Genomic DNA, 57,671 nt, shown 5'->3' on the forward strand with positions numbered 1-57,671 from the left:
GACATTGTGCATGTGCAGGTTTACTAAATGCTTGTCATTTCCTGTTGTTATTATTTTTCAGAACGCCCAACGAAGCGCTGAATATCTTCCCCAATCAAGGCCAGCGCATCTCTCCAGAACTCTGGTGAACGCACATCGATACCCATTAACTGCCCGGCATCTGCAACCATGGTGGTGCTGCTGGCGGCCAGGAAGGCTTGAAATTGCTCGGCGAATCCGCCTTCACGTTTCTTATACTGCGCGAATAGCCCTTTAGAGAACAACAGCCCGAACGAATACGGGAAATTCAGAAACTCATTGCCTGTCATATAATAACCAGCCTTGCTAACCCACTGGTAGGAATGAATAGAATCGGGGTCAATACTGCTTCCATAGGCCGCAGACATGGCATCCTGCATCAGGCTGTTCAGTTCTTCCACCGTTAGCGAGCCTGATTTCCTATGCTCATAAAGCTGGCTTTCAAACAGATAACGGGCATAGAAATCAACGATATAATAACCGGCATCCGAGAGGCTCCGCTCCAGGATCGGCAAGACTTCTCCTTCCGATGCACTCAGCAGTAACTCTTGATTAATCAGACCCTCACAAAAGATCGACGCCGTCTCGGCAATCGGAATCGGATAATCTATATTGACCATAGTCTTTCCGGCAAGACAGCTGCTATGGTAGGCATGACCAATCTCATGCGCCAGTACACCAACATCCATATAGCTCCCGGTGAAGCTGGTTATAATCCGGCTCTCTTGGATTGGTGCGATATCAATGCACATGCCAAAGTTCCCTTTTCCTGCCCGTGACTCCGCATCGATCCATCTGGAGATGAACACCTTGCGGGCGAACGCACCCAGTTTTGTACTGAACGAGTTAAACCCGGCAACAATAAGCTCTTGTGCCTCCGGGTAGCTAATTTTGACGGAAGAATCCTCGCCAACCGGAGCAAAGATATCATGGAAAGGGAGCGGTCCTGCGTGGCCCAGAAGCTTTGCTTTGTGAAGATAATACTGATGAAAGGCAGGCAGGCTCTCCTTAATCGCTTGCAGCATTGCTTCCAGCGTCTCCTGATCCATACGTGAGGTCTCCAGTACTTTATGCAGCGGCGATTTGTACCCTCTTAGCTCATAGATTCCTATCGCCTCTCCACACACCGCATTAAGACAAGCTGCACTCTGTTCGGCAACACTGCGGCAAGCCTTGGCTTCCGCTTCATATGCAGCCTGCCTAACCTGAGAATCATGGTCGTACACCAGATTGCGCAGCTCCGTCAAAGACAGCTGATGCGCTGCCCCTTTCATCTCCACCTCTACACGCAAGGTAGACTGTATCTTCATGTACAGCCTCTCCCACGCTTTGGCGCCGGTAAGCTGCATCCGGGCAATGACCGCCTCAGCTTCTTCACTGAGCAAATACCTTGACTGCTGCTGCAGCTGACGCAAATAAAAAGCATGCCGACCCACATACTCACCCGATCCAATAATAGTATCAAGCTCTTCCTCACTCATGCTTGCCAGCCATTTGCTGAAACTTGCTAGAGCTTCTTCGGAACCCGCGGCCATTTCTTCCAATACATCCATCTGATTTGCAGCTTCTGTATTCCCGTTGTCAATGCTGAATACCAGTTCTGCATAGCTGAATAAGCACAGATACACGCTCCTGAATGCATTATATTGCCTAAGAAAATCTTCCGTTAGAATCGCAGCCTTCTCTTGAGTGTGTAAATGAAGCTTTGCCCTCGCACCAAGTTCATCTGCAAGCTCTGCTGCATGTTTATAATCCTTTTGATATTTCTCCGACTGGAATGAGGAATACAGACTCTCCAAGTCCCATGTTAAGTTCATCGCCGTTAATCTCCTTATCGTAAACACAAGCGATGCTATACGTATCCCGGCAACCGGCCATATCGGACGTATAGCAGGCTGCGTTATATCTTATTGGGATAATTCGAATATTGTATTCTGCGGCTAAGACTTACATGTTTCCACCTCTTCCGGTACTATGTTAAGCAAAGTTAATGTCAAGTATAACACGCCCACTTATTCCCTAATATGTGATAAGTCGCTGACCAATCTTCTTCTTCACTCACACCAAAAAGCCCCGCATCCGCAGGACTCGCCTCATTTTATATTATTCATACCCTACAGATTGGTATCTACCTGTTTTCAGGCGAATGTACTCGCTGTATCTCAAGGTCATCCCTCCATATGTATCATTGATAAAGTCTAAATAGAGTAGAGTAAATTTCGCCCTACTTGTGATACGGTTCCCCTCGATTAATCTTCACCGCCCGATAAATCTGTTCCACCAGCACCAACCTCATCAGCTGATGTGGCAAGGTCATCCTTCCGAAGCTCAGCTTCTGCTGGGCACGGCGGAGGACTTCGTCAGAAAGGCCGTGACTGCCGCCAATGACGAAGACAACATGGCTTGTGCCGTAGGTGCCGAGCTTGTCCAATTCCTCTGCGAGTTCTTCCGAGCTCCACAGTTTGCCGTCGATGGCGAGTACAATGACGTGTGCTTCGCTTTTCACATGAGCAAGGATGCGCTCTCCCTCTCGCTCCTTGACCTGTCGAACCTCCGCCTCGCTCAGTGTATCAGGAGCCTTTTCATCGGTTACTTCGATCATTTGAAACTTAATGTACGGGCCCAGCCGTTTAGCGTATTCCTGAATGCCCATGACCAAATACTTCTCTTTTAACTTTCCCACACCTATAAGTTGAATAAACAAATTTCGTACCCCTATCTATGTCGAATGATAATGTAAAATCGCATTTACGATCCCAAACATGAAAGATACCTTTAACATAGTTATTTTAGCACCTGAAACGTCTCTTACCTATCTATTTCCTCTCCACTACCAGCCTATTCCCTGTTCAGATGATAACGGATCATTCATTTACGCTCTTCACAATGAAATGCCTATCCGTTTCGTATTCATCAAGACACTGCATTAGTAGCTGCCGATATTCGCTGATTTGTTCCGCAGTCGCTGACTCGCGCAGGGACTCAAATAATGCTGTACATTTCTTAAATTGATCATCGTTACCCGACTGGTCAGCTAGTTGCATCGCCTGTAAATTAAGCCCCACTGCATCCTGTAATCTATCGTACTTCCGATAGTATAAAGCCAAATGATAGCAGTAGCTATAATAGTAAGATACATTCTCTGCGTCTTCATAACTCTCGAATTCATCAATCTGCTCTGCAAACGTATGTAAAATATTTGCCACATCCAAATGATACATAAGCGCTGCCTGTAATATGGTATTTAGCCCCGGTAATATTTCCTCTAGATTATCCTGCAAAAAGGCTACGTATTCCTCGATCAGCTCTATATTTCCAGACAAAATTTCTACTGCATATAAATTAGTTTTGGCTAAAAACCTGAACTCCTCGACAACCTGATTATCTTCTTTCTTTAGATCCTCCATCCACCCCAGCTCAGCATACTTATAGATGCACTCCCTTGCCTGCTCATATGCACCCTGGTTCTGGTGAGCCATTCCACACATCAGGTGACTGAGCCCAAAATAATATACCAACGGACGTTCTAAATTGACATGCGGAATGGGTAATTTCATTGCTTTATGATACTGCCGTTCTTCGTAGATGCGCTGTACACATTGGTACAAAATATCCGCCGTCTCCATTACCTTTTTCCAATTTTCAAAAGCCCCAGCCATCTCTAACATTTCAACAATGATGTCCGGTTTGAGTGATTTCAGGATAGAAGTTCTCAAGAGTAGCCCCTCCTTATATTTCCATTCATAACCAATTGTATAGAAAGTGAAAAAGGAGGTCAATATAAATAGTACTTAAAAGTACAGTTTTATATGTGTTTATTTTGCATAAGATGGTCTGTAACGATATTCTCTCCTCTTCTAACCTTAAGTGGAGGTGATTACATGAGTTTACCAGAAAGTGTCGGAAACCGAATACGGGAGCTAAGAAAAGCTAAAGGATGGACACAGGAACAACTGGCAGAAGCAGCAGAACTTCATTACAGTTACATTGGTGGAGTAGAACGTGGAGATCGAAATATTTCATTGGAGACGTTGGAAAAAATAATTCTAGCATTAAACGTTCCAGCCTTTGAACTTTTTCAATTCGATGAAAATACGGATCGAAAACAGATCATAAATGAACTTATGTTACTCATAAATTCAAGAGAAACAACAGAGCTCGAAATTCTTACTACTATAACAAAAAATATTGTTGCTTTAGTTGAGTTACAACAAAAAAGAATTGAATAATTCTTTTCTACCTGACTTTTACACTTCATCTTCCATAAGCTTGTTATGAGGTGGTTAATATGACAAAATTACGGAATTCGGTTGGAGAAAGAATTAGAACGATTCGGAAGGCTAAGGGACTAACACAGCAACAACTTGCGGAACTTTCAGGATTAGATGATGCATATATCGGATCGGTAGAGCGTGGCGAAAGAAACTTTTCGATTGATACCTTGGAGAAAGTGTTAACCGCCTTAAACGTGACTATCAGTGAATTAATGTTTTCCAAAGAACATATGGCTAAAGACGAAACGATTCGGCAAGAGGCGGTAGATGAATTTGTTGCGTTGACCAGCAGATTGAATGAGGAGCAAATCAGCATTCTCAGACGCGTTAGTAAAGAAGTTTCACGCGCGTTCGAGTAAGCCATACCACCCTAAAAAAGCCTTGAATAAAACCAAAAAAGAGCACCGCACAGGTGCCCTCCATAAATCTTCACAAAAATACTCAAGCGTACAACATAAAAAAGTTCACTTCATGCCCCAGTTGCTTCAGATAATTATAAATCTGCGAACGGTGATGGAACACATGGGTCACGGTCTCAATCTGCCATTGAACCTGCAAATGTCCATGCTCCATATAGAAAGCTTTCGTCGAACGATTCAGATAATCTTCCTCGCTAAGCGAAAGAATGTAAGCCTTATAAGCCTCAAAATTCTGTCTGAAAGTTGTAGCCAAGCGCTCGGGATCTTCCACCCCGGACAGGCTGGTTTCAATGCTTCCCACTTCACTCTCAGACTTCTCCTGCATTATCGCAAGATCCGAAGCAGGAATAAGCACAAAGTGATGTACTAACTCTAGTAGTGAGCGGAAATTTTCTTGCGGACGAAAGTCCCAATCCTCTGGACGTATTTTACGGATCAAGGCTTCCCCCGTCCGTACTCCAGTCTCCAGCTCATTTAGCAGATGATCACGAACTTGCAGCGTTCCACTCATATTCTCATCTCTCCTTTGCCATTCTTATTCATATTTTGAGTATAGCCGAAGCCTCTGGGCGTGTATTGTAAAAATCGGACAACTTCCGTAAATCCTTAGCCGCGGTAAGCGGAGAATCTCCATAAAACCTGCGAAAATCGCGGATTAAATGCGCCTGATCGAAAAAGCTATGCTTCAATGCCATCTCCGTCCAATCCAGACCCCCGCCGCCTTTGATACTGTGCAGAACGCTCTGGAAGCGGACGACTTCACTGAACTTTTTGGGGCTGATTCCGATCCATTGTCCAAACTTACGATTGATCTGCCTTTCACTGATCGCCTCACGCTCCGCAAGCTCCTTAACCCCCACACTCCCACCGCTCACAAAGATGCTATGCAGCAGGTTTTTCATTAGGTCACAATCGTTCGTGTATTGGCGCAGCAGAAGCTGGTTAAGATACTCATCCATTATGTGCACCCGTTCATTGAAATTCTGTGCTTCCAAAATACGCTCACCTATGACGGCGATGCTTTCGGGCCAGAGATCTTCCAAGCGATAATTACCGCCTGTAAACAAGTGAGTCGGCATCCCGTGAAAATAATGTGCCCCGCCCGGAAAAAATCGAACGGCAAAAATACGTGTCTCGGACCCTGCTTGTCTGGTAGACACGAACGGATTCGTAAATGTCCCGCAGTATGAGAGTTCCTGACGCTTACTCACCGAGTCGTATTCTAATAGAATATCCGTACAGCCGTCAGGTAATACCCGCTCCATGGTTTCTTCCTCTGGCAGGCTTAACGAAGCAGTGTCTTCGCACGAAGCTGCTAGATTCTCTTCTACTACCCTATTAGCCGGACCGGACTCCCAATAACAGGCCACGTAAGCTTTCAGCGCAGCAGACGGCTTTTGTTCGATATAATACGTGGACAGATCACTTCCATTGACTTGAAGCGGACGAAATAGTGAATGCAGCAAAGGGTCCATCTATCGTTCACTCCTGTCTCAGCACGTGGTGGGAATAAATATAGCTCTATGTATGGGGTATTTTTGCAATAAATTCTAATATACAAAAAGGACGTTTCTGCCCGAAACGCCCGTGCTTGTTTTTTAGACGACCAAAAACTCGGCTTTCTTCTCACATTCCTTGCACTTCACTGGAGGGTCCCAATCCGAAAATTTCGTTTCCTTGAGATCGACGACATCCGGTGCATCCTCGTATTCATCGACGAACATATCAATTGCCAGTTCCACATGCTCTTTACATACCACGTACATTCCAGTTGCATCCCTTTCCGTTTGAAGCTCTCCGTGTTGTTGGTGTGTCAAAACTGCCTTCTTTTGTTCTACCACACTTGACGCGGAAAGGAAAGGGCTTGCCCACTATCCCTGACGTTTGGTCTTAAAAATGAGAAAATTACTGACATTCAGGTCCTCGTGAAAATGGGGATATTTCTCCAACATTTCGGCAGACGGCTTGGGTTCGATCATCCCTTCCAACAGCAAACCCGCCTCAACAATGGTCTGTACATAGCTGCCCAGCGTACGGTGAAAGTACAAAAACTTTTCTTCCTGATCATAAGGGATCGCTTGCTCCAGTGGGCCTTCGTTGAAATATTGATCCACTTTCCAATACAGCTTTTTCCCTGTCTCATCCTTCACCCATCCACTCTGCGGCGTCAGAAAGCACGGATGCAGAATAGAAAAAATAAAGTTACCTCCCGGAACTAATAACCGCCGCATTTCGGCAATCGCCCGCTCATAATGAGCCAAGTCCTGAATGACCATATTGGACACAATCAGATCAAAGCTCTGGTCCCCGAACATCTCCAGCTTTTCCAGATTGCCGTGGTGATATGTAATTCCCAACGCTGACGGCGTTCGCTCTTTGGCTAGCCTCAGCATCTCTGTCGAGTAATCGACAGCCTCTACCCAAGCACCCGCCCTGGCCATTTTCCGGCTTAGATAGCCTTCGCCACAGCCGGCATCCAGCACTTTTTTGCCCTCAAGGGGTTCCATACAAGCTTGCAATGCCGGATTCAGCAGGACTTCGCGAGACCGATCCCCTTCCTCCGTGTACTTGGCGGTAAAGTTTTCTGCATGCATATCCCAGCGTCGAATGGCCTCTTCCGTGTCCCACTTATTCATATTCATCTCCTTCTTTCTTTTGTAATTGAGGAATTGGTAGGGCCATAGATTCTACACTCATTTCTATATTTTTTCAATAATAACGCTTACAAATTTAAAATATCTAATAAACACATGATTTTTACATGAATTATACAGGTATTCCATATTCAAATAATATGGTAGTGTTTTATTAGAAAGCGCTTTCAAAAATAACTTTGTAAAGGGGCCTGTTATGTTAAAACGAAGACCCGTTTCATTGCTGTCGTTGACGCTTGCCATTACCCTGTTGTTATCTACATTCGCATCCGTTGCCGCTGCTGCCGAATCTGACGGACAAGCACCGCAAGTTGCGGCTGCGAGCAGCATGCAATCGTATGTGGAAGCCATGCAGCCTGGATGGAATTTAGGGAATTCTCTGGATGCTGTCGGGGCGGATGAGACAGCCTGGGGCAATCCGCGTATTACCCAGGCGTTGATCCAGCAAATTGCTGCCCAGGGATACAAAAGCATACGCATCCCGGTCACCTGGGATAAACACATTGGAGCAGCACCGAACTATACCGTTGAGTCTGCCTACATGAACCGTGTGGAAGAGGTTGTTCGTTGGGCGCTGGATGCCAATCTGTACGTCATGATCAATGTGCATCATGATTCATGGACGTGGGTAAGCAGTATGGAGCCCAAACATGATGAGGTGCTGGCTCGCTATAACGCATTATGGACACAAATTGCCCAGCGCTTTAAAGATCAGCCTAACAAGCTGATGTTCGAAAGCATTAACGAACCCCGTTTCTCCGAAGGGGGGACTACGGATGAAACGAAAATGAATCAGATGCTCCAAGAACTGAATGTATCCTTCCACAAAATTGTCCGCGCCTCTGGCGGTAAAAATGCCACTCGTCCCCTTGTTCTGCCTGGCTTGGATACCGCACCTACTCAGGCCAAAATCAACGAGCTGTACAATACGATAACCAAGCTGAACGATCCCAACCTGATTGCAACCGTCCACTATTATGGCTTCTGGCCTTTCAGTGTAAATATTGCCGGCCATACTACTTTTGATACAGATACCAAAAACGATATTATCCAAACCTTTGATAACGTCTATAACACCTTTGTAGCCAAAGGTATTCCGGTCATTGTCGGTGAATTCGGTCTGCTCGGCTTCGATAAAAATACAGGCGTTATTGAACAAGGCGAAAAGCTGAAATTCTTCGAGTTTTTGACCTATTATATGAAAGAGAAGAAAATAACAGGCATACTTTGGGATAACGGCCAGCATTTTAACCGCACAACGTACAAATGGTCTGATCCTGAACTCTTTAATGTCATTAAGTCCAGCCTAAAAGGGCGTTCCTCTAATGCAGCCAGTGACCTCATTCACTTGAAGAAAGGCACCTCTGCTCAGGACGCCAAGGTCATTTTAAACCTGAACGGCAATCAGCTGAAAACACTCAGTGTGAGCAGCAAGCAACTGAAACAGGGCACTGACTATACGCTGAGCGGAGACACATTAACCTTCAAAGCCAGCTTACTCACCAGCCTGACCACTTCCGGTAAATATGGGGAGAATGCCGTCATTACCGCTAAGTTTAACAAGGGGGCAGACTGGAATTTCAAAGTAGTCGTGTATGATACTCCAAAATTAAGTGCTGTCGAAGGGACTACACAAGCCTTTACCATTCCAACGGACTTCCGTGGTAGCCAGCTTGCCACGATGGAAGCCGTTTATACGAATGGTGGCAATGCCGGTCCACAGGATTGGACACCGTATAAAGAGTTTGGCAATACCTTTGCCCCTGCCTATGATGCCAACGGTATCAAGCTGTTACCTGAATTTTTTAATAGTGTAAAAGATGGCGAAGTCACGCTGAAGTTCCACTTCTGGAGTGGCGATGTGGTGACATACAAGATCACCAAGAGCGGAAACCGTGTGACGGGAACGACATCTTAATCTAAGACGCAGCAGAAGATCAAAAAAAGGCGTTCCCGGGAATAAGCCGGAGAGCGCCTTTTTATAGTTAAACCTATAATCATACCTTAGCCTTCCGGCTTATCTGTTAATTTTAACGTCACCGTTTCTTCCTTGCCTGCCCGGTAAAAAGTAACTTTCAGCTCATCGCCAATCTTCTTGTTATCGTACAAGTAGCGACGCAAATCAAGCGTAGAGTTAATCGGTTCGCTATCAAACGCTGTAATGACATCGTTCAGCTTCAAGCCAGCCTCTTTGGCAGGACCGTGGGCTTCCAGAACGACTGCTCCATTCTTCACGCTGTCCGGCAGCTTGAGCTCCTTGCGCTGAGTTTCATCCAGCGGTGCATATTCATTATTGAGATCGACCGTGTATACCCCCAGATAAGGGCGGGTGATCTTGCCGTCCTCAACCAGTTCATCCACCGTCTTCATCACCTCATTGGCGGGAATGGCAAAGCCAAGTCCCTCAACACCTGTATCAGCGATTTTCATCGTATTGATGCCAATCACACGTCCGTCGAGATCAACCAGCGCGCCGCCGCTGTTTCCCTCATTAATCGCCGCATCGGTCTGGATGACATGCTGCTCCCAGTCATATACGCCATCCTGGTTAATGGAAATCGGAATGATGCGATTCGTATAACTCACAATACCGGAGGTAAGCGTGTCTCCCAAGCCAAGCGGGTTGCCAATAGCAATGACCGTTTCACCCAGACGAAGTTTACTGGAGTCGCCGATATCCGCTACCGTGCTAATACCTTTATCGTCAACTGCCAGTACTGCGATGTCACTAATGCGATCCTTGCCGATCAGCTTTGCCTCTTTTCTGACACCGTCTACCGTTACAATATCCAGATCATCCGATCCTTCGACCACATGGTTATTTGTCATAATGAAGGCTTTGCCCGAACTCACTCGGAAAATGACACCCGATCCAAGCGCGGATTGTTCCGTGCTTTTACCATCTTCCTCTTTCAGATTCACGATGCTGACGACGGCTGGGCGCACCTTGGCTGCCGCCTGCACAATCCGGTCATACGGATCACCCGCTGCTTGCCGCAAGGGATAGTGACTGGCTCCGGTTACCGCTGTAGTGGAGGGCAGACCTGTAATAAAGCTGAACAGAAGCACAGCAACCACTGCACTGACTGCACCGCTAATGACAGCAGCTTGCACCGGACTTACTCCACGCTTCCTGTGTGGCCAACGTCCCCGTCCTCCACGGCGCGCCTTAAATGCCATTTTTTTAGCCGCACGTGTGGATACCTTTGTTGAATAAAAATCGTCCTCAAACAAGCCCATGCTAATCCTCTCCCCTTCGTTGTCATGCACCGACACTCACTAAAAAATTAGGGCTATTCGGGCTTGCGCCAACCTATGCTACAGAGAACCTGCTCCGTTGAACATCTCAAATGGATTGAATATCCCTTATCATCGGAATCCAGCAACCAATCGTTCCGGCCTACTTATTAATCACCACAAATGATGCCTTCCTAAGCAACCGAATCTCATAAATTAGCATACACGCCGAATCTGACCCCGAATAGAGGAAAAAAGAGGAATGATTTCCAAACCAATGGACTACAATAGTAACAAGTCTTCTATTCTATTACAAAATGATCGTCTCATAGAGACGTTCTGGCCTGTTCCCGTCCGCTTAAAGACTGCCTATACTTTCGATGAGAGCCTTCCTTCAGAAAGCTTTCTGTTGTTAGCTTTATTGTATCACAGCACCCAGCAAAACCACAGGCAGAACCAAGCTCATTGCACGCCATTTCTAAAATATTTTTACAGGAGGAATATATGATGAATTCACATCGTTCGGCTATGGATGAAGTTCGCATGGCTGCCAAGCTTGCGGATTTGAAAGACGAGCATTACCGCAATACATTGGCGCTAAGTACATTGATTGAACTACTGGTGGACAAAGGCGTAGTGACCCGTGAAGAGGTAGAACGCAAAGCCGCCGAGCTGGACAGCTTTATGGCTCACTTACCTTATCCCAAGGTGTAGGACGATCATAGTACGTATCACACAATCGAAACTCACTGTCCTTGTAAAAACAGCCGCGGTCTTCCATCGCCCCACGTACAGTCAACTTCGCAAGTTCCATCATATTGTGGTCGCGGCTCAAATGTGCCAAATACGTTCGCTTCGTACGACCTGTCAGCAGCTCGCTAAGAATCGCGCCCGCCATCTCATTAGATAAGTGACCGATATCGCTGAGAATACGGCGCTTGATGTTCCACGGATAACGACCCATACGCAGCATTTCCACATCATGATTAGACTCCAGCACCAATACATCCGCGTCTGATATCGCCTGTTTCACTTTGTCGCTGACATAGCCAAGATCGGTTGCTACACTGAGCTTCTCCGCCCCATCATAAAAGCTATATCCTACAGGCTCAGCCGCATCATGGGATATGCCAAAAGACTCCACGCGTAATGACTCAAATTCCCGCGTTGCGCCTGTCTCCAATATTCTGCGGTTATCTTCTGCAATTTGCCCAACAGCATTACTGATGGCAAACCATGTCTTCTCGTTAGCATATATAGGTAAATTATATTTACGCGCCATGGCGCCTAGTCCTTTAACATGATCGGAATGCTCATGCGTGACCAAAATACCATCCAACTCTTCTCCGCTCAGATCGCGTTCTTTCAGCAATTCGTCAATACGCTTCGCGCTGAGACCTGCGTCGATGAGCAATGTCGTGTCTTCGTTCCGCACAACGGTAGCGTTGCCGGTCGAACCGCTCGACAGCACGGTAAATGAAATCCCCATATCTGTTCAAGACCCTTCTGTATGTTCTGTCTTTGGACTAATGACATCCCCGTTCATCTGCACATAATACACACCTTTCCCGTTGTCCAGCATAAACCGCCACACGGGGGCAGCCACCTGGCTATCGGAGTTAAAGGTCTGTCCGTAATAACCGAGCCGGATATCCTTCACAATCGTATCACGCGGCAAATAGCCATCGATCAGCCTTGCCAGTGCTTTGGACGCAGGCAGCATTTTCTTTGCCTCATCCGAAGGCTGGAGATCGACCTTAATTTTGCGATACCCTGTAATCTTCTGATTACTGTAAAACAGGGCCAGCTTCACATTAAATAGCGGCCATTTGCCCTGAACCAGCGGATGAAGTACAAAAGCATCTGCTTGTCCGGATGCCAACTCCTCCTGAACATCCAGCGGATCGTACTGAAAGTTATCGATATCCTTGATTTGTGGCTCCAATGCCTCAACTAGCGCGTCATGGGTGAATACCAGCTTGCTGTCCACCGGCTTCACCAGCTGCACACGATCATCCTTTTCTCTACTATGAACGTATGTGTAAGAAAGTTTAGGCAGCTGCGGGGTATCCCCGGGAATCGGAGCCAGCACCTGAATGCTTTTCTCTTCCATTAAACGCTGCGTATTTTCATCCAATGAAGTAAAATCCAGATTCGGCCCTGCCGTTTCCTGCGCATCATGCCACAGTTGATAACTCAATACCACATTGAGCAGCAAAAATGTACAGATCAGTACGTTTTTGGCGCGGCTCCAATCCATTCCCGTTCCCCCTTCCTGTCACCTCTTTGTCTCCCGGTCTGGCTTCGTTTGTGTTGTGTTGGATGCTGTCGTTACAGGAACAGCATGAATTTCTGCAACAGAACCGTCACTGAGCGTAACGCGCCATTCAGGAGCAAGCTTCAATCCATCATTGGTCAGCTCCGGTTGATACACGGGAGTCAGATCTCGAATTGTCTTCCCTTTGCCTACAGTCTCCAGTTGCTTCTTCAAGGGCTCGCCGCCCGGCAGCATAACCTTCTTCGAGGATTGCTCTCCTCCCTTGAGATACAGCAGCGAACGTTCATAGACAGATGCCGTTTCCTGCTGAATTTGCAGCGAAATCGTACCAAAGCGGAATGATGGTGTATCCAGCACTGGATAAGCACCATAATACTGCTGAAACATCACAGTTGTACGATTTTCATCGCTGCTTCTCAATTTCAGCTGATACGAAGCATCCCAACCGCCATGCTGATTCACAAAATCAACTGCGGCGAGCACATCCCTAATCGGACTGCTTCCACCCGCCCCCGGCGCACTGGGATCGGTATAGCTCATCCAACGTTGCTCCTGCTTGATTTGCAGACTACGCTTGCTGTCTGTATAAATTTGGGAGCCGTCCTTCTCCTGAATATTGCGCGTAATCCCTGGATCGAAAAACAAATTCCGCTGCATTTGCTCCGTCGTAAACAACCCAGCATACACTACAGGCTGCACAGTTTCCAGGCCATTCACGGGAATGTAGTACTGATTATCCACCAGCTCGTACAACGGGGCATTTTCACCAAAATTCACATGCTGCCGAATGTCCTCTACCGTCATATCGAACTGGTTCGCCTCATACACCACATCGCCTCTGGCACTGAAAAAGAGCGCATGCGGCTTGGCATTCTTTTCGTCTATATAGATCCAAATGCGGTTAATCGTCTCTCCCTGAAACACCGAATCCGGCGTCAGACGCATGACCCGCTCCAGTAATGAAACCGGGACTCCGCCTGAAAAGGATAATTCGATGCCTTCGTTTTCGCTGCGAATCTGCGCCCAGTCCGCTGATTGAATACTTCGACGTTGAAAGTTGTTAAAGCTCCGGCTTTCCAGCCGTGTATAAATTAAATCGTAAAAAGTAACACCCGGATAAAAAATGGTATGCTTCTTCTCGCCTTGGTGAATGAGCATTTTATCAGGAAACACGAGGTTCTCAATCTTTTTCTCCTGTCCCATGCTTTCGGTTTTGACATAGTTCGTTTCTGAAGTGAGTACAGAATCACTGCCTGGAAGGCGGTAAATCAAAAAATAAGTCTGTACCAGGCTGGAAGCAACCAGCAAAATAAGCGTCCAGGACTTCAAACGTTCCTTCACTGTGCTTCCCTCCCTTCACTCGACATGGGTAGCGTAAAGGTCGTACAGGTTCCCTGACCGTATTCCGACTCCAGAAAAATCTGGCCCCCATGCGCCTTTACAATTTCCCGGGCAATCGAAAGTCCCAGTCCCGTGCCGCCCATATTGCGTGATCTCGCCTTGTCTACACGATAAAACCGTTCAAAAATCCGGTCCAGATCTTTTTTGGGAATACCAATTCCGGTGTCTTGTACCGAAATGGACAGCATTCCCTCACTGTTGCGGCGAGCTTCAATCCGAATACTCCCGCCCTCCGGCGTATATTTCAACGCATTGGACATCAGGTTGTCCAACACCTGCTCAATTTGGTCCCGGTCGATCACGACTTTACCGATTCCCTGCTCTACGAACATCCCTGAGCGAATGTGCTTTTGCTTCATTTGAAAAGAAAACCGATCTGCGACTTCGTCCAGCATCTCCATCACATCCGCAGGCTGCATCCGCAAAGGCGCCTCATTGGAATCAAGCCGTGACAGATGCAGCAAATCCGTAACCAACCGGATCATACGCTCTGTCTCGTTGCGGATCACGCCCACGAAACGCTCTGCGAGTTGCGGTTCAGCCATCGCGCCGTCATCCAGCGCTTCAGCATAGCTGCGGATGGTCGTCAACGGAGTACGCAGCTCATGTGATACATTCGCTACGAATTCCCGGCGTGTCGTCTCCATCTCCTCCTGCTCCGTCACGTCCTGGAGCACGGCAATCGTTCCCGTAATGCCAAATTCCCGCCGATGAATCGGCGTGAATGTCACACGGATAACGATGGGTTCATCCTGACCGGCTGGCTCCAGCTGCAAGAGCGTGGAGGCCGAAGATCCGCTATACAGGGCCTCGGTTTCCTCCGGGTCGATCCCTAGTAGTACCGCGATATGCCTGCCGGTCATTTCGTTTTCGTTCACGCCCAGCATGGCGCTGGCCCGGCGGTTGACCAGAATGACCCGGCCATTGTCATCAGTAGCGACCACACCGTCGCTCATATTGGTCAAGATGGAGGAGAGCTTCTCCTTCTCCTCTTCATTTTGGGACAGCGCCTCACGCAGACGGCCTGTCATATAGTTAAAGGCCACGCTAAGCCTGCCGATCTCATCATCACCAAATACAGGCATCTGCTGATCGAATTTGCCTTCGGCAACCTCTGTTGCATGACGTGTCATCACCTTGATCGGGTGCGTAATCGTGTGGGCCAATACCACGCCCAGCACAGCCGTCAACGCGAGCGCAATGAGCATACTTGAGAGAAACACATTGTTAATGCGTTTCATCGTATCGTAGAGCTCGGTCATCGAAGCGGCGATGTACACCGCGCCGACAATCTTGCCTTGGCTGATGACGGGCTTGGCGACGACCTTCTTGCGGACGTTATCCTCGTCCACCATGTATTCCTCGTTATCACGGATACCTTGAAGTGCGCGGCTGACCACTGTCTGCGTATTTTTGCGTCCGACATAATCGGCGTGTGAACCTTGGGAAGTAATTAACACTTTGCCACTGGCATCCAGCACCTGAATTTCCGCGCCGCTGAAATCAAACAAATTATTCACGCGTGCACGCAGGCTTTCCACGCTGTCTTCTTCCATTTTGCCGTCACTGCCACTCAGATCCTGCTCCGCCAGCACGGACAGCATCTCCGCCCGTGCTTGCAAATCCTGCGTAAAATTACTCGTGAGAGAGTTCTTCATCGAGCTGACAAAATAGACCCCAATCAGCTGCATAGCCACCAAGATAAGCAGCACATAGATAATAATCAGCTTTGCATGAATGGTACGAAAGAAAGACAGCCATCTCATGCCCGCAGGCCACCTTTGCCCCCGCTCACGATATATCCAAGGCCACGGCGCGTCAGGATGGTCTCCGGCTTGCTCGGGTTCTCCTCAATCTTCTCGCGCAACCTCCGAATGGTCACATCTACTGTCCGCACATCCCCGTAGTATTCGAAGCCCCATACCGCCTGAAGCAAATGCTCCCGCGTCATGACTTTTCCGGCATTCTTCGCCATATAGTGCAATAGCTCATATTCGCGGTGCGTCAGGTCAAGCGGTGTTCCGTTTTTGTAAGCTGTATACATATCCGTATCAAAAAAGAGGTCGCCCACGCGCAGCCCCTGCTTATCCTCCTGCGGTCGGCTTTCCGACGTGCCTGCCCCGCCGCGTTGCTGTCTGCGCATCTGTGCCTTCACCCGTGCCAGCAACTCCCGTGTGCTGAACGGCTTTGTCACATAATCGTCCGCGCCCAGCTCCAGCCCCAGCACTTTGTCGATTTCGCCGTCCTTGGCGGTCAGCATAATAATCGGCGTCTGGAGCTGATGCCCACGTACCTCGCGGCATACATCCATGCCGTCCATGCCCGGCAGCATCAGGTCCAGCAGGATCAGGTCTGGCTGCTGCTTAACCGCGATATCCACCGCGCTGATTCCATCGAAGGCGCAAATCACCTGGTAGCCCTCTTTTTCCAAGTTAAATTTTAAAATATCAGCGATTGGCTGTTCATCATCCACTACCAGAATCGTTCCCTGCATATAGCGTTCACCTCTCTTCACGGATCATAATCTATAATTAACTTTCGTTTGTCAGTACCTATAAGATGTTTATTCTATTCTATCATACCCGTGCGCCATTCCATTACTTCTCCAGACCCTTTTCTTTACGCAGAAAAAAACCATGCCTGCACCTACTGTTAAGCATGCAGAAAAACATGGCCTTTCCCCTTGATCCTCATAAATCATGTAACTCTCGATATAAACATCCAACCTATCTTAAATACGTCATTGGATTGCGCGGCGTATTATCTTTACGAATTTCAAAATGCAGATGCGTTCCAGTCGAGCGTCCCGTGTTCCCCATGACCCCGATCGATTCGCCCTGCTGAACCACCTGTCCTACATGAACGCCAATGCTGCTCAAATGCCCGTACACGGTTTGGTAGCCGTTGCGATGATCGATCATAATGACATTACCGTATCCATTCTGCTGACCTGCAAATGTTACCACGCCTTCATCTGATGCGCGAATGTCAGCACTACCGACCAAATCGACACCCTCATGCATACGTCCCCAGCGTGCGCCAAAGCTACTTGACATCGATGCGCCGGACACCGGCCAAGCGAACTGTCCTGAGCCTTCTCCCACGACCTTCGTTCCTCTAAGAACCACCTCAGTAACAGACGGCTGCAGCACCTTTTGACCGAGCCATTCCTCTTGCACGACCTCACCGTTCTCCTTGGTCAAACGATAGTCCATCTCTTTAAGACCTACTTGTCCTGGTCTGACTACTTTGGTAACCCCTGCCTTCAGTTCATCGCTCTGGCGAATCTCAACCTCAGGCTCGATGGCAATCTGTTCGACGACCTTCTCTACTGTTCGCACCGTAACCGGAGCCTTTGGAGCAGTAAGCTTCAATTCATCTCCAATTTGCAAATACAGCTCACGCGAGCCGGGATTGTTCTGCTTAATCTCCCAAGCGGTCATATTAAATTTAGTTGCAATCGACGACAAAGAATCGCCTTCTTGCACTGTATACGTGATAGGAGCCTCACGCCCCTCAGTCAACACTTTGACTGCTTCTGCCTCCGTCAGCACCTTGTTCGGGTCTGCTTTCACAGGCTCGTACGCGATTTTCTCACGGATACTGGCAGACTCCAGCCATGCTTTAGGGGTTTTAGTACTAGCACTCGCATGGCTGCTGCCCACGGATGTTTTGCGAACCAGCCCCTTGATGCCTGTAGATGTACCCTCACCCACAGGTGTGTACTTCTTCTGTACTTGCTTTAAAGCCGCCTGTGCAGTCGCTTTATCCTTTACAATGCCAACCGTCTGACCGTTGACCTTCACTTCTACCCCTTTGGCATACGCTGTCAGCATACCGTCCAGTTTCTTCAGCGTGGCTGCACTGTCGATATCCGCTTTATATGCCTTCTCAATGTCTGTCGTTACCGCGCTCGTATTGAGCACCATATCCACGCCGGGATACTTATCCTTATACTGTTTGCTCTTCGTTGCGTATAGCTGTTTAAGTTGTTGCTCATTCAAGATATTTCCGACCTCGACGCCTTTTACATACACTTTATAATAAGGAACTGTGTTAGCCCCCACATACTGATTACTCGCAAAAATAAGACTGCCTGCAATCACCACACCGCCTGCCGTCCAGCTCAGCCATTTTCTCCGACCGCTCAACCACCTTGCTATTTTCCCCGCTTCCACAGCAGACTTATCTGCAACGTTGGAAGCTGCATTCCTGCTGTCTGGTGAATCCTGCTCCTTCAAAACCTTCATGACTCTCTCCTTTTCAGCATATCTTATCTCTATATAAATGCGTTCATTATTGGTCTTTCACACTATGAATCTAGCCTGTATTCACAAGTATCTATGATATTAGTCGCTATCTACCATTGCATAGTTGCGTAAAAGGTTTCAAAAATTTAACCTTTTCACAACACTGTTTACTTTAACATAGCCTTTACAAAGAATTCAACTACACCCCAATTACTTCCTGACACGCAAAAAAATCCGCGCATGGCGCGGATTCTACAGTCCTATTTTGAGCATAAGCATTGCCCATGAATTCATTGTTTATTATTCAGGATTTTGCAAAATACTCATTTAAGCATAGACATCAACTTGTTATATTCCTCTTTGGTCAAATACTTCGCAAGCACCTGCTGAATATCCTGAAGCTCCTGCTCGGTGAGACCGCCTTCCATCGCAGCTGATATTTTCTGCATCTCCTCCGGCGGCAGCTTATTCATCAGAATCGCAAAAATCTCCTGCTTCTGTGCCGCCGGTAAATTGTTCTTCTTTTCCGTCAAATGGTCGGGCGTAATAACCAAATCATGGCCTTCAATACTTGTTTCAGGTGTAGCTGTACCTTCTGCCTGCTTCCGTGAATCGTTGCCTGATGTTCCAGCCGACGTGGCTCCCTCCTGAGATACCTTGCCATTGGCTGCGCCACCAGCCTCACTTCCGCTTTCTTCTAAGCCCTGTCCCATGACAGGCAACGCATCATCAGGCGGTGTTACACTTCCCGAGCCACTGCCTGTCGTCTTGTTCTTCCCCGTGTCTGTGCCTTGGTCCGTACCCGCGCTGCCTTTTAGCCAACCTAATCCCCATATGGGCTGATGATCAAGCTGAATGTTAAACTGCCGCAGCAGCGATTGAACATAAGCATTAACGACTACACCTGTCACTGCAAGCGTTAGTGCGCTAACCAACACGACCGTCATTCCTTTTTTGAGCAGCCATCCAAGCCACCTCATATCCCGTTACCTCCTTATACGCATCCTGCCATGTGTGTATCATCATGAAGTGCATATAGATCAGTATTGACGAGATATGACGATTTTTAACCCATGGAATATGTAAAACTAGCACGATTCAATAGGAGATGCCACATTCTGATTGAATCAGCGCGTACGACGCACCCAGAAACGGAAAATGTCACTGCGGACATAATCCAGAGAATACAGCACTTGCCTGTTCATTTCATCATAGTGAAGCTGCTTCAATAGTAATACCGTAGCCTGCGGATGCTTCAGCAGACGTGTCATATGTGCGTCGTCATAGTTTGGAACAGTAAGCTCGGAATACGCTCCGACGATTCGCACCCCGGCCTTGAACTCAAGACTCTGAAAAAGCGAGCCTGAAAAAGAGTCATCTTCCAAAATGGGACCAGCTAATTTCTCTGGCATCCAGTTTATAGAGTGGGCTACAGCCTCTCCGTTGGCTGTGCGTGTACGCTCTAGAGCAATCATGGGCTCATTCTCGGAAAACCTCATCTGTTCGGCGATATCAGGAGGACAAACCGATATTCTCTGAATGGATTCCAGCTGCTCGTCTTCCCGTAATCCTGCCGAACGAATCATGTCCCCGATGCTGTACAGGCGGTCGAGGGAGCTTGGAATACTCGGCAGCGGGCAAGTCGCAAATGTGCCACTCCCGTGTTTTACAAGCAGCTTACCTTCCGATTCCAGTTGACGAATAGCTCCCCGTAGCGTCGTACGCGAGACACGAAACGATTGGGAAAGTGCAGTTTCCGACGGCAGCCGATCCCCCGGACCTATTTGATTAACCTTCATATATTCTTCTATACGCTGCTTTATGTTCTCTTGTTTTGTTGACACCGTCCGAAGCCCAGCCTTTCTATTGTGTTAAGCCATATAAATCGGATTCGTAAAAGCAATCATCATCACACAGTCTTCCATGCAGCCGCAAAGCTCCGCTCGTATCCAGCCCTTTCCTAGCGGATCTTGCAATGACAGCGTATATTCTCCTGTTTGGGCGGGGATCTGAATCTCCGAGCATATGCCTTGACTACTTGTCAGCAGAAGGCGAAGATTCTGAGGCCTGAGGTTGTAATGGGCTGCTCTTGCTTCCACATCCAATTGAACCGTCACAGATAATGAATCCTCTACAGTCAGCTCTATACATTCGCCGATGTGATAACGATGTTCTCTGCCCTTAATCTGCGCCCACATCGTTAGTAGCGGTCCCATCGTAACCGATACTGAACCGTGGCGAATCGCCTCAACTGCCCGATCTGCCAAACCTTCCCGCTCTTCTGCCTCATCATGAACCCCCAGATACGTAACAGCTGGAAGCGCATCATCCGGTTTAGATACATGCCAGTCCCGACCGCTTACCGCAGTGATGCGATACCCCTGATTCAACAAATCGGTCCACATGGCAAACGCCCGCTGGCTATCCCGCTTAATAGATGGCATAAGCGTTGACCAGACCTCTATATAATCCACCTCATGCCAATCCTGAATCGTGTATTTCCAAAAGCACCCCGTACAGATCGGACTTCCGATCCTGAACGGATGGGCAATCCCTGCAATGCCTCCCTGCTCATGTACCTGCCGAATCCCCTCATGGATGTCATCTGGTCCCAGCATACGCCAGTCGATAAAGCGGTCAACCCCAAGCGTCAGCATATGCCCGTAAAAGGTCGTCCACTCCATCCCTGAAATGATCGGGAGACCAAACTGCCGCTGAACCCGTTCCTGATCCGCAAGTGCCGATTGCGTGTTGTGATCTGTCATAGCGATGCATTCAAGCCCCAGATTCACTGCGCTTTGAACAAGCTCCTCCAACGTTTGCTTTCCGTCGCTGTGAAGCGTATGGGTGTGAAGCTCAGCTGGAATCCATTTAAGCATATGTCGCTTCCTCCCCCAATACATGAATTTGGTAGGCAAGCGTCTCGGTCACAACGGCATGCAGACTGACCGTAATCCGCCACATGCCCGCCGGATTATCTCCTGCGAGGAATCCCGGCGAGGCCGCAGACGAACCGAGCCAATGCTCCTGCTGCATCTCGGGACGGTGTGCATTTCCCCGGTGACGGAGAGGATCATCGACAGACAGGGTTAATAAATTTTGCAGCGGTACATACTTCTTCCATAGATCGGATGAATGCCCCGGCTCGTCGTATCCGTACTTGCTCATGCTTTCCTCAATGATTTCTCGTGCTTGCTCTTGATCTTTCAATAACTTGGGCGTGTAAGAGAAGTGAATACGGATCATTTCAGTCGGCTGTGGAATATGGAAAGAGTACGTAATATGGCTCTGGGTGCAGGTTCTGTCGACCGTTCCCTCCACATACAGCAGCCTGCTCATGACTGCTCATCCTGGCTGGACGGTTCATCCACAACTTGCTTCACCATATCATTCAAAGGATGTTCTTCATCACCCGACACGTCCTTGTCGGCTGTCCATAAAACACCCACGGGTTGAAGCCGCGTCAGCTCAATTACCCGGTCTGTACGAATACCCGGAAACTGCGGCAGATTATCCTCGTTTAACGTAAAAGCACACAGTCCGGCCACTTCCATGCTGTCCGCACCGCCTTCCAGCAATACGGCTCTGATTTCAGCTATATCCTCAAGCACTGCCTCTCCAGATAGCTTGATCGTGGTAGAAAAATGTGACTCTGCCCCCTCATAAGCGGCTCTAAAATCCCCCAGTCTCAGATCATGATGGCATGATGAATACCACTGCTCCGAGCCATGAAGACGAAGCTGGACATCGACACAGGCATCTTCCTCACGCCGATTGAAGCCCGGCTTGGACGCTGGAGCCGATTCTCTGCCCGAATCCCGCAAGGGGCGTTTGGAAGTCTGGATAAACACATAGCTACGCTGGTGTGCAAGTGCAATGGAAGACGCTTGTGACGGCATTTCCAGCTCCTGCTGACGTTCCATCTCCCACCCAGTGACCTGATAGGCAAAAGGAAAACGGCTCATGACCGCCTCACGTGGCTCTTCCTCTGGTTTCCAATGGAAAGCAGGCGGTAGCATAAAACGATAGTCCGATGAAATGTCATCCTTAAAGTTTCCGTTGGTTGTTGCGGATTGGAGAACAGGATGCCCGCCCAGATCATAATTGCCATTAAACGCAGTCGTAATATGATGTGCCCCCTGGAAAACAGCTTCCAGAACATTACCCCTTGCATCCAGCTCGACGCGGTACATCCATTCGATATCGGTGGTTCTTCCCCATTTGCTCATAAGCAGCGGCGCAGGCGTTCCTTCATCTTCATGGCTGAACATCATCTGGTATTCAATGACTGTCTTCTCCTCATTCCCTTCCACGGAATAGAACAAAACAAGTGGTGTATCCGTAAAGCGATTCTCATAAGGATGTGACAGATTACGGCCATATAAAAGCGGGGTATGGCGATAAATCAGCGATCTTGGAGAGGAATCAGCCACGCAGCGTAGTTCAACACCGTCGATCCATGCTCGAGATACAAGCGGAGCCGATTCCAGTTCGCGAAATTCGGCATAGACCTCATAATCGCCTTCTTTTAAATATCCTAACAAACGGGTATACACTCCCTGACTGCTGCCATAGTACAAAATGACATCTTGATTATAGGCTTCATTCAGGTAGAGGCGTACGAAAGCAGATTCTCGATCTGTCGCAGCCCAGTCACTGTCTGATCTGGCGAACAGATCAAGCTCCGCGTATCCGTCTTCTGGCATGGAGAACCTAAACCGGAACCCGTTTCCCGGGCTGAGCTCAACCTCCGCCTTGTGTAAGGCAATCCGATAACCGCAATCCAGCAGATCCTTTTCCCATACTCGCCCACTAAACCCGGTAATTTGCACCTCTGCTTGGCTGTTCATCCCTGTAACCTCCTTAGTGTATAACGGCGGTCTAGCTGGCATCCGCATCCTTCACCATTGTCCGAATATAAAAGTAGCCCATAAAAGAACACAGTAAAAACATAAACACTGCCATTGCACTGGCCGTATGCGTCTCCTGATAGCTGGAAAACACCTGCTGCATCGCAACACCCAGCACCTGCGGCGAGTTGGCACCGATCAGGAAAGGAGCCGTAAAGCTGCCCATGATTCCCATGAAAATGAAGGTCACCGCAACCCACATCGTTTTGTAGGAAAGGGGTAAAATAAAGCGCCCAAACAGCTGCATCGTGCTGGCTCCGGCATCTCTGGCGCTTTCGACGACAGCGTTTGGAATGCTGGCAAGTGCCGAGCTGAGCAACATGGTTGCGAACGGAATGTTGAACCACAAATTAGCCAGCACCAGCCCTTTGTAGTCATAAATAATCCTCGGAATCGTCTCAATGCCGAGCGGCAGCAAAAGACGTGCAGCCCAACCGTGATTGCCATACATCGTAATGATCGCATACGTTGCAATTACACCGGGAACAAACATCGGAATAAAATACAACCGACCTATCCACTTCACGATAACCCCTTTGCCGAATCTCAGATAAATCGCCAAAGCATAGCTGATGACCAGAGTAAGGGCCGTTGAGACTAACGTGACATTAATCGTATACATGATATTTCTACGCATGGCAGGTTCCGTGAACAGCCGAATATAGTTGGCCAGTCCGTAGCCCGTTCCATATTGATCAATCAAGCTTTCCTTCACGGCATAGAGAATCGGAATAATAACGACGACCAGCAAAATGAGAAAAGACGGGATGACCAGGGCAAGCCCCAGCATCCCCCTTTTAGACAATGAACTCATGCTCAACCGCCCGCTACTTCACTTTGCCAGCGTTTGTAGATTTCCTGCTGAAGCTCTCCGCTGTTAAAGCTGCGATATCCAGAAGATACACTGTTGAATTTCTCTTGCAGCTCCGTTGGCATCAGATTCCACTTAATCCCTGGATAGCCATACATTTTATTAATAACCACCGTTTGCGCTTCGGGCGTCAGTATATAATTCAAGAATTCCTGGGTTGCTTCTTTTTTGGAGGAAAGTGAAGGAACCATCAGATAAGAAGGTCCTCCTGTAAAGGCAGGGTCAATTTGTGTCAGCTTCACCGTGTCTGGAAGCAGCCCTTTAGCCAGTTGTTCGAGCGCCATATCAGACCAGGCTGGGACCATGTCTACCTCTCCACTTGCTAAAATATCAAGCGTACCTTGATTCTTCTTAGGGTAGACTCCTTTTTGGTACATTGAAGGGCCCAGTTCCTTGAGCAGCGAGAAGCCTTGATCCCATTTTTTCATATTTGCCGGATCATCACTGTTCATCGCCTCTGGAGGAAGGAAATTATAGATAACCGTATTCACAAACGAGCTACCTGATCCACCTGTAGACGGATCATTATAGGCAAACTTGCCCGGATGCTGGCGAATCCATGTATACAGCTCGTCGGCTGTTTTCGGAGGTGTCGCTACTTTTGCACTGTTATAGGCAAGAACAACCGAAGAGGCACGGTATGGAATGGCCTGATTGTTCACCTGCTTGAGATACGTTTCATCCACATTCTTCAAATTTGGAACCTTGGTAGCGTCCACCGTTTCCCACAGTTTCTCGCCTACCCCCTTGGTGATGTCATCCAGACTGCCTTCGTACAGGTCGATATCTGTATCGGTTTGTCCGCTTTTCTTGGCTGCGATCAGACGATCCAGTGTAGATGCGCCTCCGGTCCCTGCTGGCAAATACACCAGTTTGACCTTAACGTGATCATTTTTAGCTTCAAAGTCCTTGATTAACGTTTCCCACAGCTCTTTGACGTTCAGAGACCCTCCAGTGTACAAGGAAATTTCCGTCGTTCCCGTAGCGGCTCCCACTTTTGTAGACTTGGCTTCCCCTGTAGCCGTGGCGGCATTACCACCGTTTCCACAGCCAGCCAACAACGATAAACTAAGTACCCCTGCCAAAACCAGACCCATATTCTTTTTCCCAAACACGTTGTTGCCTCCTTTAGATAGTTGCACAAGTTCGCAGCATCACCAGATGATGCGTTCGTGATGGACATTGATGCGATATAGAGGTTGATCGTGAATCTTCATTGTGCTGCTGGAAAAGTAACAATTTTACTGAAGCTGAATCTGATGTGCTCTCCACTGCGCAGCTCGGCCGCTCGTTCACGCGGCACAAACATTTTCAGATGATGGGTACCGCTATCCAGCGAAACTTCCGCATAATGCCCAAGAATCATCACTTGTCTGATCGTTCCGGCTAGAGAGCCATTTTCTTCCGACGTCAGAACAATATCCTCTGGTCTTACACCAACCATGGATTCACCTGTGTATTCATGCTCTTGTGCAAACGGTATTCCGCTCACAGAGACACTGCGACCTGTGCTCACCCCCTTTAATAAATTGATACGGCCAATAAAACCCGCTACAAAAAGTGACTGTGGCTTGTCATAAATCTCCTGCGGTGAAGAGAGCTGCTCAATCCGGCCCGCATTCATAACGACGATTCGGTCGGAAATGGACAGCGCCTCCTCCTGATCATGGGTGACGAACACCATCGTCATTCCTGTCTGGGTCTGGATATCGCGCAGCTCCTCTCTCATCTCCATGCGCAATTTGGCATCAAGCGCGGAAAAAGGCTCGTCCAGCAGCAATACATCAGGCTTTAGCAGCAAAGCCCGAGCGAGTGCTACCCGCTGCTGCTGACCGCCCGAGAGCTGTCCCGGCGTTTTACGATCTGCGCTCTCTAGCCGAACCAGCGCTAGCGCTTCCTTCACCTGACGGTCAATTTCTGTCTTCTTCACCTTTCGAATCTTCAACCCGAAAGCCAGGTTGTCATACACGGTCATATGCGGCCACAAATTATAACTTTGGAACACCATAGCCGTCGGACGCTTTTCGGGCGGCAGCTTGAGTACGCTTTTACCCTGAATCTGAATGTCGCCACTGTCCGGGTCCAAAAAGCCGCCAATGGAGCGAAGCACAGTTGTTTTACCACAGCCTGAAGGTCCCAGCAGTGTCACCAGTTCTCCCTTCATCACGTCAAGTGAAATGCCTTTGACTCCGTCTCCTGTCTTGAAGCGCTTGGTTAACTCTTGAATGGATAATTGAATGGGCATTAGCTAAGACTCCTTTTTCAGGATTTTGCAAACTCCTCTTTTGACCAGTTACGTTATTTCACCTGAAATCCGCCTGCCAGTACATCCGCACTTACAAAACGCTTGGCTGCCAATAGCAGAATGATCGTTGGCAGAGTAAGAATGACTGAGAAAACAGCACCCGTTGTGCTCGGATAATCAGCAATGATGGAATACATGATGACTGGCATTGTTTTATAGTCCGGCGTTCCGACAAGAAGTGTTCCCTGTGCTTCATCCAGTGAAGCAAGAAAGGTAAAGATGGAGGCAACCACAATGCCGGGCAGCGCCATAGGAAAGGTGATTTTCCAAAACACCCGAAATGGTCCGGCTCCGGCATCCCGCGCTGACTCCTCCTGTGCACGATGTACGCTGCGGAAGGCAGAGGAAGGAATCCAGGTCATATACATGAGCGTGTTTACCATATGGATAAGCACAATGCCTGCAAAGGTGTTCATCAACCCGAATTGGTAGAATAGTACGGCAATGGACACATACAAACCCATTTTCGGAAAAGCATGCGTAAGCAGGAATGAGAAAAGAAACCACTTACTGAGCGGGAAAGAAATTCGTGCAAAGGCATAAGCAGCAGGAATACATACGATGATTGAGCAGACCGTAACGGTAATCGCAATCAGGAAGGATAGAGAAATCGAGCTGAGTACATCATCCTGGGTAAGTACAAACTTCCACCATTCCAGTGACAAGCTCTGCGGGAGCGGTGCAGGATACTGCCATTTTCCCGAAACCGCCAAAAGGAGAAGATTGGTTAGAGGCCCCAGAAAAAAAATGACGAAAATGACAAGCACGATGAATTCCACAATTTTGCGTGTGCCGAGTGAGCGAAGATACCAGTTCATAATTCATCCCTCTCAAGACGTCTAGACGTCCGAATCTCTTTTCTATTTGGATTATAGAGAGGGTTTGTTATCACAAATCGACAAGGAAGATAAGATTATGTAAAGGGGGAGGAACCATTTAACACTTCACAGAACAAAAAAAGAGAGAGGCTGCTAACAGCCTCTCTCCTTGAACATGTATCAATAGCTATATCATTCTTGTCCTACAAATAAATCGGAAGCACCTGATTTGTTTGATCGCGATTACGCCCAACCGAGAAAATAGCGATTGGGATACCTGTCAGATCAGACACGCGTTGTACGTAATTGCGTGTAGTCTCAGGCAGTTCCTCCAGCGTTTTCACACCAGTGATGTCTTCGCTCCAACCCGGCATTTCTTCATATACCGCTTCGCATTCCGCCAGCATTTTCAGGCTAGCCGGATAATGCGTAATCACCTCGCCGCGGTACTTGTAACCTGTGCAAATTTTCACCGTTTTCAGGCCAGTCAATACGTCCAGCGAGTTCAAGGAAAGACCCGTTAACCCACTGACACGACGGGCATGACGCACAACAACGCTGTCAAACCAGCCAACACGACGAGCACGACCTGTAACCGTACCGTACTCATGACCTGTTTCACGAATGTAATCGCCGACTTCATCGTTCAGCTCAGTCGGGAAGGGGCCATCACCTACACGAGTTGTGTACGATTTAGCTACACCGATGACTTGTTGAATCTTGGATGGTCCCACACCGGAACCAATACATACGCCGCCAGCCGACGGGTTGGAGGACGTAACGTATGGATACGTACCTTGGTCGATATCGAGCATAACGCCTTGCGCACCTTCAAACAGTACCTTTTGATTTGCGTCAATCGCATCATTCAACACGACAGACGTATCTCCTACATAAGGACGGATAAATTCAGCATATTCCAGATACTGTTTCAGTATTGCTTCTACATCCAATGGCTCGCCGCCATATACTTGTTCAATCACTTGGTTTTTTTCTTTCGTTTGATGGCGCAGCTTCTTTTCGAATTCCTCTGCATCCAGCAAATCAGCAATACGAATACCGTTACGTGCAGCTTTATCCATATAAGCAGGGCCAATCCCTTTACGGGTAGTACCAATTTTGTTAGGACCTTTGCGGTCTTCTTCCAGCACATCCAGCGTCATATGGTACGGCATAATCACATGTGCACGGTCACTAATGACCAGATTTTTTGTGGAAAAGCCATTATCATGAATGTAAGTAATTTCTTCAATAAGAGCGGCTGGATTTACTACCATACCGTTGCCAATAACACACTTTTTATCTTCATAAAAAACGCCGGATGGAATCAGGCTCAGCTTGTACTTTTTACCGTCAATGAGAATCGTATGACCAGCATTGTTTCCGCCTTGGTAACGGGCCACCACTTCAGCGCTTTCCGCCAGATAGTCCGTGATTTTACCTTTGCCTTCGTCTCCCCATTGTGTTCCCACAACGACTACAGTTGACATGTTTCATTCCTCCGTGGAGTGCCCACAGACACTCTGATTTTGAGCTGACACACTACGCATATCCGACTTCAACCGCCTGAGCGAGCAGATATGGAGCGTTCTCGAACAGCAGGAAAAAACGTCCGTCGCAGACATTCCGTAGGTTCGGAAAGCCCCGGGCGTAATGATCTCCCCACTGCGTTGAAGCAGCACTATAAGTGTAACAGCACCATTTTTTAAAGTCAAATAAAAAGCGAACATTACATTACATGAAAATAGTATTGTTCGTAATTGAGAGTTTCATTCCTTATATGAAAATACGTGAATTCTATAAAAAAAGACCCTTTCGAGATCGCGAAATCCGCGTCGAAAGAGCCTTTTCTAATGATACTAATATGTTATCCGGCGAACGCATCCGAATGGGCACGCTCGTAATTAGCGAATTTATTATAATTTTTGAGAAAGACCAACTCTACCGTACCGACCGGGCCGTTACGCTGCTTGGCAATGATAATCTCAATAATATTCTTCTTTTCTGTTTCCTGATTATAGTAATCATCCCGGTACAGAAACGCCACGATATCAGCATCCTGCTCGATAGAACCCGATTCCCGCAAGTCACTCATCATCGGCCGCTTGTCTTGACGCTGCTCCACACCCCGACTCAGCTGGGAGAGGGCAATTACAGGCACTTCAAGCTCACGAGCAATTTGTTTCAATGTCCGTGAAATTTCGGATACCTCCTGCTGGCGGTTCTCGCCTGCTTTGCCTCGTCCGTGGATCAGCTGCAAGTAGTCAATTACGATCATACCCAGTCCCTTTTCCGCTTTAAGACGGCGGCATTTGGCACGGATATCAGCCACAGTGATGCCGGGCGTATCATCGATATAGATTTCCGCCTCTGACAAGGCTGCAATGCCCATCGTCAGCTTCGCCCAATCGTCGTCGCCTTTAAATTCACCTGTCCGCATGACGTTCGCGTCCAGATTGGCCTCGGCGCAAATCATCCGCTGCACGAGCTGAGCGGCCGACATCTCCAGACTGAAGATGGCTACTGTCTCTTTTGCCCGAACTGCAACGTTTTGCGCAATATTCAGAGCGAACGCTGTTTTACCTACGGATGGACGGGCGGCCACAATGATCAAGTCATTGCGCTGGAAACCCGCCGTCATCTTGTCCAAATCAACAAATCCAGATGGAATTCCGGTCGTATTGCCCTTATTCTGATGCAGCAATTCAACGCGGTCAAACACTTCCATCACGACATCGCGGATGGCAATAAAGCCACTACCTGAGCGCCCGTTGGATATCTCCATAATCTTGCGCTCAGCATCGCTCAGCATACCAGCGACATCCTCGCCACTGCTATAGCCTTCGCTCACAATCTGTGTAGCTGCACGAATCAAGCGACGAAGCATCGCTTTTTCTTCAATGATCTGGGCATAGTAATCCACGTTAGCCGCTGTTGGCACCCCGTGAGCCAGCTTCGCCAGATAACTGACACCGCCGATATCCTCTAGCTGTCCCTTGTCCTGAATTTTCGAGGTCAGCGTAACCAAGTCAATCGGCTGTCCGGATTCACCCAGCTCAATCATTGCTTCGTAAATCATCTGATGAGCCTTATCATAAAAGTCCTCGGTCTGCACCCGCTCCATTGCGGTAATCAGTGCTTCAGACTGGAGCAAAATAGACCCGATAACCGCCTGTTCAGCCTCCAGATTTTGCGGAGGAATCCGATCAAAAAATTCGCCGCCCATAATTATTCTTCAGTCACCTGTACTTTCAGCGTAGCTTTGACCTCAGGATGAAGCTTAACGGTCATTTGAGTCACGCCCAACGTACGAATCGGTTCTTCCAACTCAATTTTGCGTTTGTCCAGCTTGATGCCAGTTTTAGCTACTGCCTCCGCGATTTGCTTGCTTGTAATCGCGCCGAACAGCCGTCCACCTTCACCAGCCTTCGCCTTGAGCTGAACCGTTGTCTCTTCCAGCTTTTTGCCGAGCGCTTGCGCCTCTTCCTTTTCCTCTTGCTTACGCTTTTCCTCCGCAGCATTCTGATTTTCCAGCGTCTTCATGTTTCCTTCTGTCGCTGGACGGGCAACACCACGCGGCAACAGGAAATTCGCTGCATAACCGTCCGACACTTCCTTAATTTGCCCCTTCTTCCCTTGGCCCTTCATATCTTTAATGAATATCACTTTCATTCAAATAACCCCTCTTCCCCATCAATTTCGGCCAGCACGTCGACCACTCTGCGCTTAGCTTCCTCCAGCGGGCAATCCAGCTGAACCGCCGCATTCGTCAGATGTCCTCCGCCGCCTAGCCGTTCCATGACGACCTGTACGTTCATGCGTCCGAGTGAACGGGCGCTGATCCCCACCAGGCCGTCAGGACGTTCACTGACCACAAAGGAGGCCAGTACATCCGTCATATTGAGTAATGAATCCGCCACCTGAGCAATCAGGAGCTGCGGTATTTTCTGTCCGGGCTCTGTCACCGCAATTGCGATATGCCCATATATCATTTTAGCATGCTTAATAATTTCCGCCTTAGCAATATATTCATCCAGGTCCTCTTTTAACATGCGCTGGATCATAACTGTATCTGCCCCGCTACGTCGTAAAAAGCCGGCTGCCTCGAATGTACGCGAGCCTGTATGCAGGGAAAAATGCTTGGTATCCACCGTAATCCCTGCCAACAGTGATGTTGCCTCCAGCGGTGTCAGTTGGACCTTCTCATGGATATATTGCAGTAGCTCGGTCACCAGCTCACAGGCCGATGACGCATAGGGCTCCAAGTAGATCAGAACCGAATCGTTAATAAATTCCTCGCCCCGACGATGATGGTCGACAACCACCACCCGGCTGGCCGTTTGCACCAGACGCGGCTCAATCGTCATTGAGGCCTTGTGCGTGTCCACCACGACCAGCAGACTGTGCTCAGTCATTAGCTGGAGCGACTGCTCTGGCGTCATGAGCGCTTGCGATAACTTCTCATCCTTGTTTACCTGCTCCATCATTCGGTCTATAGACGGATTGGATTTATCCAGCACGATATGTGCCTCTACATTGTAAAGCGCCGCAGCCTTCCACACACCGATGGCCGCTCCCACTGCATCCATGTCCGGTATTTTATGTCCCATGATCAGCACGCGGTCGCTCTCCTGCATCAGATCACGCAATGCATGTGCAATGACTCGGGCACGTACCCTGGTCCGCTTCTCGACAGCATTGGACTTGCCTCCGTAGAAGGACAGGCGTTGTCCCGCCTTCACTGCTGCCTGATCGCCCCCACGTCCAAGCGCCATATCCAGACTGGACTGGGCCAGCTCGCCTAGCTCCTTGATGCTCTCTGCACCGAAGGACAAGCCAATACTCAGTGTCATCGGTACTTTCAAATCCGCTGTCATTTCCCTTACGGTATCCAGAATGACGAATCGACTTTGCTCCAGCTCCTGAAGCGCTTTATGATTTAGCATAATGAGATAACGCTCAGAAGATAATCGACGCAAATAAATATTGTACTGATTAGCCCAGGATGTAATCTCGCTTGACACCTTCGCAATAAGCGCGGTGCGTTGCTGATCATCCATCCCCTGAGCAGCCTCGTCCATATTATCGAGCATGACGATACCGAGCGCCAACCGCTCGTTTTCATACTGCTTGCGTAGCACCGCCAACTCCGTGACTTCATACAAATATATCAGACGCTCATCGGGCACGATCAGAAACTGATAATGACGCTCATCATGCTGTAGCTCCACCTTCAGCTCACGAGCAGGCTCCTTTGGTTCCTTCTTGGTGCTTAGAGCACCTGCGAGTTGAGGGAACAAATCTTGAAGAGACTCACCAATCAGTGATTGCTCCTCGAACATCTCCCCGGCAAACCGATTGTGCCATTCTACCGTTCGATTTTCACTGTATAAAATGATGCCGAACGGCAATGCACTAATCGCTTCCCCTTCCACCCGCTTGATCCGGAAGGAAAGACCGCTGATATATTGATTCAGCTCCCGACGAAAATCCAATTCCGTCTTCAGCATCAGCCCGCCGAGCAAGAATGACAGCAGCAGTCCTATCACACCCAGTTCCCAGTTGTACATGGAAATACATATGACAAGCACCAGCAGCAGTAAAAACGCCCAGACCGTCTGATAACCGTGCCAGCGTTTTTGTAGAAATTTAGGCATGACTGTTCACCCTATTTCTTTGATCTTGTAATTGCTTCACGCAGCGGAAAGGCCAAATCAATAATACCTATAATGCGGAGCGGCTGGAACACCAGAACGACGAGCGACAGCAGCAACGCAATCACCGGGCTCATTTTACGGCTATGCGTCCAGAAGTATACAAAACCAATCGTCTGGATAATAAAACATGCATGAATCAGCGGTAGCATACTAATGGAAACCATTTGAATCCAGCTGCTATCGGAAGACCCTGCTATCCATTCAATTACAATTGCCAGCAGATAATACCAGATCAGCGCGCGCGGTAGCCTCCACTCGCGAGCAGGCTTCATTTTGCGTACCGGTACATCGAGACTGCTCAATGCCGGACGTGCCAAAGCATGCGTAATCACCGCCAATATGAACGAGGTCATGATCAGCACATACGGAATTTTTCCAATCAGCATTGTACCGAGTTTCTGCGTATCCTCCGCTGTCCAATTCATGTTCGAAAACATCGGATTAGCACTCAAAACCTGCTGTACTATACTTGCCGATATCGCGGCCTGATCACGAAGGTACTGCGAAAGATCAAACCCAAAAGAATACGTAGCGATAAACAGAACAACCAACAACTCGGCTAAAATAATGCCCATTCCGGTCATCAACGCCTGAAAAGCAGGTCCTCCCTTTTTATATATCCGTCCCATCATTATTGAAGGAATCAAAAAATAAATCGCAGGGAGCAGCGAATACACATCGAGTAGCGCTATAATGAACAGCACCGGTATGACGTGAACCAGAAATCCTTTGAAAGGCAGCGATGAAAACAATACAGCGCCAGGCACAATCAGCAAAAATACGGTAATGATTCTTAATGGTGTCAATAGAGTCAGCAGCAGAAGCAAATAAATGACGCTCCATGCTACAGTTGCCAAGCGGAATTTCAACGTTTTCACCTCTTACGCATATGTTCTTCCAGTGCGGAAATGTCCTGATACCAATCCTCCAGCTGGTGTCCTTCTTTTCTGTGCTTTCTTAGCTTGTCGATGAGTAGATCATCCAATTCACGGTAAGACACTCCAAGGCGCCTCCCCAAAATATAGCTGCTCATCACCAAACTCGCCAAACAATCACCAATGCGGGCTGTACTGCCTTCCCACATCGCCTTAAACAGACGGGAAACTTGGTCAAGCACCTCTGTTTTAAGCCATTCAATAACCTTGGCTCGTTTAACTACATCCATTTCTTTAGGCATATGATGAAGAGTCACACCCCTCTGAAAAAGCTTTATTCTCCATTATAGCATATCCTATTCTGAAAATAACTGTTACCCCATAGGGTAAATCGTTATTTTCGGAGCAGCCTTGCTGCTTATTTTAGCTTGAAGTATTAAGCGATTCCCTGGACACAAATTTTTCACAATACTCAATAATCTGGCTGCGACGTACAATGCCAATAAACCGTTCCATATCATCTACGACGGGCACAAAATTCTGTACCTTAGCCAAATTAATTAAATCCTCCATGTTAGCGTCAATGGACACGGGCTTCATCGTAACCCGCAACGGAACGTCCTTAAGCATAAACTTAGAAGCGTTTTCAAAGGTGATTTTCCCCTCGGACTCTTTCATATGCCACAACAGATCACCTTCTGTAACCGTACCTGTATATCTACCTTCCTTATCCAAAATAGGAACCGCTGTAAAACGGTGATATTCCATCCGTTCCAACGTTTGCCGTAAAGTAGCATCCGCCGTTACACAAGCAACTTCCTGTTTGGGAAGCAAGAAAAAAGCGATATTCATGAGAAACGAATCCCCCTCAAAATCAAATATAAATCAATTGATTATTCACTGAATGTCCTGCTTGTCGGGAAGCCTCAGCGTCTGCGGGGTTGTATCGGAATCTAGCCAGTTGGCAATCATGAGTCTGGCATATTCAAGTTCCTGTTCATTAGGCCGGTCATAATACAGGCCCTTCTTCTTGAACCCTTCCCCCGTAATCGTAAAACTTGAAATTTGTGGATTTCCCTGCGAAATAGCTTGCTTGCCAAGCCCAGTAATAAAAGTAGGTTCCATATCGGTTTTAAAATTTGGCTCCCATAATATCGAGCAGCTCCGGGATCTTGGTAATTCCGTTGATATTCAGCAGCTTATCCGCCATAGCGTTCAAAAATATTTGCTGCCGTTTGGTACGGTTGAAGTCGCTATCTTCCCGATATCTAACATAATACATGGCTTCCTCACCATTATAAAGCGGCTTGCCCGCCTCAATACGGAACTTGATATGCAGCGGGTTCTTATTCTCAATGGGCTTGTCGATAGGAAGCACAACTCCACCCACTGCATTCACCGCCTCCTGGATACCCTGGAAATTAATCGTAGCATAATAATCGGCCTTATGCTCCATCAACTTCTCAACTGTAGCCATGGACATATCTTCGCCTCCGAACGCATAAGCATGCCCCAACTTATCAAAATCATCCTCGCCATCGCGATTCGGATCATGTCCGGCAATCTGTACGTAGGTATCCCTTGGAATGGAAACCAAAAGCACACGCGATTCCGCGGGCCGTACTACTGCATACATAACCGTATCCGAACGACCACGCGCCTTTTCATTGGGCCTTTCATCTGTACCCAGTAACAGCACCGAAAAGGGTTCCTTACGGTAAGCTACTGTCTCTTGCTGCTGCTGTTCCCCGGATTGTCGCGGCTGATAGGATTTCTCCAGCTTGCTTTCCAACGTCGGTGATACAAACCAATCAAAAGCCACCAATGTCAACTGTTTGCGGAACAGGTAGCCTCCCACTGCAATCAAAAATAAAACAATACATGAAATATATAGAGCGGTAAACCTCTTTTTCTTTTTGGGCTTTCCACGGGTCCTTCTCTTATGTCTTCTCTCCATAACAGGTACCTTCCTTCTTTCCGTCACAAATCCCATCTCTTCATTAAACCGAATTGGTCCCACATGAAGCGAAAACTTCCCCTCAAAGCATAAAAGGTCTGCTACCTTGTTGTCAAAAGTGTCATGGCGTGGTCAGCTCCTCGAATTCATACCAAAAAAGGCTTCAACCTCACGGTCAAAGCCCCAATTCATGTTTATATTCGTATCCTATGTAGCTTTCAAAGTCATTTTTTGCCTTAATGTGGAGCCAGTTTCACCAAATTTTGCAGTCGCACCGGGAAAGAAGTCGACAGGGAAAAACCATAATCGAACAACTTCCGTGTCTGCTCAAAACGCTCTTCCTTGCTCGGTGCACCCAGCACCACAGCAACTAGCCGTCTTCCATGCTGCTCTGCTGTACCTGTAAAGCAGTATCCAGCATCGCTTGTGTACCCTGCTTTCAGTCCGTCCGTTCCTGCATAAGAGTACGGTCCAGCCAAGGAAGGCAGCATCCAGTTCGTATTACTAATGTAGATGCCTTTATCCTTCAACTCCATCTGCGTACGACTGGACGTTCTCAAAATCTCCGGGTGTGACGTAATCAAATAGGAAGCCAACTTCGCCGTGTCGCTTGCTGTCATTTTCGTCTCTCCCTGGATATCCTCAGGGTGATTCGGCCCCAATTCACTCTGACCTGCCCCAGAGGCATTGCTGAAGCGACTATCGGATGACAACCCAATTTGGGCAGCCTTTCCATTCATACGCCTCACAAAAGCTGATTCATTCCCTGCTGAACGCTCCGCTAACGCGACAGCGGCATCATTCGCTGAATACACAACCATACTCTGGAACAATTCGGATACGGTCATCCTTTCACCATACCGGAGGGACAAATTCACACCGCCCACCGTACTCGCGTAACGGCTAATTCGCACTTCATCATTCCAGCCTAACCGTCCGGCCCGAATATCCTCCAGCACCAATAGCTCAGTCATGAGCTTGGACATATTTGCGGAAGGCATAGGCGTATCACCGTTCACATCCATCAGTAATTCCCCAGTATGCATGTCCATCAGCACCGCAGCCTGTGCATCCACATTCGGCTTTCCGATCAACAGGCGGGGTCCAAGCGTAATAAAAATCAATATAATAAGTACCGGGACGACAATAGCCCAACGTAACCAATGTTTTTTCATCATCGTAATAACCTCCATACTTTATTAGACGATGAAAAATCCATTTTGTCTGCAATTTTTCGAAAAAAAGATACAATTTTTTTACCTTTTTTATTTCACGCCAAAATATCCGTCAATTCTGCTTCAGGATGACGGATATTTTGCTGTCCTAATTATTATATTTTAGGCAAAGTGACAGGCTACAAAATGCTGATCGCCCGCATCGCGGTATACCGGAATCTCTGTTTTACAACGTGCTTCTGCCATAGGACAACGTGTATGAAACTTGCATCCTGAAGGCGGATTGGCCGGAGATGGGATGTCTCCTTTCAACACAATCCGTTGTCTCTTGATCGTGGGATCGGGAATCGGTACTGCCGATAACAGCGCCTTCGTGTACGGATGAAGTGGATTACTAAACAGTTCCTCCTTGGAGGAAAGCTCTACCATTGAACCCAGATACATCACACCAATCCGGCTACACAGATGCTCGACTACACTAAGATCATGCGAGATGAACAGATAGGTCAATTGGCGTTCCTGCTGCAAATCACTTAACAAGTTAATGATCTGGGCCTGAATAGACACATCCAGAGCAGATACCGGCTCGTCAGCCACAATAAAATCAGGATTCAAAATCAAAGCCCGTGCAATCCCGATCCGCTGACGCTGGCCGCCAGAGAACTCATGCGGATACCGATCATAATGATACGAGGACAGCCCGCAAATGTTCAGCGTTTCATTGACCTTCTTCCGCAGCTCACTACGATCAATCAACCCATGATCCAGCAATGCCTCTCCAATGGCTTCACCGACCTTAATTCTCGGATTCAGTGAGCTAAAAGGGTCCTGAAAGACGATTTGCAACTTCGGACGAAGCGCACGGATCTGCTCTTTGTTTAACGCGTGCAAATCCTCGCCTTTATATCGTACCGATCCCTCTGTCTTATCCATCAATCTGAGAATCGTACGTCCAATCGTACTTTTGCCGCAACCCGATTCTCCTACCAGACCGAAGGATTCACCCTTATGAATGTTAAAGGATACATCATCGACTGCTTTCACATGTCCGACAGTACGCTGAAAAATCCCGCCTGTGATCGGGAAATACTTTTTCAGCCCTTCCACTTGAATCAAAGGCTCGCTCATATCCGTTGCCCTCCTTCTTTCTCATATAGCCAGCAGGCAACCTTATGACCATTCTCCTTTTCATTCAAAGGAGGAGCCTGATCCTTGCAAATTTGCATACAATGGGAGCATCGATCATGAAAATGGCAATTTTCTCCCAGCTCAATTGGATTTGGAACCTGTCCTGGGATGGAATACAGTCGATCCATTTTCTGATTAATGACGGGCTTCGCCTTTAGTAAGCCTTGAGTATATGGATGCTGCGGATTTTTAAACAGCTCAATGACAGGCGCCTCTTCAATGACGTTTCCAGCATACATAACGACCACATAGTCAGCCATTTCTGCCACAACGCCTAAGTCGTGCGTGATGAGCATAATGGAGGTTTTAAGCTTATCCTTCAAATCCCGCATTAAATCCAGAATCTGTGCCTGAATCGTAACATCCAGTGCCGTTGTTGGTTCATCCGCTATCAATAGCTTCGGATTACAGCTTAATGCGATGGCAATCATGATCCGCTGGCGCATACCGCCACTCAATTCATGAGGATAGGAATGAAATATTTCTTCCGACCGCGAAATCCCCACCAAATTAATCAGTTCAATTGCCCGAGCATGTGCTTCTTTTTTACTCATTAATGTATGCATCAGCAATGGCTCCGTGATCTGTTCCCCAATCGTAAGCACGGGATTCAGAGAAGACATGGGCTCCTGAAAAATAATCGAGATGTCATTGCCGCGAATCTGCTGCATTTGACCTTTATTGAGTTTTAGGAGGTCCTTGCCCTCAAACCAGATTTGTCCGTCTGAGGTGTGGGGAGAATCAATCAACCGCATCATCGTCATCGCTGTTACACTCTTACCGCAGCCAGATTCTCCTACCACACAGAGCGTTTCACCCTCACGAATTTTAAAACTGACGTCATTGACCGCTTTGACAGTTCCGTTAGAGGTATGAAAGTGGGTTTTCAGGTTACGAAATTCAATCAAAGCATTTTCCATAAACGTTCGTCTCCTACTTCTTCATTTTAGGGTCCAGTGCATCGCGCAAACCGTCGCCAATCAGGTTAATCGCTACAACTGTAATGAGAATACACATTCCCGGTGGAACCCATATCCAAGGCCGTTTGCGGAAGTCAATTAGGTTATTCGCAGCCGATATCATGTTCCCCCACGAAGGTGTGGGCGGCACAACACCGATTCCCAAGTAACTGAGTGCAGATTCTGTAATAATCGCACCCGCTACTCCAAGCGTAGCCGTAACAATAATGGTAGGAATCGTGTTCGGTAGTAAATGTCGGAATATTTTGCGACGGTCTCTCAAGCCTAGCGCTTCCGTCGCCTGCATGAACTCCTGTTCACGCAGCGTAAGGATCTGCCCCCTGACCAGACGGGACAAGCTAGTCCAGCTCAGGACCCCGATAATGAGCATCAGAAAATAAATGCGATTCGACGGATCAACCTTCAAATCCGACAGAACAGCACCTAAAATAATAAGCAGCGGTAATGTAGGGAGTGCCATGAAAATATCGGCAATCCGCATAATAACCGTATCCACGCCTTTACGATAAAACCCTGCCAGCGCACCCAACGTCGCTCCGATCATGACCGAAATAAACGTAGCTACTAGTCCCACCGTCAAGGAAATACGGCCGGCCAGCATCGTACGCAGCAAAATATCTCTACCAAACTTATCTGTACCAAGCCAGTACTTAGCATTAGGCGATAAATTTTTGTCAGCTAGCCTGTAATCATCTAAATGATAAGGTGAAATCATCGGTCCAAAACTACAAATGACAACCATCAAAATTAATATAACGAGACCAGCCAAAGCCAGACGGTTTTGGTTAAAACGGCGAACGGCGATTCTCCATGGAGACGCTTCAGGACGGATCGCCGCCTTTTGATTCGTTTCAATCGTGACTGTTTCTGCGGACAATAGTATCCCTCCTACTTCAAGCGAATTCTTGGATCTGCCATGCCATACAATACATCAGAGAGCAAATTACCGATAAGCGTTAGTAACGCTAAGAAAATCGTGAAGCCCAACATAAACGGATAATCCCGCATACTAATCGACTCCAGATAAACCTGACCCACACCTGGCCACACAAATACCTTCTCCAGAATCATCGCTCCACCAAATAAGGCCGGAAGCTCGAAGCCGAGTAGTGTGATGGCTGGAATCAGTGCATTGCGCAGTGCGTGCTTGAAAATAACTGTCCGTTCCTTCAAGCCTTTGGCGCGTGCGGTACGAATATAATCCTGACGAATGACCTCCAACATGCCTGTACGGAAATACCGAGTCAGGCTTCCTGTGCTCAGCATCGTAAGTACGAGTGTCGGCAGGAACATATGCTTGAGAACATCCACCATATAAGCCCATGAGCCTGGCTCCATCCCTGCTGTGGTCATGCCCCCAACCGGGAGAACCCCCCACTCCAGGGCAAATATTTTGATGACCAATAGACCAATAAAGAATGAAGGCAGCGACATACATAAGAAAATAAATAATGTGACAAACTTATCGAATAGCGAATATTGGAACTTGGCTGAAAATACCCCTGCAATAACCGCAATCAACCAGCTAAAAATAAGACTAAAAAAAGCGATAATAAATGAGTTCCATACATAATTGCCAATGACCTTCGTTACCGGCTGCTTATGCTGTAATGAATCCCCCATATTCCCCTTTAACATATTACCGGCCCATATAAAATAGCGTTGGTATTCCGGTTTATCCAGCCCGTAGATATGTCGTAGCTGCTGCGCCTTTTCGGCGGTCATATTCGGGTTCTGCTTGGCTGTAATATAATCACCCGGCACCATGGCTGAAATCGCAAATACGATAATAGATATGCCAATAAGTGTGGGGATGAGTTGCAGCAGTCTTCGAATAATGTACTGCTTCATATTCATTCCTCCAGACGAATAAAGTGATATGCCCAGCTCGTGAGAGCTGAGCATACGATTGGCAACCCTTATTGAGCGATCTGAGCGTTATGCAGAGTGAATTCAAAGTCTTTGTATGGTGTAATTTCCAAGCCGGTTACACGTCCATTAACTGGCCACATATCTCTGCGTTGGTACATAAAAATAGTTGGCAGATCTTTGTTCAACTCTTGATAGAGCTGTTTGTAAATCTGTTTGCGTTTCTCTTGATCCAGCTCATGCTTACCAGCCAGCGTTAGTTCATCGACCTTCTTATTGGAATAGCCGATATCATTTTGCGCACCATTCGTAATAAAAGTCGTTGTATCCGGGTCTGGAGTTAAGCCCCAAGCCGCGAAGAACATATCGAACTTGCCCGTATCCTTCTTATCCATAATGGCGTTAAAATCTAAAGTTTCGGAAGTCAGCTTGATGCCTAGCTCCTTATAGTTATTGGACATGATCGGTAGCAAGGCCTCTACTACTGGATTATCAGCAGTCGCAGAGAAGTTAATGGTCAGCTTTTCGCCGTCCTTTTCGCGAATTCCGTCAGCACCAACCTTCCAGCCTGCCTCATCTAGCAAAGCCTTCGCCTTAGCTGTATCAAATTCATATTTGTTGATACCTTCATCCGTATAAGACCAAGATTCTGTAGATTGTGGAATGTTAATAACATTCGCATATGGACCATACACGCCCTGCACAATCTCCTTGCGGTTCAAGCCAATGGTCAGAGCCTGACGTACTTTAGGGTCCTGAAATTTCTTTTCCTTGTGATTAAACGCAATATATCCATAGCCGTTTGTCGGCATAATATTCACGTCCAAGAAGCCCAACGCCTTTAATTCCTCTACATTGTCTTCCGTAACTGTGATGTTATCCATGTCCGTTTCACCTGTTTGCAGCATAGACAGGTTCGTTTCTTCTGTTGTTGTTTTAAAAATAACTGATTTCACCTTTGGTGCGCCCTTAAAGTAGTTTGGATTCGCTTCAAGAACGACTTGTTGACCTGGGGAGAAGCTCTTCAGTACATACTGACCAGAGCCGATCGGCTTATTATTAAGCGCCTTGATGCTGTCCAAGTTACCCTTTTTGAACCCTTTTCCATAATAAGCTTCTGGCATGAAGTATTGCTCACCCAGAAAATCCTTTGTATACGCTGTTGCTTCTGTAACGGTGACCTCTACTGTATTATCATTAATGACCTTGATCCCCGAGATATCATTTGCTTTGCCATCGTGATATTCTTTACCGCCTTTAATCTTAAAAGACAATACATCGGTTTCTCCATCATAATTCGGATCATGCAGCACTTTGAGTACAAAAGCATAATCCTTCACGGTTACTGGGGTGCCGTCACTATACTTCACACCTGGTTTCAGATGGAATGTATATTTTAGACCATCCGGCGATACATCAACCTTGTCAGCCAAACTATTTTCATATGTACCATCTGCCTTCACCTGTAAGAAGGAGTCAAATACTGTTCTGACTACATATAGATCGTAAGTCGTTTGCCAGAATAGCGGATTAAATACCCCTTTAGGTGATGTCATACCTACCACAATGTTATCTTTCCGATTAGTCGCTCCCGGAGGGTTTTGCGACAGATCAGTTGCTTTAATAACGCCCTCCGTAACAGGTGCACTTGCTTCATTTCCCTCTGTTTTTTTGTCCGCATTGCCTTGCTGTGGCTGTGCCTCATTAGCACCTCCGCTACATCCTGCAAACAGAACACCAACGATCGTAAGCATCATAAGCAAAGAAACCCATTTCTTCGTCTGCATCATCCTGTTAATCCCCCTTAGTCGGTTCTTTATTTAACAGCCTGTCTCATTCCTGCGGTGATTCGTTAAAGCTTGAGGTTTGAAAATGAAGTTTGCACATCCTCCTTACTGTCTTAATAGCGTAAACACGTGTTTTAGACCTCTGGTCAATTTTGTGCGTTAACAACCATTACATTTTTATTAAGGTTTATCTTAAGTGTAAAATAATATCACGTCAATATCTTTTTTTATGTAAAATAAAAATGCAAAATATCTATTCATGTAAAGTTTATGAATTTCACTTGTGGAAAATGACAGAAAACAGGATTCCATGTAATATAAATTAACATTCCGGAAGGCCGAAATGTTTACTCTGGCGAGTTGAGGAGCTTGCAATTTCACAAGCCATTAAAAGGTATACTATGGTTTATGGGTAAACATGGATTGTATTATTAGTAAGTTACAATAGATGGGACTTGTTGTCAATATAAAAAATCACAAAAAGACGCTCCCGGGATCGGGAACGTCTTTTTTTCCACCCACTACTATTCAGTAGTGTAAGGAAGCAATGCGATTTGACGGGAACGTTTAACAGCGATTGTCAACATACGTTGATATTTCGCGCTTGTTCCAGTCACACGACGAGGAAGAATTTTTCCACGTTCGCTGATGAATTTTTTAAGCAGGTCTGTATCTTTATAGTCAATGTGAGTAATTTTGTTCACAGTGAAGAAACATACTTTACGACGTTTGTTGCGACCACCACGACGAGCTGGTCTTTTGTTATCGTCTCCGCCTTCTCTTTGTCTGAAGCCCATTCTTTGTCAGTCCTTTCCCAATTAAAATGGTAAATCATCATCCGAAATATCGATCGGTTTTCCGTCATCGGAAAAAGGATCCTGATTGTTTCGCGAGTTATTATTCCCGCGTCCACTATTGCTGTTACCGCCTCCGAAAGGAGACTCCTCACGCGTAGCTCCACCGCTATTGCCGCCACCGTTACCGCCATCGCGGTTAGATTCCAAGAAACGCACATTATCAGCTACAATTTCAGTCACGTATACACGTTTTCCTTCATTGTTCTCATAATTACGCACCTGAACACGGCCTTCAACAGCCGTTAAACGACCTTTGCGAAGATAGTTAGCGCATGTTTCAGCAAGCTGACGCCAGGTTACGATCGGCAAGAAATCCGCTTCCCGTTCGCCGCCTTGACTCGTAAACGGACGGTCTACAGCCAGGGTGAACTGGGTTACTGCTACACCAGACGGTGTATAGCGCAGCTCTGGATCTTTGGTCAAACGACCGATCAGAATGACACGGTTCAACAATCCAATCCCCTCCTTTGAGCGTTGTTCATTACATAATCACGTACAATAATTAAGCTACGTCGTTCGTAATGAGATAACGAATTACTTCGTCAGAAATTTTCATGATACGCTCAAGCTCAGTAACAACAGCAGGTTCTGCTGTGAAGTTTACCAGAACGAAAGAACCATCACGGAATTTCTTGATCTCATACGCAAGACGGCGTTTAGTTACATCGTGACTCGTAATTTCGCCACCGCCGTTAGAGATGATACCTTGGAATTTATCGACTGTCGCTTGAACAGCTTCTTGTTCAATGTCAGGACGAATAATATACATCGCTTCATATTTGCGCATTCTTTACACCTCCTTATGGACATAAGGCCCTCAATCTCAGTTGAGAGCAAGGAACGAGCCTAAACTCGCACTAAAACAGTTTACCAAATTGAACAGCTGAATGCAACCTACAAATTCGATATATAAGCCTAAAACAGCTAAACACACTACATATCATCAGCTTTATACAATTTTATATAATACCGAAATTTTCGCATATATAAAGGAAATCATTTGATTCACTCACTATCTGTATACCCGATTTCGCATGTTTCTGTTCAAGACAGCGCACAATAACCGTTGCAGTTCAAATTCATTTATCTAAGGAGGCACCACCGTATGGGTGAAAAGACGGAGTTCGAACCAGGGGATAAGGTCCCAAACGACGGCGTATACATGGAGGTCGGAGAAAAGAGTTTCCATACTGAAATCCAAAACCCCCAGCAAGTAACGCTGGAAAGAGGCGATTCTTTTCCGGAAACCGCCAACCATAATCGCAAATGGAAGAAAAAAACGAAAGCTCGTGTCCACTAATGTATATTTCTTCGGAATCCTGGCCATATTATGATTAGGCGATACAACAGAGAGGTGTGGTTCCGTTGGACGACGTAGCCGGACAAACTGTTAGGAGATCCATTCCGGGCATTAGAAGCGTTAGGTTTGTGTAAAAGGACACTGTCTTTTCAACACGGTATTGCTGGTCAGTACACCGAGTTTCATGATGTGATTGGACAGATCGTATCCTGTTAAAAATGTATCGCCTACGATGGAGGACCTTTGTGGTCCTCCTTTGTTGCATTATCGGACTTTTTGCATATCCTGGTAAAATGCAGATTAATTCAGCTCCTTCTGCTAGAATATATCCAAGTACAAAGACCTACTATCTACGGAGGTTTAAAAATGAGCTATTCTCGAATATTAAAGTGGATATCAGGTATATTCGAATTGGTGCTTGCCGTACCGATTGTGGGGGGAGCTATTGTCATGGGGACCGGCTACTCGGCTCTGGGATTTATGCTTGTCCTGCACGCAGTAACACTTATCCTGTCGTTACGCAATCAGGAGGCGATCTACGGCTCCGTATGGGGAGTACTCACTTCTTTGCTGGCCTGGATACCCTTTGTAGGCTGGGCTCTCCATTTGATTGCAGCGATCCTTCTGATGATCTCTGGCTCAAAAAAAACAAAACGCTATCATTACCCGCCTAACCAGCTATAACAAAAAAATGCTCCTAACGGCAATGTTTCTCTGCTGTCAGGAGCATTTTTTTGCTATAACGCCTTATTTATCCCCCAATAGACTCTTAATCATTTGCTCCATCTTACCCTTTTAATCTTAGTGCTCTCCACTTTATCACAGTCTGTTGACCTCTTATTTCACAAACAAAAATCCCCTACGTCACAGACGTAAGAGATTGGTTTATTTAATGAAGTTAGTGGCGGAAAGAGTGGGAGTCGAACCCACGCACGCCTTGCGACGCCTAACTGATTTCGAGTCAGCCCCCTTAGACCTCTTGGGTACCTTTCCGCAGCAAGGATAATTATATCATCATTGCAACTGTGACGCAAGCTGATTCTGGTTCATCGCCATTCATCTTTCTTGGTTCAATTTACTTCCGTGTTTTGCTCGTCGGCGTTGGCCTTTGAGCGCAGCACTTTCTTCATATTCTTTTCGAACTTGGCACGCGGAATCAGCACACTATGCTGGCAACCGACACATTTGATTCGAATATCCATCCCCATGCGGATAATTTCCATTTCATTCGTTCCACACGGATGAGGCTTCTTCATCTGTACAATGTCCCCTAGTTCAAATGACTTACGCTCCACCCTTCTCTCCCCCTTTTCTTCCTTGCTCATCTTCTTTTTCTAGGGTTATCGCCGTCTCCAAGGCGGCCTGACGATGTTCTTCATCCTCTAGGGCCTTCTTGATGTTATTCTGAATATCACGCTCTACCATGGCCCCTGTATTCGGCATACATTCTGCCACAACACGCACAATATACTCTGAGGTGGTCATGGACTGAACCCCTAACACATCCGGTATATTAAGTATCTGTACATTGGACTCCTCAATTCCTTGGATTGCCTGTTTCACCAAGCCAACAGCTTCCTCCAGGCTACGCTCGGCCTTCATTGGCACATCCACTACCGCTAACGCGTTGGACATGGAGAAGTTCGTTACCGTTGTAATTGAACCATTTGGTAAAATGTACACCTCACCTTTCCAGCTGACCAGTCTGGTTGTACGCAACCCGATCATTTCCACCGTACCCTTGAAAGTGCCTGTCTGAATGACATCTCCTACGGCAAATTGATCTTCAAAAATAATAAAGAATCCGGTAATTACATCCTTAACCAAACTCTGTGCCCCAAAACCAACAGCCAATCCAAGCACTCCAGCTCCAGCAATCAGAGGGCCGAGATTAATGCCCATTTGCGATAGCACCAGCATAATCAAAATGAAATTAAATACAATATTGGTTACATTTTTCAATAGTTCCCCAACAGTCGTTAAGCGCCTTGTATTCAATCGAAACCTGCCGTTGTCTCCTTTTTGTTGCATCGACTTATCTATAATTTTATTAATAACTCGAATAAAGATACGTGTGATGATAAAAATAATCGCGATTTTCAAAATCACAAACAAAAGGGTCGACCACATCGTACTATCTGTAAGCCATTTCCATACAGCATCCTTCCAGTGAATCGCATCTTTCACTACATCATCCGTACCTACATTACCGGCTAACCAATGTATAAAGGTCATGCTGTACTCCTCCTTAACAAAGGGAACTACTCTTCCTGCTTCCCGAATTCTATTCCCACTATCAGATTTTGCAAAATTCGATTCCAGTCGCTCCAAAGTGCAAGATATAGACGAACTAGACCATTTCGATCTATATCTTGTTCATTGGAAGTCGCTTATTGGATTTTTGCAAAATCCTCACTATATAAGCTTATCTACTGACTTCAAACATATGGCTATGAATAATCTACTTCCTTCGAGTATAAAAGCACAAGTTTATCCATATACTAGCTACTATCTTGAGCATAAATGTTACCCGCAGGCTAATTGTTATTCTCCAAGGTACAGCGAGCGTAACCCGCACACTCCATTACAGAGCGAAAGGAAGATTCCATGACTCATCCATCTGACTTCATTCCGGGGCAAGAACCCCTAAGCTTAAAAATATCACACACAGACCCCGGGATCCAATCAGCCATCATCCATCGTCTGCTGTTCCATCTGCACCAGGCGCCGAGTCTGCAAAATATCGTCATTATTTGCATCGGCACCGACCGTTCCACTGGAGACTGCCTGGGTCCGCTCGTAGGTACGCATTTATCACGCTACAAAAGCCCTCTGTTTAACCTATACGGTACATTAGAGGAGCCTGTACATGCCATGAACCTGCAAACGACGCTGAATGGTATACAAGCCCGATATGAACAGCCTTATATCATTGGTATAGATGCATGTCTTGGACAAACCTCCAGCGTTGGATGCATTCAGGTTTCAGATGGTCCTCTCAAGCCTGGAGCAGGTGTAAATAAAGAATTACCGCCGGTCGGCGATATCCATTTGACTGGTATCGTTAACGTCGGCGGCTTCATGGAATACTTCGTGCTGCAAAATACGAGACTAAATTTGGTAATGAAATTATCAGATATCATTGCTGGCAGCCTATACTCCGCGATTAAGGAGTGGCATTACCGTTCTGTCCTGCTTGCTGCGCAAGAGTAACGGCTTCTTTTTCTTCAGGGGATAAGGAATAGGTGGATTGTCCCCCTTCTAGAGGCTTGGCATACACATATGAGCCATCTCGGTTATAAATGCCGGTTAGTACCATACCATCCTGATTGTCGTCTACAATAGCCAGAGAAAAGCTTAAATCGCTTCCTCTCTCACCAAAGGCATTATAGCGTTTGATACCTATATGTCCCTTCAAGCCAGTCAGTTTACTACGTAGTGATTTCATACTTGCACGATGGGTTTCCTGCTCATCCTCAATCGTATCCATTTGTACCTTCAAATCAATCAGCAGCGTTTCCAAATTCTCGACACCGCTGCCTGCCATCATGGTTTCATACTTTCGCCGCATCTTCTTCAGCTTTGAACCCTGCACGATAATAACAATCAACAGGATAAGCAAAATAAGCACGATCCCTGCAACGATTCCGGCAAGCTGTTCCATGATTAGTCCATTCAATTCAGCCATATGCTTGCTTCTACTCCTCTACCTCAAAAATCATGTACCTGCATACTTATATTTTATACGTTTGAGAACAGCGAAACAAATAACACAAGGCTATTAGTTTATCCATCAAAACCATTCTAATTCCTGCAATTCCAGACAAAGCAAAGACATATCTCACTTTCCATTTTGCTCAAGGAGACATGTCCATGTTTCAACAAACTACTGTAATAGCTCCAGTAATCTTTCCAAATCCTGCTGGCTGTAATAATTCAATTCAATTTTGCCTTTATCCTTATTGTGCTTGATCTTTACAGTTGTTTTAAAGCGTTCACGCAGGGACTCTTCCATATGGTCAATATAGGGGTCCTTTTTTCGTACCTTTGCTTTGGCTTTCGCCTCACCAGGTTTATGATCCAACTGCTGTACAGCTTCCTCCAGTTCGCGAACACTCCACTGCTGTTCAATACATTGCTGTGCTAACTGTTTTACCATGTCTGGATCTTTGAGCCCAACAATAGCTCTAGCGTGTCCCATAGACAATGTTCCACGTGAAACATGATCTTTAACTTCTTCAGGCAATGCGAGCAAACGAAGGAAATTGGCAATATGAGAACGTGATTTTCCCACTTTCATGGACAACTCTTCCTGAGTTAAAGAAAATTGATCCATCAATCCCTGATAAGCTACTGCTACTTCCATAGCATTCAAATTCTCACGCTGCAAATTCTCAATCAGGGCAATTTCCATCACCTGCTGATCCGTAAAATTGCGAACAACTACAGGTATAGTCGGATTCCCACAAAATTGAGACGCCCGAAACCGCCTTTCCCCGGCTATGATTTCATATCCTCGCAATACACTACGTGCAATAATAGGTTGGATAACACCGTGCTGACGAATAGACTCGGCTAATTCCTTAATGGACTCTTCATCAAACGTTTTTCGAGGCTGGTACGGGTTTGCACGCAACTGGCTGAGCGGAATGTCAACAACCTTATCTTCTTCATTGACCATAAGGGAGGGAATGAGTGCATCAAGTCCTTTTCCCAACCGTTTACTCATAAGATACCACTTCCTTTGCCAACTCAATATATACCTCTGCCCCACGTGAACGGGGATCATACGTAATAATGGACTGGCCATGTGATGGTGCTTCGCTGAGTCTCACATTGCGTGGAATAATTGTCTGATAAACCTTGCTTTGAAAATACTTTTTCACTTCTTCAATCACCTGAATACCCAAGTTCGTGCGGGCATCAAACATGGTTAACAGCACACCTTCAATTTGCAATGAGGTGTTCAGATGTTTTTGCACTAATCGCACAGTATTCAACAATTGACTTAATCCTTCTAATGCGTAATATTCACACTGGATTGGAATAATGACTGAATCGGAAGCCGTCAATGAATTAAGCGTCAAAATACCAAGCGATGGCGGGCAATCAATTAATATATAATCATAATTATGCTTAACAAGTTGAAGCGATCTTTTTAATCTCAATTCGCGAGAAATGGTCGGCACCAGTTCAATTTCCGCGCCTGCCAACTGAATGGTTGCCGGAATAATATCTAATCCCTCAACCTGTGTACTCACAATAGCTTCGCTAGGATCAACCTCGTTAATGAGTACATCGTAAATGCAATTTGCCACGTCCGCCTTATTGATACCCACACCGCTGGTTGTATTACCTTGCGGGTCGATATCCACGAGCAATACCCTTTTGCCGAGGGAAGCAAGTCCGGCGCCCAAATTAACGGAAGTAGTTGTTTTGCCTACTCCGCCCTTTTGATTGGCTACGGCTATTATTTTTGACACTTCATTCACCTCATAATTTAATCGGAATCCTGCTACACTCCATAACTACAAAACGCTCTATGGAGACGTTACTTAGTCCTTAACTTACGGATAACGGCAATTTCAGAATAGAATTGAGTATGCTGCGGTTTTATTCGGCGTTAGACAGAAAAAGCGGCAATTGCTGCCGCCTGTACGCTTCATCCCTTACTTACGTTTGGGAATTTGGATGACAATCTCATAGTGATCCTCATGATCAGATTCCTTGGTTTTGATATCCAAGCCTGAGCCAGACACCATATCAATGGATTGACGAATCGTATTCAGCGCGAGCCGGACATCCTTGGTAAAGGAAATCCGCTTCGATTTCTTATTGGTGGATACTTGTTTATAAAAGGCAACTCTTGCCTCTGTCTGCTTCACATTGAGTTCCTTGGCAATGACTTCATCTAAAACCTTGTACTGTAGTTCTTCGGTCTCTAATGACAATAATGCACGAGCATGACGCTCAGACACCTTCCGTTCCATTAGAGCCTCTTTCACTCTCTCCGGCAGATGAAGAAGCCGTATCTTGTTAGCAATAGTGGATTGGCTTTTGCCAAGTCGTTGAGCGAGGCTTTCCTGGGTGAGCTGGTGTAGATCAATCAGCTTTTGGTAAGCTACAGCCTCTTCAATCGCAGTTAACCCTTCCCGTTGAAGATTTTCAATCAACGCGATGGATGCAGCTTGTGAATCATTAAACTCACGAACAATGGCAGGAATAGTTTCCATACCCAGCTTGGTGACAGCTCTCCAACGACGTTCCCCTGCTATAATCTCATATTGTCCATTACGGAAACGAACGACAATCGGTTGAATTACACCATGCGTCTTAATGGTCTGGCATAGCTCATCAATCTTCTCGTCGTCAAATATGGTGCGGGGCTGATAAGGACTGCTGACAATATCCCGAACTGGAATTTGTTTTATTTCGTCCCCAGTAGATCGCTCCGTCAAACCAAATAGCTTGGAAAATTGTTCTTTCATTCCGTATAATACCACCTAATTTCATAATAGCACCATACTAACAGCGCTTCGTGAAAAACAGTTCCTTACGCGGATCGTAGACCCTTTTATATGAAACAGCGCCGTAAGCGGGTACACTCCATGTACTCCCCTGACATTTGTTGTCCCACTCCCCTATATGTATATCTGAATTCATGGGTACAGGAGCAGTCAACTTACATTAAAACGATTATCTCTATTCTATCACTTTTCCAGCCATAATCCTATCGTATCTACCAGCTTTTCGGAAGGATCAGAGAATAAATTATGCATCCTCTTTGATAACTAACTATCCATCTTCCTCCCCAAATGTAAACAAGAACGCATGTTAGCAAAGAGCCTTTTATGTAAAAAGTCTATCAGCCATAAAAAAAGTGAATGTTTCACGTGAAACATTCACTTTCTTTCAAACATTTACACTAACGGCGACTTCAAAGGAGTACCCGGCTTACGTGGATATTTTCGTGGTGTCGCCGCTCTTTTCTCAATAATAATCATATGTCTGGCTGCATCTTCAACAGGTAGCTGGAAGGCCTGAACATGTTTGATTTTTCCTTTTAGCTCTTTCAAACTGTAGGAAGCTTCCTTGATTTCCTCCGTAGGATCACTGCCCTTCATCGCGGCAAAGTGTCCCCCTTCACGGACAAACGGCAAACAAAATTCATTCAATACGGCGAGACGAGCAACCGCTCTGGCTGTCACTAGATCATAGCTATCGCGGTATCCTGGTTTACGCCCCAATTCCTCTGCTCTGCTGTGAACCAGTTCAACATTTTCCAAACCCAACTGCTCTACTACATGAGTCAAGAACTGTATACGTTTGTTCAACGAATCTACAATAGTCAACTGAATCTGCGGAAAGCATATTTTCAAAGGAATACCTGGAAAACCTGCACCTGACCCAATATCAGCCATGCTTCCCACATCTTTTAACGGAACATAAAAGGCCAGGGAAAGAGAATCATAAAAATGCTTGGTGTACACTGCATCGCGTTCAGTAATACCCGTCAGATTCATTTTTTCATTCCACTCAACCAGCACACGGTAATATGCTTCAAACTGCTCTAACTGACTGTCATTAATCACAATACTATGCTCTGCCAGCCGCTGCTTAAATTGCTGTTGTATCGCGTCCATTATGATCCCCTTGCTGCCGTTACGCGGTTATAATGCTCCAGATAAACCAGCAAAATGGAAATGTCCGCAGGAGTTACACCCGAAATACGGGATGCTTGACCAATCGACATCGGACGGATCTTCTCAAGTTTTTGCTTGGCTTCAATGGCCAGCCCTTGAACTTCACTGTATACAATATCCTCTGGGAGCTTCTTCTTCTCCATCTTTTGCAGACGTTCCACGTGCATCAATTGCTTTTCAATGTAGCCCGCATACTTAATCTGGATTTCCACCTGCTCCTGTTCTTCCTCAGTAAGAGCTATAGGTGAAGGTGAGATTTGTGCCACTTGCGCATAACTGATCTCTGGTCGACGCAGCACCGTTAACAAATTACTGCCATCCTGTATTGGTGCAGATCCACCTTGCTCCAGCATCTCATTTATATCAACCGGACGAACCTTCGCTAAGCGCAAACGTTCAATCTCTTGCTCTACCTTTTGTTTTTTATCCAAAAAGCGCTCGTATCGTTCATCCGTAATTAGGCCAATATCGTGCCCGATCGGAGTCAATCGCAGATCTGCGTTATCATGACGCAACAACAGACGGTATTCTGCACGCGACGTCAGCAAGCGATAAGGCTCATTCGTACCCTTCGTCACCAGATCGTCGATCAGAACCCCGATGTAGCCTTGCGAACGGTCCAGTACGACGGGCTCTTTGCCCTGCACCTTGCGAGCTGCGTTAATCCCCGCCATAATCCCTTGACCCGCAGCTTCTTCGTAACCGGAGGTACCGTTAATCTGGCCTGCTGTGAACAAGCCCGGGACTTTCTTCGTTTCCAAAGTAGGCCATAACTGCGTAGGTACCATTGCATCATATTCAATAGCATAGCCATTGCGCATCATCTCTACCTTTTCCATCCCCGGAATCGAACGCAGCACAGCTAATTGCACATCCTCTGGCAAGCTGGTCGACAAGCCCTGGACATAGTATTCAGATGTGTTTTTACCTTCAGGCTCCAAAAAGATTTGGTGCTTAGGCTTATCACTGAAACGTACCACCTTATCTTCAATAGATGGGCAATAACGTGGTCCCGTTCCTTCAATCAGACCAGAGAACATGGGTGCACGGTGCAAATTATCATTAATAATCTGATGCGTTTCTACTGAAGTATATGTCAGCCAGCAAGGAAGCTGTTCATTATCCGAAGACTTCGTTTCATAGGAAAAGAACTTCGGTTGATCATCACCCGGTTGTATTTCCGTTTTGCTAAAATCAATCGTGTCCTTATGCACACGTGGCGGCGTTCCTGTCTTAAATCGAACCAGATCAAAACCCAGCTCTCTCAAATGCTCAGACAATCTCAACGAAGGCTGTTGATTGTTCGGACCACTCTCATACATCAGCTCGCCCATAATGATTTTTCCGCGCAGATAAGTGCCTGTGGTTAGGACAACTGCCTTACTTCGATACTCTGTGCCCGTCTTCGTAATTACACCTACGCAATGACCGTCTTCCATAATCAGCTCTTCAACCATACCTTGGCGTAAGGTCAGATTCGGTTCCTTTTCCATCGTTTCCTTCATCGCATGCTGATAAGAGAACTTGTCTGCTTGTGCACGCAATGCATGAACCGCGGGACCTTTACCAGTATTCAACATTCTCATTTGGATAAACGTCTTATCGATATTCCGACCCATTTCGCCGCCCAGTGCATCAATTTCTCGCACCACATGCCCTTTTGCAGGACCGCCAATAGACGGGTTGCAGGGCATGAACGCGACCATATCCAGGTTAATTGTGATCATCAACGTGCGACAGCCCATCCGCGCTGCTGCCAAGGCTGATTCTACGCCCGCATGGCCCGCACCTACGACAATTACGTCATAGTCGCCTCCTTGGTAACCCATACCTTTCTTACCTCCTTATACATTCCGGACTTCACGCCGAATATGCTCTTGTATATCTATAACGATAGCAGGCTTATATCAGCCATGCTTGAATGTTCTATTTGCCTAGACAAAATTGTGAAAATATTTGATCTATTAGCGCATCATGCGCAGTATCGCCTACAATCTCGCCCAAATGCTCCCATGCCAGTCTTACATCAATCTGGATCATGTCAATTGGTACAAATTGATCAGCAGCTTCATAGGCATCTACCAGCGATTGGCGCGCCTTCTTCAACAAAGCAATATGCCGTACGTTGCTGACATATGTCATATCCGCCGATTCCAGCTTGCCGCTAAAGAATAAATTCGATATAGCCTGCTCCAGTCGGTCCGCTCCCTCATTTTCCTTCACAGACATCGGTACGATAAGCTCTTCGGGAACATAACGCAGCAACAAATCCCGGTCTACTTGAGCCGGTAAGTCCATTTTATTCATAATGACAATCGCTTGTCTACCGCGGATTTGTTCCATTAATGCCATTTCATCCTCATGCAGTGGTTCGTTGGCGTTAATGACGATGAGCAACAGATCTGCTTCACTAACTGCCGTTCTCGAACGTTCTACTCCGATCCGTTCCACTACATCCATCGTTTCACGAATCCCAGCTGTGTCCAGCAACTTGAGCGGAATACTATTAATCGTCACATATTCCTCAATAACGTCACGAGTTGTGCCCGGAATATCGGTCACAATGGCCCGCTCGCCCTGAGCCAATGTGTTCAGCAGTGACGATTTGCCCACATTTGGCCTTCCAACAATCGCTGTAGTCAGCCCTTCACGCAAAATCTTTCCCTGCTCCGCCGTATGCAGCAGCCGATCAATTTCCGTCATGACCTGACTGCTTTTATCCTTGATTAAGTCAGACGTAAAAGATTCAACATCGTGCTCAGGATAATCAATGTTCACTTCAATATGAGCAAGTGTCTCCACCAAGACATGACGCAAGCGACGAATATTCTGGGACAGTTGTCCATCCACCTGCTTCAAAGCCACCGAAAAAGCTTTATCTGATTTTGAGCGGATTAAGTCAATAACACCCTCTGCCTGACTCAGGTCAATACGACCATTTAAAAAGGCACGTTTCGTAAATTCACCTGGCTCAGCCAAACGTATATTTTGCAGCAATAGTAAATCCATTACCCGTTTGACGGCTACGACCCCGCCATGAGTACTGATTTCTACGACATCTTCTGTTGTAAAAGAGCGTGGCGCCCGCATCACTGTAACTAAAACTTCCTCCACCTTTTCCTGGCTTTGAGGATCTATAATATGTCCATAATGTACTGTGTGAGTTGGAGCCTTGCTTAGAGGCGTTTTACTACGAAACAAAGCCTCTACTTCCGTGACCGCTTCTGGACCGCTGACCCGCACAACCGCAATGCCGCCCTCGCCGACAGCCGTTGCAATGGCAGCTATAGTATCGCTCAGCATAAAATTTCTACCTCCTATCAAGTAGAAACGACTTGCCGTCCTTCATCAAGGACGGCAGCCGTTTCAGCGAGAAATATAAGAAAAAAAGCAATGGCTTCTGCATCTTGCAGAGAGCCATTGCGTCGGATTATTTTTTAGCAATGACGACGCGCCGATTGGGCTCGTCCCCCTTGCTGTATGTTCTAACCAGCGCATGCTGTTGGAGCTTGGCATGAATCAGTTTCCGCTCCTGTGACGGCATTGGCTCCAGTACCACTTCCTTGCCATAACGAATAGCCTGGTTCGCCAACCGATCTGCCAAATCCTCCAGCGTTTTTTGCCGACGTGCACGAAATTGCTCGGCATCCAGCACAATTCGGATGAATTTGTCAGAATGACGGTTGGCTACGATATTCGTCAGGTACTGCAATGCATCCAATGTCTGTCCTCTGCGACCGATCAACATACCGAGCGACGGGCCGGAGATATCCAGTGTACTTTCATCCTTGCGGTGGCGGACATCGACTTTAACGTCCAGTCCCATTCCTGCTGCTGTTTCACGGATGAAACGCACCGCCTCTTCATAAGGATCTATATGTCCCGAGGGTGCTTTCATGTTCATCTGTGCTTCCTGTGCAACAGGCCCGGTTTCTTCTGATAAAGCCTGTCCCTCGCTAGAAGGTGCTTGAGCCGATACATGAGGTTCAGCCGCGTGTGTGGTTTCAGGAGACGGCTCAGAGAGCAGCGTAAGCTCCACCTTCGCCTTCTTGACCCCGAGCCACCCCAGGAATCCTTTTGACGGCTGTTCCAACACGCTTACGGTTACCCGTTCACAGCTTACTCCCAGCTGGGAGAGTCCTTGTCTTACAGCATCTTCAACGGTTTTTCCTGATGTCACGACTTTGGTCATCTCGACTTTTTAGCCCCCTTCGTGTTTTTGCCACCTTTTTTCTTACTATTGGAGGAACCTGTTTTCGTGAGACTGGCTGTTTTCACATTCGCCAGTGCTGCTTCTTTATCCTTATTCCGATAAAGGAAATAGTTTTGAATGATCGTGTAAATATTACTGTAGAACCAGTACAACGGCAAAGCGGATGGGAAGTTGTACGACATGAACAGAATCAGCACCGGATAGACGTACAGCAAAAATTGCATCGGTCCCTGCTGCGGCGTCGGATTCATTTTCATCATCATCCAAGTTTGGACAAATGTCGTAATCGCTGCCAAAATCGGCAGGATAAACAAGTGATCCGGTTTACCTAACTGGAGCCACAAGAAGTCATGATCCCGCAATGCCGAGTTATAATATATGGCATTATAAAGCGCGATGAAAATTGGCATCTGTACTACCAAAGGAAGACAGCCAGCCATCGGGTTGACCTTATTTTCCTGAAACAACTTCATCGTCTCTTGCTGGACTTTTTCAGGCGTATCCTTGTATTTCGCTTGTATTTCTTTTAGTTGTGGCTGAATGGCCTGCATAGCTTTGGAACTACGTACTTGCTTGAGTGTAAGCGGCAAAATAATGGTTCGCACGATAATCACC

The 57,671-nt window shown here is 46.9% G+C and carries 57 protein-coding genes, 1 tRNA gene and 1 pseudogene (1 of these 59 only partly in view); 7 read left to right on the forward strand and 52 right to left on the reverse strand.

Annotated features, from left to right (window positions below; all coding sequences use genetic code 11):
- Positions 1-50: 50 nt before the first annotated feature.
- The 3 genes from T3H97_RS26065 to T3H97_RS26075 all read right to left on the reverse strand — a co-directional run bounded on the left by T3H97_RS26065 (position 51) and on the right by T3H97_RS26075 (position 3,734).
- The gene (locus tag T3H97_RS26065) at positions 51-1,835 is read right to left on the reverse strand and encodes a M3 family oligoendopeptidase (RefSeq protein WP_328801352.1); all 1,785 of its coding nucleotides are present in this window, start codon (positions 1,833-1,835) and stop codon (positions 51-53) included.
- A 407-nt stretch (positions 1,836-2,242) separates the two neighbouring features.
- Entirely contained in the window at positions 2,243-2,722 is a 480-nt protein-coding gene (gene rlmH / locus T3H97_RS26070; RefSeq protein ID WP_328801353.1) for a 23S rRNA (pseudouridine(1915)-N(3))-methyltransferase RlmH, read from the reverse strand.
- 160 nt (positions 2,723-2,882) lie between these two features.
- The gene (locus T3H97_RS26075; RefSeq protein WP_328801354.1) at positions 2,883-3,734 is read right to left on the reverse strand and encodes a DNA-binding protein; all 852 of its coding nucleotides are present in this window, start codon (positions 3,732-3,734) and stop codon (positions 2,883-2,885) included.
- A gap of 165 nt (positions 3,735-3,899) precedes the next feature.
- On the opposite strand from T3H97_RS26075, the gene T3H97_RS26080 reads away from it, so the two are divergent.
- Positions 3,900-4,247 (forward strand): helix-turn-helix domain-containing protein, encoded by a 348-nt coding sequence (locus tag T3H97_RS26080; RefSeq protein WP_328801355.1) that lies wholly within the window; start codon positions 3,900-3,902, stop codon positions 4,245-4,247.
- 59 nt (positions 4,248-4,306) lie between these two features.
- Positions 4,307-4,651: a helix-turn-helix domain-containing protein gene (locus tag T3H97_RS26085; RefSeq protein ID WP_328801356.1), complete on the forward strand. Its 345-nt coding sequence runs from the start codon at positions 4,307-4,309 to the stop codon at positions 4,649-4,651.
- A gap of 82 nt (positions 4,652-4,733) precedes the next feature.
- Here T3H97_RS26085 and T3H97_RS26090 read toward each other — a convergent pair whose 3' ends face one another.
- From T3H97_RS26090 to T3H97_RS26105, 4 genes are all read right to left on the reverse strand, one after another.
- Complete coding sequence (locus T3H97_RS26090) at positions 4,734-5,222, reverse strand: DinB family protein (protein WP_328801357.1); 489 nt, start codon at positions 5,220-5,222, stop codon at positions 4,734-4,736.
- A 28-nt stretch (positions 5,223-5,250) separates the two neighbouring features.
- Positions 5,251-6,186 (reverse strand): AraC family transcriptional regulator, encoded by a 936-nt coding sequence (locus T3H97_RS26095; RefSeq protein ID WP_328801358.1) that lies wholly within the window; start codon positions 6,184-6,186, stop codon positions 5,251-5,253.
- Between the two features lie 123 nt (positions 6,187-6,309).
- Positions 6,310-6,477 (reverse strand): CxxH/CxxC protein, encoded by a 168-nt coding sequence (locus T3H97_RS26100; RefSeq protein WP_013373879.1) that lies wholly within the window; start codon positions 6,475-6,477, stop codon positions 6,310-6,312.
- A gap of 105 nt (positions 6,478-6,582) precedes the next feature.
- On the reverse strand, positions 6,583-7,347 hold the full coding sequence (locus tag T3H97_RS26105) for a class I SAM-dependent methyltransferase (protein ID WP_328801359.1): 765 nt from the start codon (positions 7,345-7,347) through the stop codon (positions 6,583-6,585).
- 214 nt (positions 7,348-7,561) lie between these two features.
- Here T3H97_RS26105 and T3H97_RS26110 point away from each other — a divergent pair, with 214 nt between their 5' ends.
- Positions 7,562-9,283, forward strand: a complete 1,722-nt coding sequence (locus T3H97_RS26110) for a cellulase family glycosylhydrolase (protein ID WP_328801360.1) — start codon at positions 7,562-7,564, stop codon at positions 9,281-9,283.
- Positions 9,284-9,369: 86 nt separating this feature from the next.
- On the opposite strand, the gene T3H97_RS26115 is transcribed toward T3H97_RS26110, so the two are convergent.
- Entirely contained in the window at positions 9,370-10,605 is a 1,236-nt protein-coding gene (locus T3H97_RS26115) for a S1C family serine protease (protein WP_328801361.1), read from the reverse strand.
- Positions 10,606-11,109: 504 nt separating this feature from the next.
- Between T3H97_RS26115 and T3H97_RS26120 the strand changes: the two genes are divergently transcribed.
- The gene (locus tag T3H97_RS26120; protein WP_025723164.1) at positions 11,110-11,316 is read left to right on the forward strand and encodes a hypothetical protein; all 207 of its coding nucleotides are present in this window, start codon (positions 11,110-11,112) and stop codon (positions 11,314-11,316) included.
- On the opposite strand, the gene T3H97_RS26125 is transcribed toward T3H97_RS26120, so the two are convergent.
- The 32 genes and pseudogenes from T3H97_RS26125 to rpsF all read right to left on the reverse strand — a co-directional run bounded on the left by T3H97_RS26125 (position 11,285) and on the right by rpsF (position 44,627).
- A complete protein-coding gene (locus T3H97_RS26125) occupies positions 11,285-12,091 on the reverse strand; it encodes an MBL fold metallo-hydrolase (RefSeq protein WP_025723163.1) in 807 nt (268 codons plus the stop codon). The genes T3H97_RS26120 and T3H97_RS26125 overlap by 32 nt on opposite strands.
- Before the next feature lie 6 nt (positions 12,092-12,097).
- Positions 12,098-12,862 carry a two-component system regulatory protein YycI gene (gene yycI / locus T3H97_RS26130; protein WP_025723162.1) on the reverse strand — a complete coding sequence of 255 codons (765 nt, stop codon included), beginning with the start codon at positions 12,860-12,862 and terminating at the stop codon, positions 12,098-12,100.
- Positions 12,863-12,880: 18 nt separating this feature from the next.
- A complete protein-coding gene (locus T3H97_RS26135; RefSeq protein WP_328801362.1) occupies positions 12,881-14,221 on the reverse strand; it encodes a YycH family regulatory protein in 1,341 nt (446 codons plus the stop codon).
- Positions 14,218-16,047: a cell wall metabolism sensor histidine kinase WalK gene (gene walK, locus T3H97_RS26140; protein WP_103049726.1), complete on the reverse strand. Its 1,830-nt coding sequence runs from the start codon at positions 16,045-16,047 to the stop codon at positions 14,218-14,220. Before walK ends, T3H97_RS26135 begins: the two co-directional genes overlap by 4 nt.
- On the reverse strand, positions 16,044-16,775 hold the full coding sequence (yycF, locus tag T3H97_RS26145) for a response regulator YycF (RefSeq protein WP_023991124.1): 732 nt from the start codon (positions 16,773-16,775) through the stop codon (positions 16,044-16,046). Before yycF ends, walK begins: the two co-directional genes overlap by 4 nt.
- 232 nt (positions 16,776-17,007) lie before the next feature.
- A complete protein-coding gene (locus T3H97_RS26150) occupies positions 17,008-18,531 on the reverse strand; it encodes a M23 family metallopeptidase (RefSeq protein ID WP_134902048.1) in 1,524 nt (507 codons plus the stop codon).
- A 323-nt stretch (positions 18,532-18,854) separates the two neighbouring features.
- On the reverse strand, positions 18,855-19,511 hold the full coding sequence (locus tag T3H97_RS26155; RefSeq protein WP_190298338.1) for a hypothetical protein: 657 nt from the start codon (positions 19,509-19,511) through the stop codon (positions 18,855-18,857).
- A 147-nt stretch (positions 19,512-19,658) separates the two neighbouring features.
- Positions 19,659-20,375, reverse strand: coding sequence for a GntR family transcriptional regulator (locus tag T3H97_RS26160; RefSeq protein WP_025723156.1), 717 nt, complete (start codon positions 20,373-20,375; stop codon positions 19,659-19,661).
- Between the two features lie 27 nt (positions 20,376-20,402).
- Positions 20,403-21,410, reverse strand: coding sequence for a CehA/McbA family metallohydrolase (locus T3H97_RS26165; RefSeq protein ID WP_328801363.1), 1,008 nt, complete (start codon positions 21,408-21,410; stop codon positions 20,403-20,405).
- On the reverse strand, positions 21,403-21,870 hold the full coding sequence (locus T3H97_RS26170) for a hypothetical protein (RefSeq protein WP_328801364.1): 468 nt from the start codon (positions 21,868-21,870) through the stop codon (positions 21,403-21,405). The genes T3H97_RS26165 and T3H97_RS26170 overlap by 8 nt, the downstream gene beginning before the upstream one ends.
- Entirely contained in the window at positions 21,867-23,381 is a 1,515-nt protein-coding gene (locus tag T3H97_RS26175) for a hypothetical protein (RefSeq protein WP_328801365.1), read from the reverse strand. Before T3H97_RS26175 ends, T3H97_RS26170 begins: the two co-directional genes overlap by 4 nt.
- Positions 23,382-23,412: 31 nt before the next feature.
- Complete coding sequence (locus T3H97_RS26180) at positions 23,413-24,255, reverse strand: ABC transporter permease (RefSeq protein ID WP_103049719.1); 843 nt, start codon at positions 24,253-24,255, stop codon at positions 23,413-23,415.
- 2 nt (positions 24,256-24,257) lie between these two features.
- Positions 24,258-25,427, reverse strand: a complete 1,170-nt coding sequence (locus T3H97_RS26185) for an extracellular solute-binding protein (protein ID WP_103049718.1) — start codon at positions 25,425-25,427, stop codon at positions 24,258-24,260.
- 98 nt (positions 25,428-25,525) lie between these two features.
- Positions 25,526-26,557, reverse strand: a complete 1,032-nt coding sequence (locus T3H97_RS26190) for an ABC transporter ATP-binding protein (RefSeq protein ID WP_103049717.1) — start codon at positions 26,555-26,557, stop codon at positions 25,526-25,528.
- A 53-nt stretch (positions 26,558-26,610) separates the two neighbouring features.
- Positions 26,611-27,435: an ABC transporter permease gene (locus T3H97_RS26195; protein WP_023991134.1), complete on the reverse strand. Its 825-nt coding sequence runs from the start codon at positions 27,433-27,435 to the stop codon at positions 26,611-26,613.
- Positions 27,436-27,638: 203 nt separating this feature from the next.
- Positions 27,639-28,925 carry an adenylosuccinate synthase gene (locus T3H97_RS26200; RefSeq protein WP_029518946.1) on the reverse strand — a complete coding sequence of 429 codons (1,287 nt, stop codon included), beginning with the start codon at positions 28,923-28,925 and terminating at the stop codon, positions 27,639-27,641.
- A gap of 377 nt (positions 28,926-29,302) precedes the next feature.
- Positions 29,303-30,661 (reverse strand): replicative DNA helicase, encoded by a 1,359-nt coding sequence (gene dnaB / locus T3H97_RS26205; RefSeq protein WP_013373892.1) that lies wholly within the window; start codon positions 30,659-30,661, stop codon positions 29,303-29,305.
- A 2-nt stretch (positions 30,662-30,663) separates the two neighbouring features.
- Positions 30,664-31,107 (reverse strand): 50S ribosomal protein L9, encoded by a 444-nt coding sequence (gene rplI / locus T3H97_RS26210; protein ID WP_013312788.1) that lies wholly within the window; start codon positions 31,105-31,107, stop codon positions 30,664-30,666.
- Positions 31,104-33,092 carry a DHH family phosphoesterase gene (locus T3H97_RS26215; protein WP_103049716.1) on the reverse strand — a complete coding sequence of 663 codons (1,989 nt, stop codon included), beginning with the start codon at positions 33,090-33,092 and terminating at the stop codon, positions 31,104-31,106. Before T3H97_RS26215 ends, rplI begins: the two co-directional genes overlap by 4 nt.
- A gap of 11 nt (positions 33,093-33,103) precedes the next feature.
- Positions 33,104-34,021: a DUF2232 domain-containing protein gene (locus tag T3H97_RS26220; RefSeq protein ID WP_190298343.1), complete on the reverse strand. Its 918-nt coding sequence runs from the start codon at positions 34,019-34,021 to the stop codon at positions 33,104-33,106.
- Positions 34,022-34,026: 5 nt separating this feature from the next.
- Complete coding sequence (locus T3H97_RS26225) at positions 34,027-34,329, reverse strand: MazG-like family protein (RefSeq protein WP_013312791.1); 303 nt, start codon at positions 34,327-34,329, stop codon at positions 34,027-34,029.
- Between the two features lie 121 nt (positions 34,330-34,450).
- On the reverse strand, positions 34,451-34,879 hold the full coding sequence (locus T3H97_RS26230) for a CBS domain-containing protein (RefSeq protein WP_013312792.1): 429 nt from the start codon (positions 34,877-34,879) through the stop codon (positions 34,451-34,453).
- Between the two features lie 45 nt (positions 34,880-34,924).
- Positions 34,925-35,984, reverse strand: a pseudogene (locus tag T3H97_RS26235) (LCP family protein).
- A 236-nt stretch (positions 35,985-36,220) separates the two neighbouring features.
- Positions 36,221-37,162 (reverse strand): D-alanyl-D-alanine carboxypeptidase family protein, encoded by a 942-nt coding sequence (locus T3H97_RS26240; protein ID WP_328801366.1) that lies wholly within the window; start codon positions 37,160-37,162, stop codon positions 36,221-36,223.
- A 159-nt stretch (positions 37,163-37,321) separates the two neighbouring features.
- Complete coding sequence (locus T3H97_RS26245) at positions 37,322-38,287, reverse strand: ABC transporter ATP-binding protein (protein ID WP_013312795.1); 966 nt, start codon at positions 38,285-38,287, stop codon at positions 37,322-37,324.
- Positions 38,284-39,267: an ABC transporter ATP-binding protein gene (locus T3H97_RS26250; RefSeq protein WP_023991142.1), complete on the reverse strand. Its 984-nt coding sequence runs from the start codon at positions 39,265-39,267 to the stop codon at positions 38,284-38,286. Before T3H97_RS26250 ends, T3H97_RS26245 begins: the two co-directional genes overlap by 4 nt.
- Positions 39,268-39,280: 13 nt before the next feature.
- Positions 39,281-40,204 carry an oligopeptide ABC transporter permease gene (opp4C, locus tag T3H97_RS26255; RefSeq protein ID WP_029518954.1) on the reverse strand — a complete coding sequence of 308 codons (924 nt, stop codon included), beginning with the start codon at positions 40,202-40,204 and terminating at the stop codon, positions 39,281-39,283.
- An 11-nt stretch (positions 40,205-40,215) separates the two neighbouring features.
- Positions 40,216-41,178: an ABC transporter permease gene (locus T3H97_RS26260; RefSeq protein ID WP_250241375.1), complete on the reverse strand. Its 963-nt coding sequence runs from the start codon at positions 41,176-41,178 to the stop codon at positions 40,216-40,218.
- A gap of 68 nt (positions 41,179-41,246) precedes the next feature.
- Positions 41,247-42,986 (reverse strand): ABC transporter substrate-binding protein, encoded by a 1,740-nt coding sequence (locus tag T3H97_RS26265; RefSeq protein WP_328801367.1) that lies wholly within the window; start codon positions 42,984-42,986, stop codon positions 41,247-41,249.
- A 521-nt stretch (positions 42,987-43,507) separates the two neighbouring features.
- On the reverse strand, positions 43,508-43,780 hold the full coding sequence (rpsR, locus tag T3H97_RS26270) for a 30S ribosomal protein S18 (protein WP_013312800.1): 273 nt from the start codon (positions 43,778-43,780) through the stop codon (positions 43,508-43,510).
- Positions 43,781-43,801: 21 nt separating this feature from the next.
- Entirely contained in the window at positions 43,802-44,293 is a 492-nt protein-coding gene (gene ssb / locus T3H97_RS26275) for a single-stranded DNA-binding protein (RefSeq protein WP_328801368.1), read from the reverse strand.
- 49 nt (positions 44,294-44,342) lie between these two features.
- Positions 44,343-44,627, reverse strand: a complete 285-nt coding sequence (gene rpsF, locus T3H97_RS26280; protein WP_013312802.1) for a 30S ribosomal protein S6 — start codon at positions 44,625-44,627, stop codon at positions 44,343-44,345.
- A 318-nt stretch (positions 44,628-44,945) separates the two neighbouring features.
- Here rpsF and T3H97_RS26285 point away from each other — a divergent pair, with 318 nt between their 5' ends.
- On the forward strand, positions 44,946-45,140 hold the full coding sequence (locus tag T3H97_RS26285) for a YjzC family protein (protein WP_013312803.1): 195 nt from the start codon (positions 44,946-44,948) through the stop codon (positions 45,138-45,140).
- Between the two features lie 366 nt (positions 45,141-45,506).
- Positions 45,507-45,824 (forward strand): hypothetical protein, encoded by a 318-nt coding sequence (locus tag T3H97_RS26290; RefSeq protein ID WP_013312804.1) that lies wholly within the window; start codon positions 45,507-45,509, stop codon positions 45,822-45,824.
- Positions 45,825-46,042: 218 nt separating this feature from the next.
- On the opposite strand, the gene T3H97_RS26295 is transcribed toward T3H97_RS26290, so the two are convergent.
- The 3 genes from T3H97_RS26295 to T3H97_RS26305 form a co-directional block, all read right to left on the reverse strand.
- Positions 46,043-46,133, reverse strand: a tRNA-Ser gene (locus T3H97_RS26295).
- Positions 46,134-46,210: 77 nt separating this feature from the next.
- Positions 46,211-46,435 carry a DUF951 domain-containing protein gene (locus T3H97_RS26300; RefSeq protein WP_250241381.1) on the reverse strand — a complete coding sequence of 75 codons (225 nt, stop codon included), beginning with the start codon at positions 46,433-46,435 and terminating at the stop codon, positions 46,211-46,213.
- Positions 46,425-47,375, reverse strand: coding sequence for a mechanosensitive ion channel family protein (locus T3H97_RS26305; RefSeq protein ID WP_328801369.1), 951 nt, complete (start codon positions 47,373-47,375; stop codon positions 46,425-46,427). Before T3H97_RS26305 ends, T3H97_RS26300 begins: the two co-directional genes overlap by 11 nt.
- A 372-nt stretch (positions 47,376-47,747) precedes the next feature.
- Between T3H97_RS26305 and yyaC the strand changes: the two genes are divergently transcribed.
- Positions 47,748-48,353, forward strand: a complete 606-nt coding sequence (gene yyaC, locus T3H97_RS26310) for a spore protease YyaC (protein WP_025723135.1) — start codon at positions 47,748-47,750, stop codon at positions 48,351-48,353.
- Here the strand turns inward: yyaC and T3H97_RS26315 are convergent.
- The 9 genes from T3H97_RS26315 to T3H97_RS26355 form a co-directional block, all read right to left on the reverse strand.
- A complete protein-coding gene (locus T3H97_RS26315) occupies positions 48,307-48,828 on the reverse strand; it encodes a DUF4446 family protein (RefSeq protein WP_328801370.1) in 522 nt (173 codons plus the stop codon). The genes yyaC and T3H97_RS26315 overlap by 47 nt on opposite strands.
- A 198-nt stretch (positions 48,829-49,026) precedes the next feature.
- Entirely contained in the window at positions 49,027-49,869 is an 843-nt protein-coding gene (locus tag T3H97_RS26320; RefSeq protein WP_039272130.1) for a ParB/RepB/Spo0J family partition protein, read from the reverse strand.
- Complete coding sequence (locus T3H97_RS26325; RefSeq protein ID WP_023991152.1) at positions 49,862-50,623, reverse strand: ParA family protein; 762 nt, start codon at positions 50,621-50,623, stop codon at positions 49,862-49,864. Before T3H97_RS26325 ends, T3H97_RS26320 begins: the two co-directional genes overlap by 8 nt.
- 186 nt (positions 50,624-50,809) lie before the next feature.
- Positions 50,810-51,628 carry a nucleoid occlusion protein gene (noc, locus tag T3H97_RS26330; protein ID WP_013312811.1) on the reverse strand — a complete coding sequence of 273 codons (819 nt, stop codon included), beginning with the start codon at positions 51,626-51,628 and terminating at the stop codon, positions 50,810-50,812.
- Between the two features lie 432 nt (positions 51,629-52,060).
- Entirely contained in the window at positions 52,061-52,783 is a 723-nt protein-coding gene (gene rsmG, locus T3H97_RS26335; protein ID WP_328801371.1) for a 16S rRNA (guanine(527)-N(7))-methyltransferase RsmG, read from the reverse strand.
- Positions 52,783-54,672: a tRNA uridine-5-carboxymethylaminomethyl(34) synthesis enzyme MnmG gene (gene mnmG, locus T3H97_RS26340; protein WP_104497447.1), complete on the reverse strand. Its 1,890-nt coding sequence runs from the start codon at positions 54,670-54,672 to the stop codon at positions 52,783-52,785. The genes rsmG and mnmG overlap by 1 nt, the downstream gene beginning before the upstream one ends.
- A gap of 97 nt (positions 54,673-54,769) precedes the next feature.
- A complete protein-coding gene (mnmE, locus tag T3H97_RS26345) occupies positions 54,770-56,146 on the reverse strand; it encodes a tRNA uridine-5-carboxymethylaminomethyl(34) synthesis GTPase MnmE (RefSeq protein WP_328801372.1) in 1,377 nt (458 codons plus the stop codon).
- Between the two features lie 127 nt (positions 56,147-56,273).
- Complete coding sequence (gene jag / locus T3H97_RS26350) at positions 56,274-57,035, reverse strand: RNA-binding cell elongation regulator Jag/EloR (RefSeq protein WP_328801373.1); 762 nt, start codon at positions 57,033-57,035, stop codon at positions 56,274-56,276.
- Positions 57,032-57,671 carry the 3' portion of a YidC/Oxa1 family membrane protein insertase gene (locus T3H97_RS26355; protein WP_250241422.1) on the reverse strand. The gene runs 227 nt beyond the window's last position, so 640 of the gene's 867 nt are visible here — the last part of the coding sequence; its start codon lies beyond the right edge, outside the window; the stop codon is at positions 57,032-57,034. The genes jag and T3H97_RS26355 overlap by 4 nt, the downstream gene beginning before the upstream one ends.

Origin of the sequence: Paenibacillus sp. LX16 (assembly GCF_036252815.1) — a bacterium.
GTDB lineage: Bacteria > Bacillota > Bacilli > Paenibacillales > Paenibacillaceae > Paenibacillus > Paenibacillus polymyxa_B.

Bases quoted from the DNA above. Each gene is read 5' to 3' on its own strand.
- T3H97_RS26065 (WP_328801352.1), bottom strand. From the start codon at position 1,835: ATGAACTTAACATGGGACTTGGAGAGTCTGTATTCCTCATTCCAGTCG.
- T3H97_RS26080 (WP_328801355.1), top strand. From the start codon at position 3,900: ATGAGTTTACCAGAAAGTGTCGGAAACCGAATACGGGAGCTAAGAAAA.
- T3H97_RS26085 (WP_328801356.1), top strand. From the start codon at position 4,307: ATGACAAAATTACGGAATTCGGTTGGAGAAAGAATTAGAACGATTCGG.
- T3H97_RS26090 (WP_328801357.1), bottom strand. From the start codon at position 5,222: ATGAGTGGAACGCTGCAAGTTCGTGATCATCTGCTAAATGAGCTGGAG.
- T3H97_RS26095 (WP_328801358.1), bottom strand. From the start codon at position 6,186: ATGGACCCTTTGCTGCATTCACTATTTCGTCCGCTTCAAGTCAATGGA.
- T3H97_RS26100 (WP_013373879.1), bottom strand. From the start codon at position 6,477: ATGTACGTGGTATGTAAAGAGCATGTGGAACTGGCAATTGATATGTTC.
- T3H97_RS26105 (WP_328801359.1), bottom strand. From the start codon at position 7,347: ATGAATAAGTGGGACACGGAAGAGGCCATTCGACGCTGGGATATGCAT.
- T3H97_RS26110 (WP_328801360.1), top strand. From the start codon at position 7,562: ATGTTAAAACGAAGACCCGTTTCATTGCTGTCGTTGACGCTTGCCATT.
- T3H97_RS26115 (WP_328801361.1), bottom strand. From the start codon at position 10,605: ATGGGCTTGTTTGAGGACGATTTTTATTCAACAAAGGTATCCACACGT.
- T3H97_RS26120 (WP_025723164.1), top strand. From the start codon at position 11,110: ATGAATTCACATCGTTCGGCTATGGATGAAGTTCGCATGGCTGCCAAG.
- T3H97_RS26125 (WP_025723163.1), bottom strand. From the start codon at position 12,091: ATGGGGATTTCATTTACCGTGCTGTCGAGCGGTTCGACCGGCAACGCT.
- yycI (WP_025723162.1), bottom strand. From the start codon at position 12,862: ATGGATTGGAGCCGCGCCAAAAACGTACTGATCTGTACATTTTTGCTG.
- walK (WP_103049726.1), bottom strand. From the start codon at position 16,047: ATGAGATGGCTGTCTTTCTTTCGTACCATTCATGCAAAGCTGATTATT.
- yycF (WP_023991124.1), bottom strand. From the start codon at position 16,775: ATGCAGGGAACGATTCTGGTAGTGGATGATGAACAGCCAATCGCTGAT.
- T3H97_RS26150 (WP_134902048.1), bottom strand. From the start codon at position 18,531: ATGAAGGTTTTGAAGGAGCAGGATTCACCAGACAGCAGGAATGCAGCT.
- T3H97_RS26155 (WP_190298338.1), bottom strand. From the start codon at position 19,511: ATGAGGTGGCTTGGATGGCTGCTCAAAAAAGGAATGACGGTCGTGTTG.
- T3H97_RS26165 (WP_328801363.1), bottom strand. From the start codon at position 21,410: ATGCTTAAATGGATTCCAGCTGAGCTTCACACCCATACGCTTCACAGC.
- T3H97_RS26170 (WP_328801364.1), bottom strand. From the start codon at position 21,870: ATGAGCAGGCTGCTGTATGTGGAGGGAACGGTCGACAGAACCTGCACC.
- T3H97_RS26175 (WP_328801365.1), bottom strand. From the start codon at position 23,381: ATGAACAGCCAAGCAGAGGTGCAAATTACCGGGTTTAGTGGGCGAGTA.
- T3H97_RS26180 (WP_103049719.1), bottom strand. From the start codon at position 24,255: ATGAGTTCATTGTCTAAAAGGGGGATGCTGGGGCTTGCCCTGGTCATC.
- T3H97_RS26190 (WP_103049717.1), bottom strand. From the start codon at position 26,557: ATGCCCATTCAATTATCCATTCAAGAGTTAACCAAGCGCTTCAAGACA.
- T3H97_RS26195 (WP_023991134.1), bottom strand. From the start codon at position 27,435: ATGAACTGGTATCTTCGCTCACTCGGCACACGCAAAATTGTGGAATTC.
- T3H97_RS26200 (WP_029518946.1), bottom strand. From the start codon at position 28,925: ATGTCAACTGTAGTCGTTGTGGGAACACAATGGGGAGACGAAGGCAAA.
- dnaB (WP_013373892.1), bottom strand. From the start codon at position 30,661: ATGGGCGGCGAATTTTTTGATCGGATTCCTCCGCAAAATCTGGAGGCT.
- rplI (WP_013312788.1), bottom strand. From the start codon at position 31,107: ATGAAAGTGATATTCATTAAAGATATGAAGGGCCAAGGGAAGAAGGGG.
- T3H97_RS26215 (WP_103049716.1), bottom strand. From the start codon at position 33,092: ATGCCTAAATTTCTACAAAAACGCTGGCACGGTTATCAGACGGTCTGG.
- T3H97_RS26225 (WP_013312791.1), bottom strand. From the start codon at position 34,329: ATGCCTAAAGAAATGGATGTAGTTAAACGAGCCAAGGTTATTGAATGG.
- T3H97_RS26230 (WP_013312792.1), bottom strand. From the start codon at position 34,879: ATGAATATCGCTTTTTTCTTGCTTCCCAAACAGGAAGTTGCTTGTGTA.
- T3H97_RS26240 (WP_328801366.1), bottom strand. From the start codon at position 37,162: ATGATGAAAAAACATTGGTTACGTTGGGCTATTGTCGTCCCGGTACTT.
- T3H97_RS26245 (WP_013312795.1), bottom strand. From the start codon at position 38,287: ATGAGCGAGCCTTTGATTCAAGTGGAAGGGCTGAAAAAGTATTTCCCG.
- T3H97_RS26250 (WP_023991142.1), bottom strand. From the start codon at position 39,267: ATGGAAAATGCTTTGATTGAATTTCGTAACCTGAAAACCCACTTTCAT.
- T3H97_RS26260 (WP_250241375.1), bottom strand. From the start codon at position 41,178: ATGAAGCAGTACATTATTCGAAGACTGCTGCAACTCATCCCCACACTT.
- T3H97_RS26265 (WP_328801367.1), bottom strand. From the start codon at position 42,986: ATGATGCAGACGAAGAAATGGGTTTCTTTGCTTATGATGCTTACGATC.
- rpsR (WP_013312800.1), bottom strand. From the start codon at position 43,780: ATGGGCTTCAGACAAAGAGAAGGCGGAGACGATAACAAAAGACCAGCT.
- rpsF (WP_013312802.1), bottom strand. From the start codon at position 44,627: ATGCGCAAATATGAAGCGATGTATATTATTCGTCCTGACATTGAACAA.
- T3H97_RS26285 (WP_013312803.1), top strand. From the start codon at position 44,946: ATGGGTGAAAAGACGGAGTTCGAACCAGGGGATAAGGTCCCAAACGAC.
- T3H97_RS26290 (WP_013312804.1), top strand. From the start codon at position 45,507: ATGAGCTATTCTCGAATATTAAAGTGGATATCAGGTATATTCGAATTG.
- T3H97_RS26305 (WP_328801369.1), bottom strand. From the start codon at position 47,375: ATGACCTTTATACATTGGTTAGCCGGTAATGTAGGTACGGATGATGTA.
- yyaC (WP_025723135.1), top strand. From the start codon at position 47,748: ATGACTCATCCATCTGACTTCATTCCGGGGCAAGAACCCCTAAGCTTA.
- T3H97_RS26315 (WP_328801370.1), bottom strand. From the start codon at position 48,828: ATGGCTGAATTGAATGGACTAATCATGGAACAGCTTGCCGGAATCGTT.
- T3H97_RS26320 (WP_039272130.1), bottom strand. From the start codon at position 49,869: ATGAGTAAACGGTTGGGAAAAGGACTTGATGCACTCATTCCCTCCCTT.
- noc (WP_013312811.1), bottom strand. From the start codon at position 51,628: ATGAAAGAACAATTTTCCAAGCTATTTGGTTTGACGGAGCGATCTACT.
- rsmG (WP_328801371.1), bottom strand. From the start codon at position 52,783: ATGGACGCGATACAACAGCAATTTAAGCAGCGGCTGGCAGAGCATAGT.
- mnmG (WP_104497447.1), bottom strand. From the start codon at position 54,672: ATGGGTTACCAAGGAGGCGACTATGACGTAATTGTCGTAGGTGCGGGC.
- mnmE (WP_328801372.1), bottom strand. From the start codon at position 56,146: ATGCTGAGCGATACTATAGCTGCCATTGCAACGGCTGTCGGCGAGGGC.
- jag (WP_328801373.1), bottom strand. From the start codon at position 57,035: ATGACCAAAGTCGTGACATCAGGAAAAACCGTTGAAGATGCTGTAAGA.